Origin of the sequence: Microcoleus sp. AT3-A2, assembly GCF_036705685.1 — a bacterium.
In the GTDB taxonomy this organism is placed as follows: Bacteria; Cyanobacteriota; Cyanobacteriia; order Cyanobacteriales; family Microcoleaceae; genus Microcoleus.
Genome location: NZ_JAUBVF010000013.1, coordinates 1 through 57,671 on the forward strand (window position 1 = coordinate 1; position 57,671 = coordinate 57,671).

Sequence of the window (57,671 nt, forward strand, 5' to 3'; positions counted from 1 at the left end):
ATGAATAAACTACACTAAAATTTAGTCGGATTTAACTGTAGCATATTTTGCGTTAAAGTTAAGATGCGTTTACCCTGCTTGATCTTCTTGCTGTAACTTCTGAGTCCGTGCATTCTGCAACTGAAGACATGAAGGATGGCAAGAAGATCGCTTGTGAGTTCGGTTTCTGGGCAGTGAACTGTTCGGTCAAGAACCACGATTTGTCCACCGTTTTGCTCGGCCATGAACTCGAATAATTCAAATCCAAATCTACATAACCTGTCGCGACAGGCAACAACAATCGTGAGCTGTTCGCCGCGCATAAATCTGACCAGTAGGGCTTGCAGTCCCTTTCTTTTAAAGTTGAGTCCTGACCCGATATCTTGGATGATTTCGGCGTCTGGGTACTGTTGTCGCATGAATTCAACTTGTCGGGCGAGATCGTCTCGCTGTTTTGGGGAACTGACGCGACAGTAGCAAACAAGGGTAGTTCTAATTGCACCGCGCTGGTATGACTCGACATCGTAGAGTCGTTGCCCTGCCTCGTTTTTGATGCTCTTGATCTTCCCTTCATCTGCATATTTTCTTAAGGTATGTGGATGCAAGCCCAGAAATTCGACCGCTTTTCTCAGTGGTATGTATGCCATAGAGCAAATAGTAACATATATAAGCAAAAATAAGCAAATTATTCACTGTGAGCCAACCCTCCCTCGGGAGCACTACCCAAAATCGGTATGCTCCCTCGATTCCTTCTTCCTTCTTGGTTCTTTCTTCGATCCGTTACATCCCGATTCACTGCGCGTTGCCGAACTTCCTTCTGCTAGATCAATCAAAAAACACTGATTTGTCCGGCGTTGGTCGAGATCCCTTTTGAAAGCGTTCCCAAGACTGCTTTAACTGAGCCGGCGCTGGATATTCGCGATCGTAAACCACCAGGACATTCGTCAAATTCCGTCCCGGCGGCAATAAAATCTGCCCTTGATGATCCAAACCCACCGAAGCGCCCCCGTCCAAATTCATCGCTTCAAAACAGCCGATCCTCTGCATAACCTTAGCTTCTGCTTCCAAAGACAAACTATCAAGAAAAGTCACCAAAAATAACTTATCTCTCGAAGCCGGAAAGCCGATCGCCGTTCTCGAACCCACCCCCAAAACATGAGAATCTTTAAAACCTTCCGATAAAGGAGACAGCCAAACTTTCCCCCCTTTAACCAATCTCGGCCCGCAAGTCAGAGAAAACCAATGTTGACTCCAATCCGGCTTACCTTCGATTCTAGCCGTCACCATTTCCAATTGATTCCCGGCTTTAATCCCCAAAGTCGTGCCGTAATTTTCCCATCGGCTGTATTTCAGAAACTTACCCGCCGACACCATATTTCCCAGCACAGATTTCTGCTCATCTTTACCAAAAAAAGTCCCGTTAGCAACAACAGCAGCCCGGTAACGCGACACCATATTTTCAAAAGGCTCGTCGCCCCGCGTTACTTTAGAAGTATTTGCAAAATCTGCATTATTAGCTAACCCAATTGTGATATAAATTTCTGGGTCTGCGAGGTCAATAGTTGTAAGATAAAAACTTGCGCCAGCTACATTTTGGCGGTCTAGTTGTACGGGTTTTGCTTGCTTAGCGGAACGTCTGATAATTTTAGGTTGAGACGGCGGCGCAGCAGGAGAATTTTCTGACGATTTTACAATAGGATTACTCGGCAGAGGTTGATTGGTTTTTCCCGATTTTACAATGGGATTGCTAGGGAGAGATTCAGGAGTTTGATTTGATTGTATACTTGATAAAAAAGCGAGTGACTTTTGCCACAGTTGACCCGCGAGAGTCAAGAAACTATCTCGGTTTTGGGCGATCGTAAAATAGTCAGCCGCAACCCGCGCCAAAGCTATGCCCGTTAAAAATAAAAAAGTGCGCCGCAGCATCGGGCGACAACCTTCAGACTGTTTGCGTTTAGACATAAAAAAATCTCAGCTAGGATAGCGAACAGTTTCCTATGGCTGTGACTACAATGGGCGATCGCGCGAATTCTGAAACTACCAGTAGTAAGGTGCTCCATCGCGCACCTTACCACTAATTCAAAACTCAAAACTATTTGCCTAGCCGGTATTCCGCATCCCCGCAGCAATACCATTAATCGTCAGCAGAGCTCCCCGCAACAATTCACCCTTGCTGTAACGGGAGTGAATCACCCCCGGAACCCCGCCACTACCGTGCTGCCGCAAGCGTTTCAGCAGCGAAACCTGCAACAACCCCAAAGGCACAATCGTCGCATTTCGCAACTGCACCGATCGCTGCAGCGATGGATCTCCGTCCAACAAACGTTGGTGTCCGGTAATCGTTAAAACCAAATCGCGAATCAAGTGAAATTCGGCAGCAATTTGATCGAATAAAGCCTTAAAACGCTCCTTATCAGCAGGCAAAGCTAACTCCTGGACGTAGTGTTCTGCAATCTGCAAATCCACCTTAGATAAAGTCATTTCCACCTTAGAAATTACCATTCTAAAAAATGGCCATTTCAAGTAGAAATACTGCAAAAGTTTCATGTGTTCTTCCGGTTCCTCCAGCAAAAACTCTTGCAAAGCTGTGCCGACACCGTACCAAGAAGGCAGCAAAAAGCGGCTTTGAGTCCAGCTAAACACCCACGGAATTGCTCGCAAACCGCTGATGTCTTTTTTGCCACCGCGACGGGCGGGGCGAGAACTAATTTGCAACTGGCTGATTTCTTGAATCGGGGTAACTTGGTGGAAGAAATCGACTAAATCCGGCTGTTCGTAGATTAAATGGCGGTAGTGCGATCGCGATTTCACCGACAACTCCTCCATAATCTCATTCCAAGGGTCGATGCCATCAAAACCCGTGTGCAGCAAACTAGCTTGAATTACCGCAGCCGCCACAGTTTCCAAATTGTAAAGCGCCAACTCCGGCAAAGAATATTTAGAAGCCAAAACCTCGCCTTGTTCGGTAATCTTAATTCGCCCGCTAATACTCTTTCCAGGCTGAGCCAAAATTGCCTTGTAAGCAGGCCCGCCGCCGCGCCCTACAGAACCGCCTCGGCCGTGAAAAATTCGCAACTCCACACCGTGTTTTTCCGCAACCATTTGCAAAGCCTTTTGAGCTTTGTGGATTTCCCAATTGCTGCTGAGAAAACCAGAATCTTTATTGCTGTCCGAATAGCCTAGCATCACCTCTTGCAATTTGAGAGTTTCGATTGGACATTGGATATTTTCTTTGCTTTTTCCCGCTATTTCCTGCGCGTATCCTCCTGCTAGCAAAGCGCGATAAAGCGGCAGATCAAAGATTTTTTGCATTACTTCCGGCGCTTTTTTCAAATCTTCCACCGTTTCAAACAGGGGAACTACTTGAATACTGCTAACTCCGGTCGCCGGATCGTAAAGTCCCGCTTCTTTTGCTAACAGCAAAACCGCCAGCAAATCGCTGACATCGTGGCTCATGCTGATGATGTAAGTTTCGCAAATTTCCCGACCAAACTCCTGCTGCATTTGTCGCAATATTCGGAAGGTATTGATCGTCTCGCAAGTTTTGGGAGAAAATGGCAATTCTGCTGGAATTAAAGGGCGACGAGTTTGCAGTTCCGTTGCCAGCCAAATAATTCGATCGCATTCCGACATTTGATTGTAAGGCTTTGGCAAAATTTGCAAGTATTCAGCAATTTCGCTCAAAGCATCCGAGTGTACTGTTGACTCTTGGCGGATATCTAGGTAAGCCAAATTAAACCCGTAAATTTCTACTTGGCAGAGCAGATTTTCCAAGTCTCGACAGCTCAAACCTGTTTCCACTAAATTGTGATCGATGAGCTGCAGCTCGGCTAAAAACTCAGCGCCCGATCGATAAAGGCCGGTCATTCCGGGATGTTCTGACAAAGCTTCGCGTTCCCGCTGCAACTCGTCTCCTTTGTAGAGCCGCCAATTACGATCGCGCGTATTTTCCAGCCGCTGGAGCACGTAGGCCAGCTTCAACCGATAAGGTTCTTGGCGGTAGCGGATTGCCCACTGCTCGTAAACCTCTGGGAATTCCGATTTATCGCGATCGAGAGATTCCAGCAATTCCGGCAGTACGTCGCTCCAGTGCAGCGACAAACTCAAAAGTTCGTTCAGCCGCTTCACCGCGCTGATGTACTTTTCTAGCACTAAGTGGCGCTGATAGCAAGCCGTTTGCCAAGTAACTTTCGGAGTCACAGAAGGATTGCCGTCCCTGTCCGATCCCACCCAAGAACCGAACTTGCAAAAATTGTAACTCGGCGGTTTCAGATAAGGATAAGAAGCGTGCAGAGCTTGCTTTAATCGGTGGTAGAGTTCGGGAATAGCATCAAACAGAACTTCATCGAAGTAGTGGAGAGTGTACTCCACCTCGTCAAGTACAGTCGGCTTGAACTGGTGCAGTTCGTCAGTGCGCCACCAGAGGCGAATTTCTTCCATCAGTTGCTCTTGGAGAGCCGCCGCTTCCCAGCAAGACACCGGGTAGGGGCTTTGAGAGTCGGTTCCGAGCACCTGAAATTTCTCGTCAACTTGGTCTAGCTGTTGGAGAATCTTCGCCATTCGCCGCTGCTTGGTGCGGATCGTGTGGCGGACAATTTCTGTCGGGTGAGCGGTGAATACCAAGCGGATGTCTAACTGATCGATCAACCGCTGGATTTGCTGGCTTGGCACGTTCAAGCGCAGCAGCATCGGGAAGAGTTGGTGAAAAGTGCCGGCATCTCGGGCGATCGTCTCACTGCTGTCTGCATTGCTCAAAGCTGTTTGGGTGGGGCTTGGGCCTTCCCTATGCCGGGGGCGATCGGGGGCATCCGTTGCTTGTCCTGGCAGCTTAGAAAACATCCGCCCCCCAGCGTCGTTGCTGCTAGCGTAAGCTAGCTGTTGGTCTCGCTGTTCGTAGTGCTGTTCGACAATGTTGATCAACTGAAAATACAGTGCAAAAGCCCTAGCGGCGCGGATGGCAGCGTTGAGATCGAGCTTTTCGATTAGCTGTACGACATTCGACTCGCGAAAGTGAGTGGCTTGTCCCTCGGCGGAATTGACCGATCGCATTTGTTGGAGCAAATCCACCAATTCCTGCCCGCACTCCTGTCGCAGCACCGATTCCCACAAGTCCTCTACTACTTTGAGGCGATTTCGCAGAAACAGGTCTGATTTTGAGTAAGCGGGAAAAGGGGAAATAGATGTTGCATCAATAGCCTGTTCTGAAGACTGGAGGACTGAACTCATCGGGCTGTTCCTCAATAGCTGCGGGTGTCTAGAAAATTGTATGGTTTAGTTTCGCCTAAAACACTTTTGTTTGCAGTCAAATTTGAGACAACTTCTTGCAACGTAGAAAGTAGAAGGCACTTATGTACAAAGTATAAGGAGAGATTAATTCTTAGAGCACAGATTGTACGTATTGTCAAGCTTTCATATCACTTGACTTGCGATTTTAGATTTTAGACGATCGGCGTGAGACGATCGGCCAGCGGTCAGTTGAGTCGCGCTAAGTCGAACAATTTGAGATTTCCTCCAAAGATAAATCTGGGATGTTGAACTAGGGTCGAAAATTTTTATCTTTCCCTGACAGGAGTACGTGGCACCGTATCCGTTTTTGGGCGGGGTCAAAAAATTTAACTTCTAGCTGCAGCATCCTTCCTTGAGCTTTCTAATCCTGTGATTGAGGAAAGTTGAGTACGGGAAGGCGCGAACCCCGAAAGACTTCTTCGCTTTCAACGCCGATCGACGCAACAAACTCAGCAGCAGCTTTAGCCACCACCAACCCGCCCAGCATTGGTAAGGCGACGAAGCTCAATAAAATGTCTGAGGGAACTGGCAACTTTGGACTGTTAGATGTTTGAGTTTTGAGCAAGTCTTGGTTTTCCGACGGCATAAATTCCTCCTGTGTCAATCCGTAATCCTCAGTTTACAAGGCAAATAATCATCTTGACAGCAGCCTTCGGACTAATGAGTTCTGATATCAAATCAGGTGACATCCGAAGGATATCCTGCAAGCGATCGTCCTCGTGTAGCCAAGCCTATACATATCTTCTCGCGAGATATTAAGCTGGCGCTCGGAAAAAACGTTTTGTATAAAATCGAGATAATCCCGGTTTACGGATGCGATCGATCGTGCGACTCTCTCCGCGTAGGCCAACGAAACCCCAGCACTACAGTCGGAAAATAATAGACATTTCCAGAAAAGCCAGTCTGGAACAGGCATCCTGCCTGTTCCACAAGAATTATGAGATAGGTCTAATTATTATTCGGATGCAAACGGAAACGATATGACTAATAACGAATAACTTCTTGCTAGGCTTAATTTGAACCTATCTGTGCCAAAATGTCGAGGTATTATCAAAAAAATATTCCCCAACGGCTCGAAGGCGAGGGGATACAAGGCAAGACACTAAGTCCAGCATGGCTTAAACCAGACAAAACGGTTAGGCTCGGCAAATCAAATAATTGTCTGTAAAATCTGTAACTGTGCTATTTCTAGAAAACAAAACCAGCTTTGGCAAAATTTAGAGTTTCATGTTGAATGCGAACGGGAGCATATTGGCAGACAATCGATCGAGCGCGTCGCAGTGGGCCGGGGAAGCTTTAGGGCTTCCCGAAGTTCAAGTACAAGCGCGTTTGCGGGGAAATCACCTGCACATTTTGTGCGAAGCAGCGCAGTGTCCGTCTCAAGAATTGGTGACGGCGAGATTCACCAACGCCCTAGAACACACTGATTTAACGCGACTACTGCCCGATCGACCTAAAATTTACCAGTTGTTTCTGTGCGGCCGCAAAATCGGTTCCCGACAAAATGACTGGACAGTCCGGCTCGATTGCAGCAGTCCCAAGCGACAGCAACAGCCACAGCAACCGGAACCAAAAGTTGCCGAAGTGCCGCCGCCAGCGACTTCCCCCGACGAACCGCCAGCAAGCCCTAAAAGAGGCGGATTTTTCGGCAAATTTAAGAATGACAACCAGAAACTCAAACAGACACCAAAACCGATAGAAACAGCAGCCCACCCGCCGCAAGTACGGGAAGAACTGGATTTTGACGCCGAAAGTCTGCCCATCGCCTCCCGCATTCAATACCCAGAATCTTTTGAAACTTCCCCCGTGACGATCGACACTTCGGCTGCTGCGATGCGGGAAGTTGTCGGTTCCGCCGTTCCCCCGCAGCAGAAAGCGAACCGTGGCGCAGTGGCTTTGATTCAATCCCCGGAAGCTGACTCAGGCGAGGGCGATCGAGATGGAACATTGACGGTTTCGCCGGAAACGTTGGCGCGCCGGGGCTATCCAGATGCGATCGCCAGCTATCTCAGCGAAATCCTCGGGCCGATGGGAGTTTCTGTGAAAGTCAGCATTCGCGAAAAAGAACTCAAAAGCAACCGAGAAACCCTGCCGGTGAATGGGCCGGAAAATATCAAGCCCAAGGAACGCCGACTGCTGGTGCTGTGCGAGTCAGCTTACAGCCCCGACCCCTCCTTGCTGGCAGAACCCATCGCCGGCAGGCTGCGGAAACTGCAACTAGAGGATTTCCGGGAAGCCGTGATCGCCAGCCAAGTCAGCGGCGAAGCGAAACCGGACTGGCTGCTGCGGGTGGATTTGACTTCGCCGGACAAAATTCTCAAGGAATGGGCCAGATGGGGAGACGTACAGTCGATCGCCAAACTGCTAAATCAACACTTGGCTGCATCGAGAGTCGAAGTGCGGGCTACCCTCAAAGAAGCAACCCTCCACCTGTTTTGCAGCAAAACTGCCAAAAAAGGACAAAAGCCTAAACGGCAAGAATACCCCGACAAGCAGCAAACCACCGACGCGATCGCCCCTTTGTTAGCCTCATTTGCGCCCCAAGGCATCCGCGCAGCTACAATCTACGGCGTAGAACCAGCCAAGGACTCTCAGGCGGCGCCGGAGTCCCCGGTGTGGATAGACTGGGTGGACTTGCCTGCCGCCCACCACCCCGACTTAGCTGCGAACGCTAGAACGCTGGCGATCGAGGGCGACCAATTGGCTTTGACTTTTTTATTGAACAGGTTGCTCAACCCCAATCTCAGACGCAAGCTGGAAACAGGAGGGATTCGCGCTGTCGTGCTGCAAAAAGCCGACGTGCTGCACGTCATGACTGAAGCTCTGACTTGCCCTTCTCAGTCGAAGGTAGGCCCGCCGGTGGCGAAGTTTTTGCGACACTTACAAATTCCGGGAGTGGTAGGGGTGCGAGTCTACGGACGGCGCGCAGGCCAGAAACTTCCCCTGTGGCGCTACGCAATAGACCTCAGAACGGCGGTTGACGAAGAATCAGCGACGGCACCCGCACCGGCTCCCTCCCAAGGGGCTGTGTTGGAAAAGGAACCGGTGCCGGAGTTTGCGCCGGCGGAGGATGGGAGTTTTTCGGGTTTGGGCGACAATTTGGTGTTCGATGCTCCGACGCCAAACTCCTGGCGGCCCCGCTTCAAAATCAGACTCCCCGGATACAATCTGGGCGAGCAGTTAGTTCAAGCTGCGGTGCAACCGCTTGTCGCTTCGGGTTTTTTTGTTCCCAACGATGGTTTGTCAACAAATGCTGCTGCGCCGGGGGGCGTGAGAGCCGATCGCGCGGCGGGAATGGCTTTGATTTGGGCGATCGCCGGCTGTCTGCTGACTTTCAATACCGATTGGCTCCTCGGTCAATTTCTGCAATCTGCGACGGTCAGTCAAGCTCCTAGCGCCTCCGAAGTTTGCAGCGGGCCAAATTGTCAAAATTCAGCTTCCAAGGCTTTAGGCGACGTTACAGCCAGACTGCCGAAGGAAACCGCGAACCCCGTTCCCCCTTCTGGGGAGGTGAATTTGCCTCAAATTCCCTTGCAGCCGTCGCCGTCCGCCAACCAGCAAGAGGCTTTCAATGGATCTGGGTTTACGAAACCGGGAAATACTAGCGTTCCTGTAGCTGATGTTTCTGCTCCTCCGGTGTTCCCGACTTTGAGGAGTGAGCAGCTTGACGACCAGATAGCGCGCTATCAAGAGTACATCCACCTGCACAAAAAACCACCGGATATTTTAATTGTCGGTAGTTCCAGGGCGCTGCGGGGCATCGACCCGGCGGTTTTGGAAACAGCTTTGGCAGAGTCGGGCTATCCGGGGCTGAGGGCTTATAATTTTGGGGTTAATGGAGCTACTCTCCAGGTTGTAGATTCGCTCATCCGCCGGATTTTGCCGCCGCAACAACTGCCAAAATTGCTGGTGTTGGCTGACGGGGCGAGGGCTCTCAACAGCGGGCGGCCGGATTTGACTTTTAGTGCGATCGCTTCTTCGGAAGGTTACAGGCAATTGAGCCGGGGTAGTTTTCTGATCCCCACCAATCAATTAGAATCCGAAACATCGAAAGAAAGCGCCAACAATCCGGTGGCGACTGCGACTGAATTGGTGAACAATTTGGGACAAGCTCAAGCTAATGTTCAGCAAGTGGTGAGTCAAAAGTTGGTGGAGGGTTCTGCAACTTACAAAAAGCGCGATCGACTTAAAGGGTTTTTGCGATCGATCGTTAATCCCTCATTAGCCCCTGTTGCCACCGACAGCCCCCAAACCGCAGCCCTGGGTGAACAAACAACTGAAAACGTTCAGCCCACTGCTGCGAGTAAACCAGTTAGCGAGTATCAACCAAATGGCTTTTTGCCGATCGATATACGCTTCAATCCCGAAACTTACTTTCAGAAGCACCCCAAAGTATCTGGTTATTACGACTCCGACTATCAAAATTTTAAATTGGTAGGCGAACAAGCTCTAGCACTCAAAAATCTGATCGAATTTACCAAGGTTCGCAACATCAATCTCGTGTTTGTAAATATGCCTCTGACTGAAGATTATTTAGACCCGGTGCGGACAGGTTACGAACAAGAATTCCGGCAATATATGCAAGAATTATCAGCTCAAAGCGGACTAATTTTCCTAGATAAGAGTTTATTGTGGCCCCAGGCGCGAGAATCTTTTTCCGACCCCAGCCACCTCAACCGTTACGGTGCTGTTGCAGTTTCTAAGCGGTTGGCTCAAGATCCCATGATTCCCTGGCCAGCGAAACAATAGTTTTGAATTTTGAGTTGTGAGTTATTTTAGAAGTTAAATGATGCGAACGTTGCGAGTGTGGCGTGACTATCTCAAAACTATTCTTTCCTGCGGCTGGATACTGAAAATGAAAAGATTGATATTTCCTGAAAATAGCAAAAATCAACAGATAAAAATTTCGAGAAAAAATCTGCCTTTGATATTTTTTATATTATCTTTAGCATTTTTATGTTTCAGTTTGTATAAAGGTTTCTTCTTACCTGTAGCTTTATCATCTGGGCCGCCCAGCAACGAACAAAGTAGCGAACAGCAAAGTCTGGCACCATTTGAAGAGGTTGTCAAAGACGCGAAAAAGTTAGAGGGACTATTTACTCTTTACCGCAATCAAGCAACTGATAAAGTATATCTGGAAATTAAACCGCAACAACTCGACAAAAAGTTCCTGTGCTTTGTGACATTGGCATCTGGTTTGGGGGAAGCGGGCATTTTGAGCGGAATGCCGATCGGCGATTTCTTGTTTCAACTGCGGCGCGTCCAAAATAACGTGCAGTTTGTGATACCAAATGTAAATTTTCGCACAAGTCCGGGCGACCCGCAAGCAGGTTCGGTAGCACGGGGATTTAGCGACTCGATTCTCTATTCTTTGCCTCTCAAAAGCATTGATCCGCAAAGACAAACTCTGCTGATCGATTTAGGCGATTTGCTGATGAGCGAAAAACGCGATTTACCAGGGGTAAAAGCGATTTTGCCGATGCTTTTGGGTTCTTCTTACTCGATCGATGCAGACAAGTCTTCTTTTAAAGATGTTAAAGCGTTTCCGCTGAATGTGGAGATTGCTTCTGTCTATGGTTTTTCTAGCGATAATGACAGTGAACTTAACTATTTACCTTCGATTCCTGACAGTCGGGCTTTTAACCTCCGCATTCACTACAGTTTCTCGGAAGTGCCGCTAAATAACGGCTACCGGCCCAGACTTGCGGACGAGCGAGTGGGCTATTTTCTCACAGCATATAAGGACTTTTCTGACAAGAGCAGCCGGGAGCCTTTTGTGCGCTATATCAATCGCTGGCATTTGCAAAAGCAAATCCCGACAGCGCCGATGTCGCCGCCGGTACAGCCGATCGTCTTTTGGATTGAAAATAATGTGCCTACCGAATACCGAAACGCAATTCGTGAGGGCGTTTTGGAGTGGAACAAAGCTTTTGAAAAGGCAGGTTTTACTGAGGCAATTCAGGTCAAACAAATGCCGGACAATGCTAAATGGGACCCGGCTGACGTTCGCTACAATACTATCCGCTGGTCGAGTTCTTTTGAGCCTCAGTTTGCCGGCATCGGGCCGTCTCGTACTAACCCCTTGACGGGGGAAATTTTGGATGCTGACATTCTGTTGGATGCTAATGTTGTCCGGGAAATCAAACAGGGCTATGGGTCTTTGGTCGAACAAAATCGATCGCTATCTAAGAGTTTTCAAGGGCGAAACGGTTCTAATACCAATCCCTGTCAGTTCGGGATCTATTCTCGTTATTTGAATGTGCTAGAAAATGGGGATTTAGGAAAAAGCAGCGGGGAAAATGCTCAAGGTGGAATGGCTGATGATTTGCCGACTTTGGTAGAAAGATACCAAGAGCAAAAGCGCTCGCCTTTATCGCGGTTGATGTCGAGTTCGGATATGTGTTTTGGGTTGGAATCGAGCCGCCAGTTTGCGATGGGGGCAATGTCGATCGATCTGTTGGAAAATGCAGCGCCTAGCAGTGGGACGATTGATAATTATGTTAATGAATATATCCGATCTTTGACGGCGCACGAAGTCGGTCACACTCTCGGTTTGAGGCACAATTTTCACGGGAGTACGATGTTGCAACCGGAGGATTTGAACAATACTCAGGTAACTCGCACGCAAGGTTTGGTAGCGTCGGTGATGGATTATGTGCCGATTAATTTGGCACCGCAGGGAACTGTGCAGGGCGACTATTTTCCAACGATTGTAGGGCCTTATGACGATTGGGCGATCGAGTATGGTTACAAGGTGATTGGCGGCGTAAACCCCAACAGCGACTTACCAGCGCTGCAACAAATTGCCAGCCGCGGGGCCCAAGCCCAATTAGCTTACGCGCCGGATGAGGATTCTGTCGATCTCGATCCCGCTGCAAATACCTTTGATCTCAGCGCCAATATGCTGAGGTATTCGCAATGGCAATTGGATAATGCTAGGGCGATGTGGAAGCGTTTGGAAAAGCGAATTCCGGTTGGGGAAGACGGTTATAACGAACTGCGGGTGATGTTTGATTCGGTGTTCGGGTATTATGTCAACCAAGTGATGAATGCTACTTTGTATGTGGGGGGACAGTCGTTTAGTCGGATTCGCCCTGGAGATACTAATGCGAAGTTGCCGTTTGTGCCGATCGAACTTTCTCAGCAGCGTGAAGCTTTAGCAACATTAGAGAAGTACGTTTTTGCGCCGGATGCGTTTAGTTTTGCGCCGGAGTTGCTGAATAAATTGGCGCCTTCGCGCTGGGAACACTGGGGAAGTCCGGCTTTGGTGTTTCCTCTAGATTACCCGATCGGCGATCGAATTACTTTTTTGCAGCGGTTTGTGTTGCGGGTTTTGCTATCGCCGGTGCGCTTGGCGCGACTGCGGGATGCGGAGTTAAAATCGGCGCCAGAAACTGCTTTGAGGTTGCCGGAAGTGTTGGATACTGTGCAAAAGGATATTTGGCAAGAGGTTTTGCAGCCGGAAAAGAAGATGCAAATTTCAACTTTTCGGCGTTCTTTGCAGCGGGAACATTTAGCAATTTTGATCGGAATGGTGCTGCGAAAAACGAATGTTCCAGAGGATGCGCGAAGTTTGGCGTGGTACGAGTTGCGGCAGTTGCGGGAGGGTTTGAGCAAGAGTATTCGGAATTTGGATCGGAATGCGGATGCTTATACGCGAGCTCATTTGGAGGAAACGCGCGATCGAATTTCTAAGGTTTTGAATTCGCAAATTCAGTCGAATTAATTTGGTCTAAACTCCCTTTTACAGCTTTAATTGTTCATTGTCGTTGGCGAACTACCATAGGCTTAATCTAATGGCGACTTTACCCTACTCAAGTACAAGCGTTACCGATCCACCATTACGGTCTGGAACGCTTCGGATAGTCTCTGCGATTTCGTCGAACATTGTTTGATCGCCCGCGAGAACCTCCCTTCTTCTTTGTTCGCGCAAGCCTATGTCGTCTGCGAAACGCTCAAAGGGCCAGTCGCAGGAACATTCGTCGTCAAGGTATTTCAGCAGGGCTAGCACATCGAGAACGCACTGGGAACGCTGGGACTCCCTCCAAACGATGGTGTACGGGTATTCCAGTCCGAAGCCTCTGAAGAGACAGTCATCGAAAGCCATCATCGAATTACCGAAGTAGCCACCCGGCCCGTTCACGGCTTCCCCGATCGCACAATAGAAGCCAAGAAGTGTATCGAAAAGGCTTCCATCGAGGACGATTACGCGACCAGGAGCTTTTGACACTAACACACCGCCGATGTCGAAAAAACGTTGCGAGGCATAGGTGAGCCACGATCGGCGGCCCGCCTCGTCGAGAGGGCACCACTCATTGAGAGATTGCGGGGGAAATGGAAATGATGCCATTGTCTGAAACCTTTTTCAGTAGGTTGGGTGGTTGGAAGTCTAGGTTGGTGGCGTTCTTGCAGGGCGTTGAGGATGTAGCGATCGAACTTTCAATAGTTTTTGACTCAAACACGGAGGAGATTATCCAATGGCAACCGCAAATCAACCCGTAGACGAATGGCGTGAGACGTTGGAGAAAATTCTCCAATACTATGCGGATATTCCTTATACTTATGGGGATGTGATTACCTATGTGGTGGTCAGCCGCGATCGCAACCATTTTATGCTGATACATGAAGGTTGGGAAAATCATCTGCGAGTTCATGGCTATGTGGTTCATGCCGAAATTCGCAATGACAAAATCTGGATTCATTATGATGGTATTGAAGACGGCATCACTGGTGAACTCGTCGCCTCTGGCGTACCCAAAGATCGGATTGTTCTGGCTTTTCATCCACCGGAAGTCCGAGAGTACACTGGATATGCGATCGCGTAACCTCTGCGGAACTTATGTGGTATATGATAGATAAACATAACAGCCCCTATGCCTGCCAAAGACTTTTATCACGATACTGTCTGCACCGCCCTCATCAAAGACGGTTGGACAATTACTAACGATCCTTTCAAGCTCAGAGTTGGCGGACGTTCAGTCTACGTTGATTTGGGCGCAAAAAAGCTCTTCGCAGCCGAGAAGCAAGGGCGCAAAATTGCCGTAGAAATCAAAAGCTTTCTCGATCCATCACTTGTAAGCGAGTTAGAAAAGGCACTCGGTTAATACGATTTGTATTATCTGATTATGGAGGATGAAGATCCAGAACGAGTCCTTTACCTAGCGATCGCCCAAACCGTATTTGCAGGTTTTTTCTCAGAAGAGATATGTCAAATGGTACTTCGTAAAAAGAGGATTAACCTGATTATTTTTGATTCAGAAACAGAGGAGATTGTTCAATGGATAGACTAAAATTTTATCAAGATACAATTGAGAAAATTCTTAAAGATCATGCTGCTATCTCTTATAGTCATGGCGACATTCAGCAATATGTCATCATTGATGCCGATCGAACTCATTTTCTACTCTTCAATGAAGGTTGGGATCGTAAAAAGCGCGTTCACGGTTGCGTCACCCATGTCCAAATTATCGGAGACAAAATTTGGATTCACTATGATGGCATTGAAGACGGCATCACCGTTGAACTCGTCGCGGCTGGTGTGCCCAAAGACCACATTGTTCTGGCTTTCCATCCACCGGAAGTCCGAAAGTATACTGGATATGCGATCGCATAGCTTCTCGTCTTGACCGAGATTTTAGATAATATCAGCTTGGTAGCGTATATCGCACCTTAATAATTTTTTGGGCAATACAGAGTACCCTACAAATAATTTGCAAACGCTAAACTTCTGTCATCGCAACGATTTGAGCGGTGGTTAATACCAACTGAGGGAACGTTGGAGAAACAATAATGGCTTCTCCTTGATATCGCTGTGCCTGATATTCACCATCGATTAAGCGGTTGATGGTCACGGTAGACTGTTTTGGAGAACCAATATACTGAACGCCTCCCAACCCTGCATAATCAACGATCCAATACTCCAGGATTCCTAAAGTTTCATACTCATTCAATTTGATGCGGTAATCATCCCGCCAATTCGTACTGACAACTTCGATCGCCAAGGGAGGTGGAATATAAGCAGCAGCAGAGGCAGAACTTTGACGCATTCTGACCCATTCTTCCTTGGCAAACACCACAATGTCGGCTTTACGACTCGATTCACTTTCGCCCGGGGCAGCGTTCAATCTGACTTGTTTACTTTGTCGGGGAACGTAGGGAAGGTTCAAGGATTGGCAATGATCTACCAAGAGACGACATAAACCATCGACGACATCCTCATGTTTGGCTGTGGGTTCACTCAGGGGCATGGCAACTCCATTGACTAGCTCGAATGACCTACCGGAGTCGTCATCCCAGTTGAGAAATTCCTCGAAGGAAAGGGTTTTTTGGGCGATCGCAACCATTGATATTAACCTTTTGCGTAGGTTGGCTCTCTGTTGTCTGTTTCTAGCTTAACGTGAGGTAGAGAGATAGATCGCTGCTTTTGTAGGGTGCGTTAACGAAGTATATCCTAAACTTTGACACCTCTTCTCGGTTTTACTGCCCGCGTCCTGCTTTGCAATCTACGAAACCTAATGCTTCTGTGTCGAGAAAACTGGCGATCGAAATGGCGATCGAAATGGCGATCGGATATTCAATTTCCGCAGCACGGGCAATTAGAGCCGCTTTAATTCGTTCTGGCAAACGTCCCAAAATAACTTCGGCATCAGCAGGAGAAAGTTGTTCTTGAAGTTTGGCTTGCATGGCATTCGCCTGTCAGTTGGAATTGGATAGATACATTCAAGCCACTACCCAACTCCGATTTAGCGCCCTAACGGCAAAATGCAGCGGCGGCAGATAGCATCCAACATAGCACAAGCGGTATTCAACAGTCCGCTGCCATAAAGTGTTAACTGGCTTCTGGCTGGCCAAACCTTTCGTTACAAGCTCTAACAAGTGCTTGATGTGCATCGTGTGCTTCTGTTCCCATAGCATTTAGTTCATCTATTTTCTCCCAACGAGGATCTTCATCCTTAAATTTATAGGATTCCATAGAAAGACACTCACGATCTTCCGATCTCCAAGTCTTTGACCATAGTTCATTTTTGAACGAGGTAAGTTTTTGAATGAAGTCTTTTCGCTTACCTTCAAGAGTAGGGTCTATAAATTCATGGAGCGCATCGTTCCATTCTTGGGTTAAACGGTCAATCTCTTCTAACCATTTGCTAGGAAATGAGTCTCCGACATCATACTCACGAAGAAAGTAGATCATGTCGCTGTTGTAAGGGAACTGCTCTACAAACTTTGCAAATAGTAATCGATCGGAGCGTATCGATGAACTCGTAGCAGGAGGCGAGAATAGAATACCGCTGTCTGCCATTACCTCCAGTGCATAAGCAAGCTTGCTGCTAAGCTCACCAGAAACCTTTTTGCGAGTCTCCTTATCTGCATGAGGATCGAGAGTATAAGTGATTGGCCAACGACGAGGAGCAAGATTGAATGGCATATTATCTTTGGGGCTTCCAAAGGCGTCATTCATTACTAGGATTAGCCGCTCATCCCCAAGCGAGCGCAGTGCAAAACCAAGTTCAATAAGAACATTGGCATTCGCACAAAGTCTGCCTTTAGTAGACTCTGAAGTAAAAGACACATCAGCTACAAAAGCAGAACTTATTTCGATCTTTGAAAAGATCGTATGTACAATGTCGGGCAGGCCTGGTGTTCCTTTTGTATCGTGATCTACTTCTGGTCGTTCCTCAAGTTCTAATTTTCGTTGAATGACCTTCATTGCCTCCTTCAGAGCATCTCGAATGAAGTAGTGGTTAACGCACTCAGGATGTTCACTTTGCCATGAATAGAAAACTGAGATTACCATTAAAGCTCTATCGTTCCGAAAGGGCCCTGCATCTTTTTGATTTTATTCTCAAATTCTTTATCTGTTATCGAAAGATAGCGAACACCCATAATCAAGCCAGCAATTAGAGGAATGTAAGTCCAAGACAATAGTACACTGACTAACCCCCATCCCCAAGCTCCAAGATAGAAAAAATGTACTCCCAAACCACCTAGCAATAAAGCCAAGATACCAGTTGTTGTTCGAGATTTTATAGTTTGATTTGAAACTGCGGCACTGGGATCTTCATAAATCGAAGTAGCACGATTGCCATCCACATCAAAATCAACTTTAACTCCCTGAGTAGGGGTATTGCTCAAGTTCCAGTCTGAACCCACAAAGTTATATCTTTTTCCATCGTCGCCTGAAATGAATCCCTGATTTGCCTGAATCGAGAAACTAAGAACTGTGCCTCGCATATAAATACCTCTTACTTGTCGAGTTTTTGGACTGCATACATCAGCGCAGCTTTGAGATCGTCAAGTCCCAAGTCTGGCAATTCTTCGATAATTTGCTCAAAACTCAAACCTGCAGCCAACAACTCTAGGATATCGATGACTCGAATCCGCATTCCCCGGATGCAGGGACGACCGCCACACTGTCTTGGGTTCACTGTGATTCTGTCAAACAGATAAGCAACGGATGCTGGCATTGTTTGAAACCTTTGTCTCTAGCTTACCTCATTTATTGCTCGAAATTCACACCGCGATATAATTCTGCGATCGCCACTTCCAGCTCAATACTCTGTAAAGTATGATTTGCAGGCTAGGCATAGGCAGGAAGTGGCTCATAAACGAGTTGCATGAGTTTTTCGGAGGGAATGGTTTCCATTGCATAGGTATTACCTTGAGCATCGGCAAAATCTACTAGATAAGCGCGATCTTCAAAGCTCATGAGAATAGTGCCAACTTGTCCCGGTCGGAGCAAAATTGGCTGAGAGGTTGCTTTATGGATTGCGTGAATTTCTTCGGTCAAGGCAACAACATCATACTCGTGTAACGTCATCACAGTATCCTCACTTATTGACAGGATAGGTATTAGTTAGCCGGGGAAAGTCTTCATCGGTGCGAATCATCCAACATGACAGCACCCAAGAGCTTCCGGTTTCCGTAGTCATGAAAAATTTGATATCATACTGGGTTCCATAGTTGTCTGTTTTATAAATTTCTGCCTCCTGATTGACCGCACATTCTAATAAAGCGACTTCTAAAATAGCTTTGTTTTCTAGTGTAATTCCCAATCGATTTCTAAATAGGATGGCTTTATCTTTTCCTTTGGGATGCTGCATATTAAGTGAGTATCGCTCAAGCTTGTCGCCCAGCAGTGCCTTGTCTCCGTTGGGTAGTTTCATCTGTCCAAATGGTTAAATCACTGGGTGGAAAGTTTTCATTTGCTAGAAACCCCATTAACTTGCCTCAGCAAAGAGTAAAGGTGTGTAAAATACGTCTTCTTTGAGGCACTCAGCCGCGAAAGCAAACACAGCTTGTAGAGATTCAGCATTAAGCGTTGGGTAGTTTTCTAGAATTTGTTGGTGCGTCCAACCTTCTGAAAATAGCCCTAGAACGAACTCCACTGATATTCGTGTCCCCTTAATTATAGGCTTGCCAAGCAGAATTTTAGGATTTGAGTGAATGTGTGCTTTCCAGTTCATAACCAGTTCGCCTCTCTATGGTTTTCATCTATTATGAGTATAGTTAAGATTATAAAATTTATGACCACAGCAGTATCTATTGACATTGGTACGCTCATTACACGCACTCCCGGACTGCATGGTGGATGTCCCCACATCGTCGGTAAAGGCGTTACAGTTCGCCGGATCGTAACCTGATACAAGCGAGGATCGAATGCTGAAGAGATTTGCGATCGCATCCGACATCTCACCCTCGCCCAAGTCTACGCGGCACTCACCTACTATCATGCCAACACCCAAGAAATTGAAACTTATTTGCTCCATCAAGCAGCAGAAGCCAAGCGTCTTGAAGCTTGGCACAGCAACTTTGGTAAATATGGAATGCTAAAATAATAAATAATACATCGCCCAGAAAAAATATACTAGATAAGCACTATCCTCAAACTGGGAAAGAGAAACTGATTTTTACCGGATAAATTTAGGGGGTTTAGGAGGAATATCGGCAATGAAGTAAAGTTTGGCAACAAAACTCAACACTTGTGCTTCTTGAGTAAACCGTAAAGCTCGAGTTCTTCAAACTGCCCTCGGTGAAAAACACGCTGTTTTTGGCTACCTTCCTGCGTCATTCCCAGCTTTTGTAGCACCTTAGCCGAGGCTATATTCCGCCTGAGACAAATTGCATAAATGCGATCGAGCTTTAATGTTTCAAATATTCAAGACTGATTTAGTGTAATTGATTCGTTTTTTTCTCAAAAATTATGTCTGCTAACACTGCAAAAAATCATTACTTCCGATTGGCATTGTTCTGGGCGTTTCTGGGTAGTTTGGGAAGCTTGGCGGTGTTCCCTTATGCCCTGTCTCTCAATCCCGCAGTAAGTCAATTGCCTGCACCGCTACCTGTTTTGGCGATCGCCTCCGCCCTGCAAACCGGAATTTTTCTAATTCTCTTTTGTTGGATTGGGCTTCGCCTCGGTAACTCGATCGGACTTGATACGCCCATAGCTCGTGCTTTGGTATATCGACAGCCTTTCGCGCCAATATCTAAATCTGCCCTTAACACGGCGCTAATTGTAGGCTGCATCGGTGGAATCGTCCTGATTGGATTGAGTTTAGCTTTCCAACCTTGGATGCCGCCAATGGCAACTCCAACAACGCTAGAAATTGCTCTCTGGAAACGCATATTAGCTTCCTTCTACGGAGGCATCACCGAAGAACTCTTGCTGCGACTGTTCGGTATGACATTGATGGCGTGGCTACTTTGGAAGATTTTTGAGCGAGACAAACCGCAACCCTCTACATGGATTTTTTGGCTGGCAATTGTGGCGGCGGCGATTCTGTTTGGTGTGGGTCATTTGCCTGCGGCTGCCAATGTCTGGGCATTAACCCCGATCGTCATTCTTCGCACCATTACACTCAATGCCCTCTTAGGAATTCCTTTTGGTTTTCTTTACTGGCGTTGGGGATTAGAATACGCTATGTTATCTCATTTTTTGGCTGATTTGGTACTGCACGGAATTGGAGGCAGTTAGCAGGAGATGCAAACAATGCAATGGTACAACGAACCTTTACAATGGCATGAGGATAACGATGTTGTCCACATTACCGCCGGGGCAAAGACTGACTTTTGGCGGCAAACTCATTACGGATTCATTCGCGATAACGGCAACTTTTACTACCATCAACTGTCAGGCGACTTTACAGCCGAAGTCAAAATTACTGGTAGCTATCGATCGCTCTACGATCAAGCAGGATTGATGATTAGAGAGAGCGAAAATATCTGGCTCAAGTGCGGCATTGAGTTTGTTGAGGGAGTGCAAAACGTGAGTGCGGTTGTGACACGAGACTATTCCGATTGGTCTGTTATGCCGCTTGAAGTGCCGCCTGTTTCCCTGTGGCTGCGGGTCAAGCGCCGAGCTGAAACGGTGGAAGTGCAATACTCGTTGAATGGGTCAGACTATTCAATGATGCGACTGGCATATCTAACTGAGTCACCAATCGTTCAAGTTGGGTTAATGTGTGCGGCTCCCCAAGGTGAAGGCTTTGCAGTCGAATTTGAAGGGTTTAAGCATAGTAAGCTGATCTAATGTCGATGCTAAAAAAACCGATTTCTACGCCATTCCATATATAAAATTAAAATTAGGGGTGAGTGCTTTTCACTTACCCCTGCCATTTTTTTTCCACCTATTAACAAACCAATTGCAGCAAGAAATCGCCACAAAAGAGGCTCAATTGCTACTAGATAGCCTTGTCGATACTCAGTCCCAAAATCGCGAATACTCCCAGCAAGTGACCGGCGCTCATGCAAGCCAGAAATGCCGGTACGCTAACATTGTTGAACAAAGACGGGAAGGGCAAAGGCATTTTCGGCCCGACGTGGGGATACCAAATTCTGCGGCTGAGAACTAGCAATGCTAAGATATTGCAAACAAACATCACCAGAGGCTTTTGCCAATTTCCTGATGCTGTGTCAGTCACTGTCGATGCTACTACTGCCAGTAAATTTGAGTTAATCATTGTTGATGCTCCTATTTTTCATAAACTATTCAGAAATGCTCGATGAGATTTCTTGCCAAAAATACAGCAGGGGCGATCGCCTTTACGTAATAAATATCTGTCGGTATCAATATTCACCGCGCCAGCGACAGCGCCCCCACCCATAATCATCGAATCACAGCAAAAAATCTTTTAATGCCATTCAAAAGTAACGGAAGATACAAAGGGACACAACCATACTCGCTGCCATTTGTAACTTTTAGCCTGTCTGGCACTGGCGGCATTTAGTCACGCTGCCAGACAGGAAAGAGTGCTGCTCATTAGTGAGCAATGTAGGTAGGCAGAAAGTGGAGAATGTCACGTAGAACGCTATATCCAGCAGCATCCCAGAGCAAATAAGCTAAGAAACCGATCATCGCTAAGCGACCGTTCCAAAGTTCTGCTTGCGGGTTGAAGCCAAACAAAAAGGCATTCCGATCTTTGCCGTTGTAAGCATTAGCCGTAGGAGGCAGGTTAGTAGGACGAGTTTCCATGTTTTTACATTCCTTAACAATGTTTCGCTTCTCATGGTAGCGACCTAATTTCTGCTTTGCTATCTGTCTCTAGGCTCAAGATACACACAAGTCTAAAGGAGGATTTTGAAACAAAAAATAAAGTGTTAAGTTTTGTTGCGCGAGATTTTTCAGCCATCGCCTGTATCTGTAAATACTAAATACAACTGCAAGTTGAGGTGGCCGCTGTGAAAGGCTCGATCGCCCCGTAGTGACAAACAACGGCGCTGGTGACTCGACAATACTGAATCCGCGCTCCGCTAGAAGCAAGAAAATTTAGTAAATTTCAACTGAAAAGCCGAACACGATCGCCCTTGAGTTAACTAAAATAAGAGATAAATAGATCGATCGGGAGAAACAGTTATCGAAACCATCTACGGCAATCTTCAAGGTTTAAAGTCCAGCCAGCTCAAGCAACTCGAAAAGCTTTACCACCAGCGACTACCGGGCGATCGCATCACCACTGCAGAATTTGCCCAGCGCGTCGCGGCCATCAGCACGGAAATAGACAAACCAATCTGCACCTACATCAACCGCCGCGGACAAGTAATTCGCGTCGGCGTCGGTACACCCCGCCAAACGCAGATTGCGCCCTTAGAATTGCCTCGCTACGGCGGAGGTCGCCTCAGCGGCATTCGCTGCATCGCCACCCACCTGAAGCCAGAAACCCCAAGCGAAGCAGCCCTCACAGCAATGGCAATTCAGCGCCTGGATGCCCTGGTTTGGCTGACACTGACCGGCGGAGGATTTCAGCGCCGGGGGGGCGGTGCGACTGGTTACATCCAAGAAACTTATCTCGCTCACTTGATACCCCAGGGAGACCAGCCAAATTTTGAGTTTTCTGTTTTGAGCGCTCAGTTAGAACCAGATTCAACTGATAAAATAGAAGAGCCTTCTATTCAAAAGTCACTAATTCAAACACCACACTTTCCCTGGAAAATATCAGAACCGCTGAATTTAGACGAACTCGCCGACCAAGACTTTCTGGATTTGGTGGAAGGGCTCGAAGCAGAGTTTCAAGCAGAGTTTGTCGCTAAGCAGGTCGATGCAGACCAAGACAAAGTGCTGTTGGTAGGTATCATGACTCAGCACATGACTCAGTTGGAGTTTGAGGACGGGCTCGCAGAAATCACCCGACTGGTTGAAAGCGCCGGGGGTCAGGTACTGCAAACAGTGCGCCAAAAACGATCGCGCCCCCATCCGCAGACAGTCGTCGGCGAAGGCAAAGTTCAGGAAATTTCCCTCACCGCTCAGACGATTAGCGCTAACCTCGTGGTATTCGATCGCGACCTGGCCCCCGCACAAATACGGAACTTGGAAACTCAGATAGGTCTTCGCGTTGTCGATCGAACAGAGGTAATTCTCGACATCTTTGCCCAAAGAGCTCGATCGAGCGAGGGTAAATTGCAAGTCGAACTCGCTCAGCTAGAGTACGCCCTGCCCCGGCTCAGAGGTCGCGGTCAGGCAATGTCGAGACAGGGTGGCGGCATCGGTACCAGAGGCCCTGGGGAAACCAAGCTAGAAACCGAACGGCGGACGATCGCCAAACGCATTTCTCGATTGCAGCAAGAAGTAAATCAACTGCTGGCGCACCGCTTTCGGCTGCGACAGAACCGCCATCATCACGATGTACCCTCAGTGGCGATCGTGGGCTACACCAACGCGGGTAAATCGACTCTGCTCAACCTGCTCACAAATTCCGAAGTCTATGCCGCCGACCAGTTATTTGCCACCCTCGACCCCACAACTCGACGGTTGACCATTCCCGGCGTCACCGGGGAACCCCTGTCGATCGTCCTCACAGATACAGTGGGCTTTATTCGCGAACTGCCTCCCGCCTTGATCGACGCTTTTCGGGCGACCCTCGAAGAAGTCACTGACGCCGATGCTTTGCTGCATCTCGTCGATCTCTCCCATCCGGCGTGGCAGAGCCAAATTCGATCGGTCATGAATATTTTGACCGATATGCCCGTAACTCCCGGCCCAGCCCTTGTAGTTTTTAACAAAATCGATGCCGTAGATGGAGAGACTCTCGCCATCGCCCGAGAAGAATTTCCTCAAGCAGTATTTATTTCGGCGGCCAAAGGTTTGGGGATGGAAACTCTCCGCGACAGACTTGCTCAGCTCATTCAATACGTCCTCTACCCTCGGTAAATACTTAAATATTCCTTTTGAGTAGTTGACATCGGGGAATATACGTACATATACTGAGGACAGATATAGTCGAACTATGAGATTATAAAAGAGTAGTCAGATTGTGCATTGCAAAGTACAATACAGCAACTCTATTTTGCGATCGGTTAAATAAATAATTTCCGGAGGCCGCGGTCAAGGTAAAAAGACTCTTTGTTAATGGCTGTAAAGGCTGTTGGTTCAGAGGTGGCAAAAAGATGTTGCTTCACGCTGTGCAAACAACCTGTGCAAAACACGGTACGGGATGTCAAGGTAAAAGAATAATATTATTAAAGTGTTTGGGCACTCACCTCAAGCGCTATACTATCTTTTACAGGCGTCCGCGAGAAAATACATCCATTTATTGTTAGAACTCTAAAATCCTTGCCCGTCGTACAGCGCTAATCTCTAGGACTATTTCTATTTTTTGATTTTACCACTGTTTAACTAAATAGTTATGTGTACGCCACTGGCAAAACTAGCAATTGGACTCTCTGCCATAATGGCAACAGCGTTTTACTATCTAGCTGCCGCCCCTCCGGCAGCAGCAGTAGATGTGTGTGGGCCAGGAAATTATTCTAGTGCCTGTGCCCCCAGCCCGCCATCACCAACCCCCAGCCCGGAACCCGAATCGCCGGCGACCCAGTCGAGTTTGTCCCAAATATACACAGGCACACCTTCGAGAAACTCAACTGCTATTCCTGAACCGGGTACTGCGATCGCAGTCCTACTGACAGGTGCAGGAATGATCTGTTCGTGCAGAAAGCGAAAAAAGCAGGTTGGTCCGCAGCGCTAGGCAGGCTGATGACCAATCTGTTTGCCTTTACTCTGTTTGCCTTTACAATGTCTCCGTTTTTTTGAGCGTGGGTATTTGTTTACTTAAAATTATATAAACAATAAAAAATTGTATAAAAAATAACTTGACACCTCGCTTGTGCGCTGCAAATAGAGCCGGATGTTGAAGGAAGAAAGCGATAGCGACTTCAGTCAGGGTAAAAAAAAGGAACAAGGCAAATGCACTTGCCGGCAAGGGTTTCAGCAATGAATAACCTCCGGTGCAAAAGATAAGGTTGCTATATATTTTAAACATTAAAATATAAAAATTAAAATAAGATTAGTTAAGATCAATCCTTCGGACAGTTTTTTAGAGGCAACCGTAGAATAAGGGTTTCAAGGCTCCAAGGCAAGTTTGCTACCAACGCAAAATCCAGGGTTTCAGCCTAGGAACTAAAAACAGTCCGCACTAGGGTTAAGATTAAAATTAAAAAATATTGTTATTGCCTGAGCGTCCCATGACCCCTAAAGTAGAAATTTACACTTGGAGAACCTGCCCGTTTTGCGTTCGTGCCAAAGCACTGCTGAAGCGAAAAGGGATTGATTTTATAGAGTACGCGATCGACGGAGATGAAGCAGCACGCGCTCAAATGAGCGATCGAGCCAACGGAGGTCGCAGCCTGCCACAAATATTCATTAACGACGAACACATAGGTGGCTGCGACGAAATGCACAAACTCGATGCTCTAGGCCAGCTAGACCCGCTGCTAGCAGCAAAATGAGGCATTCCCTGTCGAATTTTCCGTTAGCCCCAATTTTCCTGCGACCAGTTCTTAATTTTAATTGACAATGAAATTTGCATTCATCATCGATCCCCTCGCGCGACTAATTCCAGGACACGATACCAGCGTAGCGCTGATGGAGGCAGCTCAAGAGTTGGGTCACGAAGTCTGGGCGACTCAAGCCAACGAATTAAGCGTCATCGGCGGCAAAACCTGGGCAACGCTCAGTCGGGTAGCGCTCACCCCAGTAAAAGTGGTAGAGGGACGCTGGGAGGCGGCTGAGGCTTGGTACCAGGTAGAACATCCTACTTTGCAGCCTCTGGAAGCAATGGACGCAGTATTTATGCGGACAGACCCCCCAGTCAACGTTCCTTACCTCTACGCTACTTACCTTTTAGATGGCATCGATCCCACTAAAACTTTGGTAGTTAACAGTCCCAAAGGATTGCGGGCGGCGAATGAAAAAATGTATGCTTTGCAATTTGAGGGAGCGATCCCCGAGACCATTGTTTCTCAAAACAAACAGGTAATTCGGCAATTTGTTGAGAAAAAAGGAGCAGCAGTTCTTAAACCCTTGGGCGGCAAAGCTGGCGAGGGGATTTTGTTCTTGGAAGCGGGCGATCGCAATCTCAACTCCCTGGTCGAAATTAGCACTCAACAAGGGCAAGTTCCTGTGATGGTTCAGACTTATCTGCCGGAAGCCAAAGACGGAGATAAACGGATTATCTTGTTAAACGGCAAGCCCATCGGTGCTATCAACCGTATTCCCACTGGCAATGAATTTCGAGGCAACATGGCCGTCGGCGGCCGAGTCGCAAAAACAGAAATTACCGATCGCGAACTGCAAATTTGTGCTCAGTTAGAACCAGTGCTGCAACGGGACGGACTGTACTTTGTCGGCATTGATATCATTGGCGGTTATCTCACAGAAGTTAATGTCACCAGCCCTACAGGGATCAGAGAAATTGACTTGTTTGACGGCGTTAGTTTGGGCAAAAAAGTAATTGAATGGGTAGTTAGTCATTAGTCAGTGGTCAGTGGTCATTAGTTATGAGTTAGGAGTTATTAGTCATTAATTAGTCGTTATTAGTTATGAGTTATTGGTCGCAGCTAACAACTAACAACAGTCAACAGTCAACAGTCAACAGTCAACAATTATTAAATTATGTCAAAAATTGGCGTTGCAGTAGTCGGTACAGGTTTCGGCCAAAAAGTACACCTTCCCGGATTCCAGGCCCATCACCGGACAGAGGTTGTGGCTGTTTACCACCGGAATTTAGACAAAGCAAAGGCGATCGCCTCTACCCACAATATCCCCTACGCTTGCGACTCGATCGCCGATATAGTAGCGATCCCAGAAGTAGCGGGCGTCAGCATTTCCACACCGCCATTTTTGCATTATGAAATGGCAAAAACCGTTTTGGAAGCAGGCAAGCATTTATTATTAGAAAAACCCACCGCCCTGACAGCAAATGAAGCCAGGGAACTTTACCGATTGGCAAACAACGAACCTCAAACCGATTTTAAAAATGGTGGTTCCAGAGCAATTGCCACAATGGACTTTGAGTTTCGCTTCATCCCCGCATGGCAAATGCTAGCAGAATTATTGGCAGCAGAATATGTGGGAGAAAAGCGTTTAATTAAGATAGATTGGCTGGTGTCGAGCCGCGCTGATGCGAGTCGCCCCTGGAATTGGTACGCGCAAAAAGAGCGAGGCGGCGGAGTTTTGGGCGCAACAGGTTCTCACGTTTTTGATTATATTAGCTGGCTGTTCGGCCCGCCGCAGAGGCTTTCTGGGCAATTAATTACAGGAATTTCGCGGCGGCCAGATCCGAATGATTCGGGAAATTTAAAATTAGTTGATGCAGATGATTCTTGCACCTTGATGTTGGAATTAGCAGGGGGAACTCCTTGTCAAGTTTGTTTGAGTTCGGTTACTTATCAAGGGCGGGGACACTGGGTGGAAATATACGGGAGTAAGGGTACGTTGGTATTGGGAAGCGACAACCAGCAAGATTACGTCCACGGATTTCGCTTGTGGGGTTCCCAAGGTGGAGAACCTTTAGCTGAAATCAAAATTCCTCAAAGATTGGAGTTTCCTCAAGTTTATCCAGACGGGAGGATTGCACCGTTTATTCGAGTAGTAGATAGGTGGGTAGAAGCAATAGATGCGGGCCAATCTTTGATACCGTCCCTCAGAGAAGGGGTTTACTCGCAGTTGTTGATGGATTTGACCCAGGAGTCGAATGCTACGGGAACTTGGGTAGATTTACCTAATATAGATAAATTTTTGGGCACTAAGTAAAAGTAAAAACTCCCAAAGGAATCTCTCGCACTCGATCGCACCCCAAACCCGATAAACTACAAATAGAGAAACTCAATTCAACCCTATATCCAGAGTCGGTAGTTGTGAATGGCGCGCCCTGAAAGTCCTTGCCTCAGTATAGCGATCGCTCGCCTGAGAACCGCTGGGGCAAACCATTTTGCCACTTGGGTTCTACAAGCTCCTTATCCCAGCGGGTACGTTCACCACGACTGTATGTGGCCCGATACCCTCTCCCAATCTTGGAAAGCTTGGCAGGAAATGTTTTCGCCCTCCGGGACAATTCACGAATTGCCCCTAAATCCTGATGGCAGTTTCGTCTCGCCAGAAAACAACCAGAATATACTGGCAGAAACTGAACAACGAAGTCTTCAGTCGCTCGACCTCGCTCCAGCGACGCCCTCTGTGCCGCTCCACCTCGGTCAACGGGGGTGGGGCAACAAAGGGGATCAGCATCCGCCTCGGGCACCGGCAAGCTACAGCAGCCGCCTGATGCAGCATTTGGGGATTAATCTTTGGCAGTGGCTGTTTGAAGGGCCGATTCAGGGTAGTCTCCAGGAAAGTAAAGGTATCGCGATCGGGCAAAATCTACCCCTGCGAGTACGCATAGATTTGCGCGAACCGTATTTAATTGCTTTGCCTTGGGAAATTATGCAGCCTCAAGCAGGTCAACCGGCAATTTCTCTGTCGCAGCAACTGCTGTTCAGCCGCACTACCAGCAATGTTGAACCTTTGCCACCCCTGCAGCCTGCAGAGTCGCTCAACATTTTGCTAGTTTTGGGACAAGCAGAATCCGGCCGCGGTGCTAATTCTCAATTTTCCAACAGTAATAACGGTCATTTGCAGTTGGGAGAAGAAGCACTGGCCTTAGCGGGGATTCTGGAAAGTGCTTTTCAAACCGACGACAGCGGCAAATATTTTGACATCAGCGTTCCGACTCGCGTCGATACTCTGATCGAACCTACTGCGGCGGAACTAATTTCTCGGCTGGAAACGCAAGCTTACAACATTCTTTTCTACGCCGGCCACGGGATACCTGGCCCCGACGGCGGTTTGCTGTTTTTGGGGCCGGAAACGGCGATCAATGGCACTGAACTAGCTCAGGTATTAGTTCGGTGCCGCGTGACTCTGGCGGTGTTTAATGCCTGCTGGGGAGCTCAGCCGGCGGTGGAGATGTGGCACTCAACTAACGGCCAGCAACAGGCGATCGCCCGTAGCAGTTTGGCTGAGGTACTGATCCATCACGGGGTGCCTGCGGTGTTGGGGATGCGGGACTCGATCGCCGATCGCGAGGCCCTGAGTTTTATCCAAACTTTTGCCCAAGCTTTGGCCGGCCGGATGTCGATCGATCGGGCAGTCGCCGTCGCCAGACAGCAGTTACTAACGCTCTACAAGTTCAATCAGCCGGCTTGGACGCTGCCTGTGCTGTATATGCACCCTGAGTTTGACGGTCAGCTAACTGAGCCGGTAGATGACCTCAAAACTGAGTTGCCTTTAAATTCTTCTACTTGGCTGGGACGCTTGCCGTCTTGTGCTTATTTGCGGGGGCGCGATCGACCGAATGCCAAATCCACCGACTCCACCAATCAGGTTTGGCCGATTCGCGCAGGTATGGTTCGAGTCGGACGGTGGGAAGAAAACGACGTAGTGATTCGAGAACAGTGGGTTTCTCAAAAACACGCCGAGATTTTCTGCCGCAACACTATCGGAGATAGCCGGGAAGAACCTAGCTACTTCCTCCGCGATTTTTCTCGCTACGGGACTCTAGTTTTGGGATCTGAGGGATGGCAGAGAGTTCACCACCAAGAATTGCTGCTACGCAGCGGGACTCAGCTAAAATTTGGCAGTTCTCAAGGTCAGATTTTTGAGTTCACTATTGAGGTTCCCAAAACTTCGGGCTACAGTGAGACTGATTGCGGAACGAATTAAGGTGCGTGTGTAGCTAATGAAGGCAAGCGGCGACTGGCACAGCAAAGTTCTGGGCGTTGAGTCTCCAGTCTGAATTTAAAAGAGTTATTTACCACTGATAGCTCCCAACTAGCTCTTGGCACAGTCCCCCTTCTATATTTTCCTTTTCCCCCTGAGGTATTACATCATGGCTACCCACTCTACTGATTCTGAATATTTTCGCGAGTCTCAAACTCAGGCCCAGATGGAACTTCTCGCCACAATTGTTCAGACTGATGTTGCTTACCCCTGGAATCCTGCACAGCTTGAATCCGAATCTTATTTAACTGCCCTAGAGCAGGAATTTGCGCTATCTGATTCATTCAGCGACAGCGATATTGCCCTGAAGTCGCAAGTTTTATTCTCGCAATTAGAACAAGTTTGGCTGACGACTGCTCTGCAAAAGTCTTTGCGCGAGAAATTTGCTCGCGTTCCTCAAGATTTTCTGGCCAGCATCGCTCAAAGCGTGCAAAACGCAACTGTTAAGTATCAATCTTTAGCTGACCAGATGGTAGAGTGCGTCTTAGATATTTTGCCTCAGTGGGCTGAGGAAGATTTGCAGGTGTTGGCACGTCCTTTGGCTTATGCCATGCGAGATGTGGATTCGGAAGGGGGGGAATTGGTCATGGCTACTAAAAGGCCTTGGGCCCAATTGTCGGAAATAGAACAAGCCAGAGTTAGTTTGGCTGTCGCCCGCTATGCCATCTCGCAATTAGAAATTGCTGATTAGTTTTTTGATGGCTAAATTTTTGTGCTGCGATCGCGGTAATTTTTTTAATTAATATAAAATTAATCTACCTTTAGTTAGATGTCAAATTCGTCTAATTATTGAATTCTCTGGATTGCTATAGTTTGATATAGCAATCCTATTTGATTTGTAGAGAAGATAATTTTTTTTGAACTATAGCAAGCGCGCCAGACGGTTATGACTGAGGTGTGGCAGCATTTTCAATAAGCTTTTTATGGGCTGCGTCGCAGAAACGGCCCACAAGAAATATTTTTTATTGTGGAACCAGCCCGAAAGCCTGTTCCTGACATTGCTGCAAGATGTAAATTAGGACGTTCTTAATTGCTGAAATCCTTGCCGAAGATTGCTTCTGACTTCTCTGGTAAATCACTAAACCCTTTTTCCTTCTTCCTTCTGCTATATTTGACCGGGTTTGGACTCGCTAAGCAGTTTGGCAACACCAAGCAAGATGAATTATCATACAAGGGTCAGAATGTTAAAAAATGTAAATAGAGTAATTGGGGTGTGTCGGAATTTTCAACTGAATTAAAAAGTGGACAGCAGGAAACCCTTACTGTTGCATGCACGATCGGGACTTTAAAATTATTTTATGACAACTTCAAGATTTGATTTTCAAGACTTGAAACGCCGCTTTGGGCGGATTTCGCGGGTGCAGACGGCAACGCTAGTCGTGTTGGGGGTGGTTGCTTTCGCAGGTGCGATCGCCGCGGCCTGGTTTGGCAGTGAAGGTACAGTCAGCGGTATTTTTGCCACAATCAACACTTGGCAGCAAAACCCGCCTGTGTGGCTGCAAGTGCCTGCTACGAGCAAGATGTATTTGTTACTGCCGACTTTTATGCTGGTTTCGACCGCTTTAGCTGCAATTAAAATTTCGCCTCAACCGCAGAAATGGTCGCGCGCTGTAGTAGTTGCAATAGTTCTGGCTTTAACCATTCGCTACGTTTTATGGCGATCGCTAGCTACTCTAAATTTAACCGATCCCCTCAACGGTATCTTTAGTTTGGGGCTGTTTTTCCTAGAAATGTTACTGGTTTTCAACACCAGTATTCAAATGTATTTAATGCTGAGAATGAAAGATCGGCGTCAAGAAGCCGATCGCATGGCAGTTGCAGTGGAAGCTGGAAACTTCACCCCGCCCGTAGATATTTTTATCCCAACTTACAACGAACCGACTTTCATTTTACGGCGCAGTGTAATCGGCTGTCAAGCTTTAGATTATGCCAACAAAAAAGTATATTTGCTCGACGATACCAAGCGGCATGAAATCAAGTTGCTAGCAAAAGAACTGGGATGCGAGTATATAACCAGACCCGATAATATTCACGCCAAAGCTGGAAACATCAATCATGCCACAGCCCTAACTAATGGAGAATTAATTGTAGTTTTCGATGCCGATTTTATTCCCACTAAAAACTTTTTAACTCGCACAGTTGGATTTTTTCAAAATCCCGAAATCGCCCTCGTTCAAACACCGCAAAGCTTTTACAACCACGATCCAATATCCCGTAATTTAGGTTTAGAAAATGTGCTCGCGCCGGAAGAAGAAATCTTTTATCGGCAAATTGAAATCATCAAAGACAGCGCCGACAGCGTAGTTTGTTGCGGTACATCTTTTGTAGTGAGGCGAAGTGCTTTAGAAGCAGCGGGAGGCTTGGTCACAGATTCAATCTGCGAAGATTATTTTACCGGAATTCGGCTGTCAGCAACCGGATATCGCTTAGTTTATTTAGATGAAAAATTGAGTGCTGGTTTGGCGGCTGAAAGTATAGAGGCTCATCTAAATCAAAGGCTACGCTGGGCGCGAGGCACGCTTCAGGCATTTTTTATTGATTCCAATCCTTTAACAATTCGCGGTCTCAGATTCGTACAAAGGCTGTCTCATTTGGAAGGATTGTTGCACTGGTTTACCAGTTTAACCAAGGTTTTATATCTGTTGATACCTTTAGCTTATTCATTTTTTGGAATAATTCCTTTGCGGGCAAGTGCGCGGGAATTGCTGTACTTTTTCCTGCCTTACTATTTGGTGCAACTGACTGTGTTTTCTTGGCTGAACCGCCGATCGGGATCGGCTTTGCTTTCGGATATTTATTCGTTCGTCCAGTGTATTCCTTTAGCGGTGACGGTGGTGAGTTCCATGCTGAATCCTTTTGGGAAAGGGTTTCAGGTGACGCCAAAAGGAATGGCGAGCGATCGCTTTAATTTTAACTGGAATTTGGGATGGCCTTTGATTGTCTTGTTCGCAGCTACAGCAGTCAGTTTGTGGCACAATTTGAACATTAATTTAGTTAAAAATGTTGGCACCGTACAGTCAATATCAGAAAGTGCTCATTTGGTAAAAGGAATGAGTTTGGGATGGATTTGGAGCGCTTACAACTTGCTGATGATCGGGATTGCATTACTAATTTTGGTGGATATTCCTAAGCCGGACATTTACGAATGGTTCAATTTACGCAGGGTGGTACAATTAAATATTGGCGGTAAAAGTTTTTGGGGTATAACCACTGTAATTTCCGAAAGTGGCGCTGAAGTTGCTCTGACCCAGTGGCCAAGTTTTGCGGTGAAAAGTAAAGGTAGTAAAGAGAGTTTGAACCCAGCAGAGATTTTGCCAAAATATGCCGTTCAGACAAGTTTATCGCAGGGTAAAATAAAAGCGCTCCCTCGCAGGGCGGCAGTCAAAGCGAGGAACTCGCTTGCGCCCTCTGTTCTTGAGTTGGGTAGTGAGGGTCGTTTGGCCAAAGGTTTGATTGATTGCGATTCGGCGACTCTGAAAATTATGGAAGAGAACTGTTTTATTCCTGTGGCTAAGATTGAGTTGGTGAGCGATAAATCTCAGTTGGAGTCGAGTTTTCGGGATGGAAAAGAGTGCAGTTTTGTAGAATTTCCCACTGTGCGAATTGCGTTCGATCGCCTGAACATTAGCCAGCACCGCTGTTTGATCGAAATGCTTTACTGTCGCCCGGGCCAGTGGCAGCGGCAGGAAACTCCCGGAGAATGGCGATCGCTGTGGCTGTTGTTGAGAATTGCTTTGAAACCGAGGGCTGTTTTTGAGAGGAATAGGGCAGTTAGGCCGATCGGAGTTTCACAACTTTAGATCGAGTTTCCATCGCGGGCGGGTTTCACCAAACCTTTATTGCGCCAACAAACAATCCGATCAAGCAGCCCCCGCCAAGGAGCAATGGTAGAGTTGATAACAACCGCCAAGACGGTTAGGACGTTGTTAATGGCTGACACGATTGATTTTATTGCTTCTTCCTTCTTCCTTCTTCCTTCTTCCTTCTTCCTTCTTCCTTCGGCTATACATAGACAAATGGCCAGAACTTGTTTTTTAATTAATCGGCACAAACTCGTAACCGTAACTGGTGCGATTTCCGGGTTTAACAGTTACTAATTGAACTGCTCGATTGCGATCGCCCGAAGGTAAAAACCGAATCGGGCCGGATGCTCCTTTTGCCGAAAAATCTGACCCCGATAAAGCTTGTTGAATGCCTGTACGAGTCGGATTGCGCCCTAAACCGGCAATTAACGCCTGGGCTGCGTCGTAGGCTAAAGCTGTGCGCCAACTTACTTCAGCATTCCAAAGTTGTTTGGATGTTTGGGGAAAGTTTGACTGCGGATCTGCGAGAATGTGCCAAGGAACTGCCAGCACCATATCTGTTGCTCCCGCGCCACCGATTTGCAGGATTTTAGCAGTATAAACGTCGTCTCCTGCGAGTAACGGCAGCCGTTTGGCGTTTACTTGCACTACTTGCAAAGCTTGGTCGAGCGTGGCGGTATTGGCTGCTAACACAATCACTTCTGCTCCCTGGGCGATCGCGCTTTTAAAGCTATCGGCAGCATTAAAATTACCCTTAGCAAAGTCAAATTCCGATACTACTTGTCCGCCATCTCCGTAAAGAGCAGTAGTGAATTCACTTTTTAAAGATTTGCTATAATTGCTAGCAGAATCGAAAAATACAGCAGCTTTTTTCTTTTGCAATTTTGTCAGCATATAGCGGGAAAGAGCATTAGCCGCAAACCGATCGCTCGGCACTGTCCGAAATATATTGTTGCCAACTCCTGAAAGCTGCACCGACGTACTTGTGGGAGAAATTGCTACTAATTGTTTTTGCTGGTAAATCTTGCTGGCTGCTAGCGTTGCGTCAGAACTAAAATGCCCGATCACTCCTAAAACTTCAGAGTTATTTGCGATCGCGCTGGCAATTTGCGAGGCAATCTCTGGGTTGTTGTCGTCGTTAGCAATTAGCACTTTTAATGGAGTACCGCTAATGCCGCCGCTTTGGTTGATTTCATTTTGAGCTTGAGCGACGCCCCGCAGAATTTCTTGAGCACCGTTGATATCGGCGCCAATGGGAACTGCGGCGGCAATTGTGTAGGATTTTTGAGTTCCGATGCGGGCGTTGTTGAGGTAAATTAGTGCTTCTGGATCGTTGCGATTGGTTTTCAGCGAAGCTTGTAAGTCGGAAATAGCTGCGTTATAGTTGCCAGATGCGATCGCCTGTACTGCTGCTTGTTTGGTTGTTGTGGCTTGCTCTGGAATTAACACTTTTTGTCCAGCACTCAGACGCTGCTCAATTGCCTGCTCTGATTGCGGGGAATTTCCCGTCGGAGACTTGGGAAATGTCTGATTTTGGGGTGATAAACCTCCGAGATTGATGCCGCCTCGGCTTGTCAGCCACCAAATACCTGCACCGGCTAGCCCGATCGTAATTAGGAGGGATAAGATGAGAACAGCAGTTTCATTTTTTTGTGACATAATTTTACATTTTTAGATTTTTGAAATAACGAAGTTATTAGTCATTAGTCATTAGGATACAGTAAAAAACCTTGACAAAAGAGAAAAAGTGATTTTAGCTTGGCGATCCAGAATTGATGTAGGGTGCGTCAGATAGAGTGATTGGATCTATCAATTGATGATCTCGGAGCTGAGGCACCCTGCAAGCCTAAAATCCAGTAGTCACTATTCCCTTATTATATGCGATCGCCCGGATCTGATATAATTCAGTAACATTGGGATAGTCAAAATAGCAATCGCACTCTTTAGTCTGAATGCTTTCAAGGTGGTTCCACCAGAAAAGTGCAGGATTTTTTATAAGTTACCGCATCAAAGATTAGTGAACCCTACCCTGCAAGAGCGCCACTTTCTCCATTCCAAATGTAGTTAAGCAGGCAAGAAATGATAACTGGTGAATTAGATAAAACGCTGAGTGTTGGAACTGAATTATACAATCTGACGTGAGTCAACCTGAGAACTACCTTGAAAAACACCTAGGGGGTAGCTCTTCAGTCCTGTATTTAGTTACAAATTTTTACGTTAAAGTTGGATATATATCATAAACCTTTGAAAAAAAGCTTTTCTTAATTATATCTTTATTTTCTTTCGCGAGTGGGAGTGGGAGGGAGGCTGTAACAGCAAAGGGTTCGGTAAAATAATTAAAGTTTGTTGAAATTTATAAAAATAGCTGCAATACTTTGTAATGTAAAGAGGAAAGTTGAAAAATATCTAAAGACAAACTAATTGGATTGCGATGTCGCTAAGGTAGTATATATGACGGTTTGTCACCGAAAAAGAGTCTTAAGCTCCGCTAAGCTCAGCAAAAGTAAAAGCTCGTTATTTCATTAAGTTCGATCGACAACAAAGGCTAAGGTAAAGTTCATGGCAAACTCAGTTTTAAATCAGCCAAACGCAGCAGCAGGAGTGCAGTGGCAGCCAAAAGATATTATCCGCAGCCTAGTGTGGAAAATTGCGATCGCAACCTGGCTGTTAATGGCTGTAGGCAGCGCCACGCGAGTCATGAATGCGGGGCTCGCTTGCCCCGACTGGCCGCTGTGCTACGGTCAATTAATACCCGCAGCGCAAATGAATTTGCAGGTATTTCTGGAGTGGTTTCACCGATTGGACGCTGCGGCAATTGGCTTGAGCGCGATCGCACTTTTAGGACTATCTTTGTTTTACCGCAGCCGCCTGCCAAAATGGCTGCCGATTGCGAGCGCTGGGGCTGTATTTTTAATCGTTTTTCAAGGCGTATTGGGCGGCTTGACAGTAACACAACTGCTCAGATTTGACATCGTTACGGCTCACTTGGGAACCGCTTTACTGTTTTTTGGCGCCCTGCTAGTCATCGGTTTCATGCTGACTCCCTACGAAGCTACAGGAAATGTCGGCAAATTGGCTTGGGTAAGTTCGATCGCAGCATTGTTAGTTTACCTGCAAAGTTTGCTAGGAGCATTAGTAGGCTCTAGATGGGCACTGCACCAATGTTTGGACTCCTCAGAATTGTGCTCGGTAATGAACAGCCACATCGCCGGTATCGTACCAGCTACAGCAGCGACTTTAGCCGTAGCAGTCATGGCTTGGCGGCAGCCTGCACTGAGTCAAAACTTGCGAAAACTAGCTAATTGGGCGAGTGTTTGCCTCATTGCTCAATTAGTTCTGGGATTAGCAACTTTCCGGCTGCACCTTCAGGTAGAACCGCTGACAGTCGCCCACCAAGCCGTCGGTGCTGCTTTGCTGGGAACCCTGATAGCTTTTAGTGTTTTAGCTTGGCGCGATCGAGTTTTATCAGCTTGAGAGATAAGACTAAAGTAAGAGGCGGCGGGTTTATTAATCCTTGTAGCTACAGCAAATATTTCTCGTAAAACCCGCAACTCCAACCTAATGACTAATGACGAATTCGCAAATAATTACTAACAGCTTACAACCGATGCAAGAAATCCTTACCAACGACAGGCCCCGCCTCCACGAAAACTTTTCGCAAGTCGTGAAAAGTTACTATCAACTAACAAAACCTAGAATTATTTTACTGCTGCTAATCACTACCTCAGCAGGAATGTGGATGGCCGCCAAAGGAGAAGTAGACCCGCTATTGCTGGTATCAACTATTACCGGAGGCGCTTTAGCTTCCGCGTCGGCGAATACGATTAATTGTGTCTACGACAGCGACATCGATTATATTATGGAGCGCACCCGGTGGCGGCCGATTCCTTCCGGGCGTGTCAAGAAGCGTGATGCTTTGATATTTGCGATCGCCCTAGCTACAATATCCTTTACATTGCTGACAGTTGTTGCCAACTTATTAGCGGCATTGCTAGCAATGTCAGGCATCGTTTTCTATGTCCTAATTTACACCCACTGGCTGAAGCGTCACAGCGTGCAAAACATCGTCATCGGCGGTGCAGCAGGGGCGATTCCCCCGCTAGTTGGGTGGGCTGCGGTGACAGGAGATTTGAGTTGGGGTGCGTGGCTGCTGTTTGGGATTATCTTCCTGTGGACACCGCCGCATTTTTGGGCCTTAGCAATGATGATTCGCGATGAATACAAGGAAGTAGGCGTCCCGATGTTACCGGTAATTGAGGGCGACGAAGAGACAGCCCGCCAAATTTGGATTTACACGCTATTGATGATTCCTGCAACTTTGCTGCTAGTTTATCCCCTGCATTTAGCGGGCGCGGTGTATGCGGGAACAGCTATTTTCCTCGGTGCTATTTTTGCCCAAAAAGCTTGGTTGCTGTTGCAGACTCCAGAGGATAAGATTGTTGCGCGATCGCTCTTTAAATACTCTATTCTGTACCTAATGCTCTTGTGCGCCGGAATAGTCGTTGACAGTTTGCCTGTGACTCATAATTTTACTACTGCTGTTGTACAAAATGTGCAAACTTTGATTAGTGCAGTTGTGATGTAGTCTGCTTTTAGATCCCCGGCTTCTTGAAGAAGTCGGGGCTCTGGGTATATTGTAAAATTTAAAGTGGAGGAAAGTTCTGATGGCTGAGAATACTGTGAAAGTAGACATCTCATTTCAATCACTGCTGGAAGCTATTTCGTCACTGGGAATTGCTGAAAGATACAAGATATGGGAATTTTTGGAAGCTGAATTATTCCCGAATGAGGACGATTCTCCAGAAGACATTGCCGAAATTGAAGCGGCCCGTGCTGATTACAAAGCTGGAGATTACACAACTTTCGATCGATATATGGCACAACGGGCAAATTGCTGAGGCAAGTTAATGCGGTTTCTGGCAAATGAAAACTTTCTACCAAGTGACTTAACCATTTCGACAGATGAAACTACCCAACGGAGATAAGGCACTACTTGGTGACAAGCTTGAGCGATACTCACTAAATATGCAGCATCCCAAAGGAAAAGATAAAGCCATCCTATTTAGAAATCGATTGGGAATCACACTAGAAAACAAAGCTATTTTAGAAGTTGTTCTATTAGAATCTGCGGTTACTCAGGAGGCAGAAATTTACAAAACAGACAACTATGGAACCCAGTATGATATCAAATTTTTCATGACCACGGAAACGGGAAGCTCTTGGGTGCTGTCATGTTGGATGATTCGCACCGATGAAGACTTTCCCAGGCTAACTAATACCTATCCTGTCAATAAGTGAGGATACTGTGATGACGTTACACGAGTATGATGTTGTTGCCTTGACCGAAGAAATTCAGGCAATCCATAAAGACACCTCTGGGCCGATTTTGCTCCGCCCCGGACAAGTTGGCACGATTCTGATGAGCTTTGACGATCGCGCTTATCTAGTAGATTTTGCCGATTCTCAAGGTAATACCTATGCAATGGAAACCGTTCCTTCAGAAAAACTCATGCAACTCGTTTATGAGCCACTTCCTGCCTATGCCTAGGCTGCAAATAATACTTTACAGAGTATTGAGCTGGAAGTGGCGATCGCAGAATTATATCGCGGTGTGAATTTCAAGCGATAAATGAGGTAAGCTAGAGACAAAGGTTTCAAACAATTTTAACCAATGCTAGCATCCGTTGCTTATCTGTTTGACAGAATTACAGTGAACCCAAGACAATGTGGCGGTCGTCCCTGCATCCGGGGAATGCGGATTCGAGTCATCGATATCCTAGAGTTGCTAGCTGCTGGTTTGAGTTTTGAACAAATTATCGAAGAATTGCCAGACTTGGAAGTTGAAGATATCAAAGCTGCGCTTCTGTATGCAGTCCGCAAACTCGACCATCCCGTTTTAGCCGCATGACTATTTGGTTGAATGCTCATCTATCGCCAGCCATTGCTGTGTGGATTACTGTCACCTTTGGCATAACAGCCATAGCCGTGCGAGATTTAGGTTTGAGAGAATCAGAAGATACCGATATTTTCGATGCGGCAAAAGCAGCGGGTGACGTTATTCTCATGACCAAAGACCGGGATTTTATCGAATTGGTTGAACGATATGGATCGCCCCCGCAGGTCATTTGGCTGACTTGTGGCAATACTTCTAACGATCGTCTCAAGGAAATTCTGACGGCAACATTATCCAATGCGATCGAGCTTTTACGTTCTGGGGAAAGTGTTGTTGAGATTACAGGCAACTAGAGATTGACCTCTTTTGTATCTGGAAAGTGCATTACAAATGGATGATCCCGAAGGCCTCCTTCTTCAAAAGTAAACCCAACCTCTGCACTCCAAAAATATTGAGTTGAACATTTTGCGTCTTTCCATAAAGATTGAATACAGCTTCTCAAAATTTCAAATCCTTGTCCTATCAGTCCATTGTTATTCTTTAAGAATTCATCTGTCGAGATATGTACTGAGATAGAAAAAGTTAGAGAAGTCATCAAAAAAGTTTTCTTTGTTGAGAAACCTCGTTTAACATCCCAAAATAAACTTACCTGAAAAGGAAATGAGATAGTTTCATTACTCAAAATTTGAGATGCCTCAGATGGTGAAGAGGCTACATTCCACATCCATACAAATGTAGCCTTTCTCTCCTCTAAATTAGCTGGTGAAGCTAGATTACTAAAGTAATGAAATAAATCAGCAGACTCCATACTTCTGTATTTAAATTCTGGCAATAATTCATGACCTTCTATGGCAGCAATATGACGTGCTTGAGTAAATAAAACTTTATTCAGGTCGTGATTTTCAGCCTGTTTATATACTATTTCAATAGTTGATTGGAAAGTTAAAATTTCATCATCAACAATGTATTCACCTTTGCCATCACCGTGTTGAATTGTCCCTAGACCTGATAGAACTTTCGGATGAATCCATGCGAGCATTTTACCACCAATCCCGTATGGCACTTTGATACTGGGTTGTTGACCTGGTTCTAAAGACTGCAAAAAGTTATTGCATACTTCAGCAGTTCCAGTTAAATATAGTGAGGATTCTAGACTTCTAATTTTCAGATCGTGTTCTATTTGATAGTAATAACTTAGCTCATCAGATATTGGATAAGAAACTTGTAGCATTAACATACAGTCAAAGTGATTTGAATACCATCCAGCCCAGGATGCTCCTGCCATAGAGAGATTTTCAGGAAAGTGCCACTCATTTCCTTTTGTATTGACTAAAATCCAATCCTTCTCTGAAAATAAATGACCCAATTGAGAAATAACATAGGATTTTGGAGAAATAAATGACAAGAGGATACGGTCTTTTTCCTTATCATCTTTTCTTTCAATTACCTTGGTTAAGGAAGGAACGCCGAATCTAAGTACAGTTGTTTGATTAAGAAGTCGATTTATGGTGTGGCCAATCAATTGTGAAGCATCCTCCAACTTTTCTGTAATTTCATTAATAGTAAAAGCACTACTAATCACGGCTTCGTAGCAAGATATTAATGATGCTCCACATTCTGAATAAGTAATTTGTTTGGGTTTTCTGTATGGCTGAAAAATCTCTTTTGAAAGGTGATTATTTTTAAAGGATATGTTTAAATCATCTAATACTTGTGGTGGAATGATCAAGCTTTCGACTGGTCGATCGCTCTCTATATCTCTTATAATAAAAGGTAAAATTAATGAATTTTTTGCAAGAAGGATACTTTTTTTATCTATCCATACAGCACATAAGATAGGGCTAGAAATAATAGCATCTACAAGGTCAATGCCATCCATAAATTTCATTTCAAATTCTGGAAAGTTATCAATATACTCCCGTTTAGCTTGAGGTGAGATTCTTGCAGTCGTTGCAAAAAGTCCTTTTTTTGTACCAAACTTTGTTAATGCAATTACAAGCTCGTCGGCTTCTCTTGAACTTACAGTTGATTTGTAATTTTGGTGGTATTTGCATTGTGCAATGTGTTTTTCGCCACTATTGAGAACGGAGTGTATATCGCGTTTTCCATCCCCTGGGCCATCAACTACTCTTACCTGAGCATGATCGTGTAGAAAGTAGAGTATATCTCCAATGAGGTAAGGCAATGTGCGTTCATTAAGCCCCTTCAAAAACTCTAGTTTTTCTGTAGGTGATCCAGGTAAGCGTGTCATAAGTTCTCAGCGTAATGAACGATGCAGAATAATTAGAGTTGTGGGTAATAAGCTCAAAAATCCTTGAAATTCAGTTCTAACAAGCGTTTCAGCGATTTCTACTAAAAATCATTGAAACTTACTCTGCATAGGCGTTTCAGCGTTTTTTTTCGCTATTTTCCAACAAGTCTATTGAGTTCTTATTCTAACATAGCCAATTCGGTTGGAGCGGACTGCCGAGAGTTATCTGTGTTGTAACAAAAGTTACTTACAGCCGCTCAACCGCAACGTTACATTTTTCCCGTTTTTCGTAACCCTGTGTTGAACGACAGGTGACACTCCATCGCCCACTACTTCCCTCAAACGCTCGCACTCAATGCCTTACGAATGACGAGGATGTGATGAAGTTTTTGATAAGGTGAAAGCCCGATCGCTAAAATGATGAATAGATTTTGCTGCCAAGATAACCATGACCACCATCACCCTCAACCTCTCTCCCGAACTCGAACACCAGATCCGCACTGAAGCAGCTAGACAGGGCGTTGAGCCCGATCGCTACATCCTCAACGCCCTGCAAGAACGCCTCCAGCCTAGACTTCCAACCACCCAACCTACTGAAGCCGACTTGCTGCAACAAATTAACATTGGCTTTAGTGCACAAACCTGGGAAGAATACCATGCCCTCATCGCCAAGCGTCATGCCGAAACCCTGACTCCCGAAGAACACAAGCAACTGATCCAAATGAGCGATCGCCTTGAACAACTCAATGTTGCCCGCATTCAAGCCTTAATTCAACTCGCAACCTTCCGCAACCAACCTCTGACGGAGCTCATGCAGACCCTTGGCTGCCTGCGGGTTCTTCCGTCTCTGATAATAAGTAGTTAGAATCAAAAAAATGTATGCCAGTTGTAGCAGTTAAAACTTACATAGAGTATCGGAATGATGCCTATTGGGTTGAAGGAACTCGGATTTCTCTTGACTCGATCGCCTATGCTTTCCAACAAGGATTATCGCCCGAAACTATTGTTCAGTCTTTCCCACTACTGACACTGGAACAGGTTTATGGCGCGATCGCCTTTTATCTAGGCAACCGCGCTGAAATCGACGCTTACCTAGCCGCCGAAGAAGCCGCATTTGATGCCATGCCTCAACCTCTACAAACCAGCGATCTAGCTTTGTACAACAAACTGATTGCAGCTAAAGCAGCAAGACAGCAGGTGCGATCTTGAATGTGCGCTATCAAGCTGATGCTGACTTAAATCAGGCGATCGTCACAGGATTACTGCGACGAGAATCTACAATCGACTTTCAAACTGCCTTTGCTGCTGGGTTAGAAGGTGTTAAAGATTCCGACGTGCTGGCAATTGCAGCACAGCAAAGACGTGTTCTCGTCAGCCACGATCATCGAAAAACAATGCCCTCCGAATTTGCTGAATTCATCACTACGAATCAGAGTGCTGGAGTCATTATTGTTTCCCGAAAAATACCGATGTAAGTTGTCATCGAATAACTGCTGGTGATTTGGGCAGCATCTAGTGCAGACGAATGGGTCGATCGTATTGCTAAGCTACCCCTTTGATGCACACTAAAATGGATATTGAAAGCGTTAAGCTAGAAACAGACAACAGAGAGCCAACCTACGCAAAAGGTTAATATCAATGGTTGCGATCGCCCAAAAAACCCTTTCCTTCGAGGAATTTCTCAACTGGGATGACGACTCCGGCAGGTCATTTGAGCTACTCAATAAAGTACATCTTGAACACTACCAAACTTTTCAATGTTTCAACTTCTGGCTGTTAGTGGGAAAGTGGCGATTTCGGTTGTAGATTCTGGCAGAGGGGGGCGCAGACAAAGATAAACTAGCGGCCCTAACAGCGGAACTAGAGAGACTGCCCAAAAAATGCGATCGTCCGCAAGTCCGCGGCGTGCCATGTCGTCTCCCAAAACAGAGGGAAATATTACAGCCATCAAGCAAAAATCCCAAGTTATTAAATGCACAAAAGGAATTGACTGCCACTGTCTGACATAATCTCCCCAATCTCCATTTAACCAAGCCCAAGCTAACAGCCAGATTGTTGTTAGTAAAAGTAGAATTCCTGTCCAGCGGGAGTCTGATATTTTGAGCAACATATCTTTGCGGCCGGAAAATTGTGGTTGAGACTGGCGGAGGAGTAAATAGGGAATTAAGCCGATGATGCCCGCGCCGTTGGAAGCGATGAAAGCAGGCCAAGCGGATATATTTTGGGTTTTCTCGTCAATGAATAAGAGGCAAGCGTAGACCATCGGCCACACTCCCATGAGAGCGAATATAGTGACAAGGTAGGGGTTAATTCCTTCTAGCTGCAACTTGAGCATTTTTTCCATAACTGTTAGCGTTCCGGGCTGATCGAGAGGAGCTAGCAGTAAGGTATAGGCAATAAATGTTGCCCAGAGCAACCCCAGAAAAATTTTTGTTTTCATTATTATATATAACGAGTATTTGAACCAGACTAAATTAAATTATGGTAAAATAATGCCCGATTTAGGCGCGTCTATCTTAGGTCATAAGCAGTTCGATTGAAACAGCCGCTGCAAACCGGGTTTTAGTTCGGGGATGAAAGGCTCTACAGCAGGCGATCATTACTTTAGGCAGACGCAGGGGCCATGTCAGGAGAGATACATTTTAAAGAATCGGTTGTTTTTATTACAAAACCCCTTAGCAAAGGAGTTTCAGCGGTGAACTTAATATCTGTAGAGGAACTCAAAGCGCTGGTACAACAATCTTCTGGATTGTGCGTCTCTATTTATATGCCAGTCGCTCAAGGAACAGAAATTCAACAAAATCCGATTCGGTTCAAAAATTTAATCAGAGAGGCTGAAGACAAAATAGTAGAGTACGGATTTGACAAAAAAGAAGCTGCCCAATTGCTAGAGCCAGTCAGAGCCGAAATTGACCAGGAAAAATTTTGGGAAAATCAAAGCAACCTGCTGGCGATTTTTGTCGGTTCAGGATTTTTCCGCTACTATAGCTGTCCGGTGAATTTTGAGGAATTAGTGGTTGTGAGCGACAATTTTCACGTCAAACCGCTGATGCCTCTGCTGACAGGAGATAATTTATTTTATGTTTTAGCTCTCAGTCAGAAGGAAGTGAGACTGATTGAGTGTACGGCTTACAGTGCTCGGGAAGTTGAAGTTGAAAACTTGCCGAAAAGCCTTGATGACGCTCTGCAATATGACCCGACTGCTAAAGATGGTCAGTTTCGGATTGCTACTTCAAAAGGAGGCACTAATAATTCTTTTCAGCAGCCGGGAAGTTTTCACGGTCAAGGAAGTCCAGATCAAGATGAGCGCCAGCATGAAATATTGCAGTATTTCCACATAATCGATGCGGCGCTGCACGAATATTTGCGCGACAAAAAAGCTCCTTTAGTGTTAGCTGGAGTTGAGTATTTGCTGCCGCTTTACCGAGAAGCCAATACCTACCGGCATTTAGTTGAAGAAGGAATTACAGGCAATCAGAAACTTCTCAAGCCGGAAGAGTTACGGGCAGAAGCTTGGCCGCTGGTGGAACCTTTGTTTTTGCAGGCTCAGTCAGAGGCGATCGCACAATACCACGATCTGACAGGAAGCGATAAAATTTCTGCTGATTTGAAAGAAGCTGTTTCGGCTGCTTATTTTGGACGAGTCGATCGACTGTTTGTTGCTCTTGGTGTTCAGCAGTGGGGTACTTTTAATCCCGATACGAACGCGGTGCAAATCCACCCAGATGCAGAATTGGGCGACGAAGATTTGTTGAATGCGGCAGCAATTCAAACTATTCTCAACGGCGGAACTGTTTACGCAATGCCGCCGGAACAAGTGCCGGCCGAGGCGCCTTTAGCTGCTATTTTCCGCTATTAATTTACCAGGTTTAAACCAATGGAATCTACTTCAATGACAAATTCCGACAAACAAAACCAAAGTAGCAGCGGCGATACCGAACGCTGGGCATCTTTAATTGGCGGTGGGGCGCTGGTGCTTTTTGGTTTGTCGCAGCGTTCTTTGAGAGGTGCTTTGCTGGCGGTTGCGGGCGGCGGTTTAGCTGCTCGCGGGCTGGGGGTTGTGGAGGGCTTGCAGTCGGCCGCAGATCCAAATCAAAGCATTAAAGTTGAAAAGACGGTGACGATCGACAAACCGGCTGATGAATTGTACCGTTTATGGCGCAATTTTGAAAATTTGCCTCGGTTTATGAAGCATCTCAAACACGTTACGGTAATAGATGAAAAACGTTCTCACTGGATTGCTAGCGCGCCGATGGGCAATAGTGTGGAATGGGATGCAGAGATTGTCCGCGAAGAAGAAAATCGCTTAATTGCTTGGGCGTCTGTGGAAGGAGCTGATGTTGACAATTCTGGCTTTGTGCGCTTTCAACCGGCATCAGCGGGTCGCGGTACAGAGGTAAAAGTTGTCATCGAATACAACCCTCCGGGCGGTGCAATTGGTGCTGGCGCTGCTAAACTATTTGGCGAAGCTCCCGAACAGCTAATTGCCAACGAGTTGCGGCGCTTTAAGCAGTTGATGGAAGCTGGGGAAATAGCGACTACGGAAGGTCAACCTTCGGGCCGCAAGTAATAAGTTAGATGGTGTCTCCGGATCTAACTAACATCTTGCACCATTCTCAGAACAGGCAAGATGCCTGTTCCACAAAGCATTAATTTATTATTGTGGGGTGGGCATCCTGCCCGCCCCTCAAAAGCTTATTAGACCTCTTGCAAAAAAAATATGTGTTATCCTTAAAGGTTTGCTCAAGTTTAGGTCAAACTTTGAATTATTGTGTGGATTGGCATCTCCTTAAACTTGCCCAGCCTGCTAGATTATAAAAATGGCTAAACTTTCCATAGTAGCACAAAATTATTTTGCAAGAGGTCTATTGAAAATGGTGCAAGATGTCAGATATAACTAACATCTTGCACCATTTTCAGAACAGGCAAGATGCCTGTTCCACAAAGAGTGGATTTATTGTGGGGTGGGCATCCTGCCCGCCCATAAAAAGCTTATTGAAAATGGTGCAAGATGTCAGATCTAACCATCTTTGTTGTTTACCTGATTAGCTGATGTCATCTCAAGTGGTTTTCGGAAATGCGGGCGCTGAAGGTGCAAGTCGGGGCGGTTGGTTTGCGGGTCACTTTATGACTCCTGAAGATGACCCGCGATCGACTTCTGTTTTAGAGGTAAAATGGGGCACTCACCCCGCCGGAGATTGCAGGACTCAGTGGGCGGTAAATGCGGAAGCCACGACGCTTTCTATCCTGGTAAAAGGGCGGTTTCGCCTGCAATTTCCAGAACAAGAAATCTTGCTTTCTCGCGAAGGAGATTATGCTCTCTGGCTGCCGGGAGTGCCTCATTATTGGTCTGCCGAGGAGGATTCTACGATCGTGACTGTGCGCTGGCCTTCCTTGTCGGGAGATAGTTCGGGAGTTAAGAAGTAACTTTAACTTCGGGAACCAAAACGCGGCCAGTATAACCCGCGCGCTGGTAGCGATCGATCGCCTCGGATGCGATCGCACCCGCTTTCCCACTCTCCACCAAGGCTACGCAAGCACCGCCAAAACCTCCGCCTGTCAGCCTTGCGCCGAAGACTCCGGGAATTGACTGCAAGATTGCCGCCAGTGTGTCTACTGCCGGCACCGAAACTTCGTAGTCGTCGCGCTGACTGGCATGGGAAGCATTCATTAACTCGCCAAAACGTTTTGCTGGTAAAGATTTTACCGCTTCGAGTACGCGGTTGTTTTCAGTAACCACGTGCCGCGCTCGTCTTCTCAGGGGTTCCGGCAATACTTCGACAGCTTGGGGGTCGGCGATATCCCTGAGAGCTTTAACTCCCAATATCCGCGCGGATTCCTCACACTCGGCGCGCCGCTGGTTGTAGCCACTTCCTGCTGCTAGTTCGTGGCTTTCTCCACTGTCAATTATTAAAATTTCTGTGCTCGCGGGAAAAGGTATCGGGCGACATTCGAGGCTGCGGGTGTCGATCAATAGCATGGTGTTGGTGTCTGCTAAACTCGACGCCATTTGATCCATGATGCCACAGTTCAAGCCGGCATATCGGATTTCGACTTGCTGTCCGATTTGAGCTAGCCGCACGTCGTCTAGGGGGAGGTTCAGCAGCGCGCGCAGTCCTCTGAGGGTTGCTATTTCTAAAGCGGCGCTGCTGGACAAACCGGCTCCGATCGGCACAGTCGAGGTAATGTAGAGATTTATTGGCGGTATTTTGTATCCTTCTTTTTCTACAAGTCTCAGGCAGCCACAGATATAACTGACGAATTTTTGCGGTATGGTATCGTCGTCTGAAAAATTTATGAGTTCGTCATATTCTGCTGAATAAACATGGTGTCGATCGTCGCTGCTGAAGCCGATTTGTACTGTGGTGCGCTGGGGAATCGCAGTTGGAAGTACAAATCCATCGTTGTAGTCGGTGTGTTCGCCCAGCAGGTTTACTCGGCCGGGGGCGCTGGCTGTGGTTTTGGGTAATGTACCAAATACTCGTTGGAATTTCATTTTTGGGGAATTGGTAATTGGTAATTGGTAATTGGGAATTGGGAAGAAATAAATTTATTTTTTATCGTTTATCTTTATTATAGTGCCCATGTTTTTTGCTTAATTCAACCCATGTTAACAAAAATCAACATGACCGTAGGTTAGGAAAAGATATAGAGCTGTGATAGAATGACAGGCTAAGATTTCTCCAACAATTCAAAAAATGCGATCGACCAGACCCCGAAAACAGTTTGCTCAACATTGGCTCAAAAGCGAGAAAGCCTTAGATAAGATTGTGAAAGCGGCTTCTTTGGATCGCGATCGCGTCCTGGAAATTGGGCCGGGCACGGGGATTTTGACTCGGCGTTTGCTGCCTGCGGCTGAGTCTGTTGTTGCTGTGGAGATTGATCGAGATTTGTGTCTCAAGCTAGCCAAACAACTCGGCAAAACCGACAATTTTTTACTGCTGCAAGGCGACATCCTGGAAATGGACTTAGAGGCTGAATTAACGGCTTTTCCCAAATTCCAAAATCCTAATAAAGTTGTTGCCAATATTCCCTATAATATTACCGGCCCGATCCTGCAAAAACTGCTGGGAACGATATCTGTTCCTGCGGCTAAACCCTTCGATTCGATCGTGCTGTTAGTGCAGAAAGAAGTGGCCCAAAGGCTTTACGCTAAACCGGGTTCGACAGCTTTTGGCGCGCTGTCGGTGCGGGTGCAATATTTAGCAGAATGCGAGTTAATTTGCGATGTGCCGTCTAAAGACTTTTTTCCGCCGCCAAAAGTCGATTCTGCTGTGGTGCGGCTGCTTCCCAGACAGATAGAAACTGCGGCGGTTAATCCGCGCTATTTGGAGAATTTAGTTAAGTTGGGATTTGGTAGCAAGCGCAAGATGCTGCGAAATAATTTGAAAGGGGCTGTGGATTTAGATAAACTCGTTCACTTGTTAGAAGAGTTACAGATAAATCCTCAATCTCGTGCTGAAGATTTAAGCGTGGCTCAATGGGTAGAGTTGAGCAATAATATTATGTGCGATGTTTGAATTTCAGGATTATGTTAGATACCAGAATGCTTAAATAATTCGGATATCGGGGTATTTTTTAAGTATTTTTTGGTCTGAATACTAATAGTTGAATTTAGGTTTTATGGAAATTTTTAAAGGCTTATTGTAGGCTAATCGGAATTTGAATAATAAATTCTGCACCTTTCCCCGGTGCAGAAATACACTGCAATTCGCCTTTATGCCTTATTGTGATAATTTGATAGCCAATCGATAATCCTAATCCCGTGCCTTTACCTACTGGTTTAGTGGTAAAAAATGGATTAAATAACTGGTTCCTCACCGATTCTGTTATTTCTGGCCCGTTGTTGCTAATTCGGATTTCTACCACTTCACTGTCTGAAAGTTTGGTAGAAATTTTGATGAGGCGGCGATTAGCTTCATTGCCTGCAATCGACTCGCTGTGGCTGTCATCTTCTAAAGCATCAATAGCATTAGCCAGGATATTCATAAACACTTGATTTAGCTGTCCCGGATAGCACTCTATTTGGGGTAAATTGCCATATTCTTTGATGATTTGAATTTTTCCCAAGCCCGGCTTAGCATTCAATCTGCTTTGCAAAATCATCAGTGTGCTGTCAATTCCTTCGTGAACGTCGGCTAATTTCATTTCTGCTTCGTCATGGCGCGAAAAAATTCGCAGCGACTTGACAATACCGAGAATGCGCTCGGCCCCGTTTTTCATAGAAATTAATATTTTTGGTAGGTCATAGATAATAAAATCTAAATCTACAGACTGGATTTTTTCTTTCAGTGTGGGTAGGGGATTCGGATACTGCTCTTGATAGATATTCACCAATTCTAGCAAAGTATCGGCATACTCGCGAGCGTGAGTAACATTGGCGTAAATAAAGTTAATCGGATTGTTGATTTCATGAGCAACCCCAGCGACCAATTGCCCCAAAGATGACATTTTTTCGCTTTGAATTAGCTTGGATTGAGCCTGCTGCAATTCAGACAATGCTTGTTCGAGCTGTTGAGTTTGAGACTTTAACTCTGCGGTGCGTTCCTCAACTCTAATTTCTAATTCTTCTTTAGCTTTTTTTAGTGCAGCTTCTGCTAATTGGCGATCGACAATTTCCGATGCTAGGAGTCGGTTTGTCAATTCTAACTGTTGAGTTTGAGACTTTAACTCTGCGGTGCGTTCCTCAACTCGAGTTTCTAATTCTTCTTTGGCTTTTTTTAGTGCAGCTTCTGCTAATTGGCGATCAACAATTTCAGCTTCTAGGAGTCGGTTGGCGGATTCTAACTGTGCGGGACTGGGAAGTGCTAAGGCTTGAGGGATTAAGTCTACCAAAAGTATGGCTGTAGCAAAGGAAATAACGGCAGTAATTGCTTTCATTGTTCCTGAAAGCCAATAGGTAGGATGCCAAAGCGTCCAGACTTCAAATATGTGAGTGATCCCGCAGGCGACGATAAAGCCTCCAAACATGGCAAAGATCCAGTCAAAGGGCAAATCTTCGCGTTTGGAAATAAAATAAATCAGTGTAATCGGGATAGAGAAATACGCCAGTGCAATTATAGAATCTGAGGCAACGTGAAGCCAGACTAACGGCGTCTGCCAGAGATAGCAGTGACCGTGAGGAATAAATGACCCGGAACTAAAAAAAGTTTTCCACATTTCCTGCATAATATTTCCTTTGAGTTGTGAGAAAATGGACTCGGACTGGTGTCAATTAATTTCAACCAGGGGTTTCTTTCACCTGCGGCTTAATCACCTATGCGTTCATATTCTCTGCTAGCTTCAGCAAAAATCAATCTGTATCTGGAAATCATAGGCGATCGCCCCGACGGATATCACGAACTGGCGATGGTACTTCAAAGCATAGATTTAGCCGATCGAATTGACTTGCGCGCGATCGGTACGGACACGATTCGCGTGCGCTGCGATCACCCGCAAGTCCCTCCTGATAAGAATAACCTGGCCTACCGGGCGGCGGATTTGTTGGCGAAGCAATTCCCTGATGCTTTGGCGAAATACGGCGGAGTCGAGATTGCCATTCACAAGCAGATTCCAGTGGCGGCGGGGCTTGCAGGCGGTTCTGCCAATGCGGCTGCGGTTTTAGTCGGGATGGATTTGCTGTGGCAATTGGGACTTACTCAGTCGGAGTTGCAAGAGTTGGGGGGAACTTTGGGTTCGGATGTGCCTTTTTGCATTGCTGGAGGTACGGCTTTGGCAACTGGTCGCGGAGATCAACTGTCGCCGCTGCCTGATTTGGGTGGCTTTTCTGTGGTGTTGGCGAAGTACCGCAACCTCAGTATTTCTACGGCATGGGCGTATCAAACTTATCGCCAGCAGTTCAGTAGTTCCTATTGTGCAGCGGCAGATTTGGAGTGCCGCCGGCAACGGCTGCATTCGGGCCCGATGGTGGGGGCGATCGCCCAAAAAGATCGATCAAAAATTGGTCAATTGCTGCACAACGATTTAGAAAAAGTTGCTTTGCCCGTGTACCCGCAGGTGTTGCAGTTGCGGGAGGCTTTTGAGTCGGCGGGGGTTTTGGGAACGATGATGTCGGGTTCCGGGCCGACGGTGTTTGCGCTGGCCGAGTCTTCAGAGCAGGCTCAGCAAGTTATGGAACGGGTTAAAAGTGCGATCGCTTCTCCCGATTTGGATTTTTGGGTAGCACCGTTTAGCAATACTGGAATTCAGATTTTTTCGCAGGGAAACGAGACGAAACCGCCGATTTCGAGGGTGTAACTCGCAGAGGGTGCGATCGCGATCGTCCGTTAAACCTGTCTAACAGGCGAGGGTCAAGATTAATCTAACTTTTCGCAGAGTGTATGGAGATCGAAGAACTGATAAAATGTCATTCAACAGAGATTTTTGTTTTGGTAAATTAACCAAAAATCTAAAATCTAAAATCTAAAATCTAAAATCGCCATGACTGATTTAACTAATCCAAATTCTACTTCTAAACCTCTGAGTCCGGCTGGGGATGCAACCTCTGCATCTTCGCCGCCGCCGACGATTTTGCGGTGCGTGATGGGTTCGCTAATCGCGGGCGGGTTTGCGGCGGCTTTGTACGCGCTAACTTTGTCGATCGTCCAAACTTTTGCAAATTCCCCCATTCATTCTGACAATGTGACTGCGATTAATATTGGCGCGGCTGTGCGAACTTTAGTTATGGGAATTGTGGCTTTGGGTGCGGGTGTTTTTGCTTTTGCATCTTTGGGTTTGATGCTGCTGGCTGTGCAACTTTTAATTCAAAAGTTGCTAAAGAAACCTACAGCTTGAAGTCTACCAATTGCAAAAACTGGGCTACACAAACTTTCATCCGCAAGCCAAAGACTGCATAGTCAGATCGAAGCAATGGAATTATTTACGATCGGACACTCCAATCTAAGTATTGAAGCGTTTGTTTTGCTGCTGCAACAACACGGAATTACGGCGGTTGCTGACGTGCGATCGCATCCTTTTAGCCGTTATTTACCTCATTTTAATAAATCCGAAATTAAAGCTTCTCTGTCAACTTTCGGCATTCAATATGTTTTTTTAGGCAAAGAGTTGGGCGCGAGACCCGAAGATTTAAGCTGTTACGATACTAGCGGCAAAGCTTTATACGATCGCATAGCAGCAACTCCTCTATTTGCAGCAGGAATTCAGCGCGTGCTCAAAGGGGCAGCCAATTATAAAATCAGTTTAATGTGTGCGGAAAAAGACCCGATTACTTGTCACCGGACTATTTTAGTGTGTCGCCAACTTAAAGTATTTAATTTACAAATTAATCACATTCTGTCAGATGGCAATTTAGAATCGCACCAGCATTTAGAACAAAAACTTTTGAGCAAGTTTAACAAAGTAAAAAAAAATAATGAGCCAATTCAGCTAAGCTTGTTTGAATTAGAGCCTCAAGTTAAACAGAAAATAGTTGATTTAGAAACAGCTTATTATCGTCACGGATGGGAAATCGCTTATGTCAGCAAAAAAAGCAATTAATTAATTTATCAAATATGTCGCAGTTGACGAATTTTGCTAAGCCAAAATATTTAAATTCCTGCCCGCCCAACTTAATTTTGTAGGAGCGCAATGCGCCCATTACTGCTAGAAGTAGCGCGTCAAACAATTTTTCGCATAAGTCCCGAATAACTCTTGACATCGCATACATTTATAAATTAGGGTACAGCCCTCCGCGCCCGCCCTATTTTTATAAATTTTGTTCGAGTTTTAACCTTGTTCATGCTATAATTCTGCGGGACTGTAGCAGAAAGGGGTGCTTTTTGATGAAAGCAGAATTTTATTTTGACTGTCACAAATATATTTGCAGTTTAGTTCAAGTTGATTTTGTCAAAGAATTAAAAATAAAAAATCATCAAGGTTTTGTTTTGGCTGTTAAGCAAGGACAAAAGATTGGGCTTTTGGGGAAAAGCCGCCATAATGCTAAACAAGTTGATGTATCTAAGCCGCATTTTTATAATGTAATTAAAGCCGCTATGAGCGCTTTGGAATTAGAAACTAAAGATGAGGTTATATTAGAGAGAAATCGAACTCTTGCTGATGCCGAAGAAATGATTCAGCAGCAAAACCGAGAAATTCGCGTTCTCAACGAACAGATTAGAATGCTTGTGACTAAGGTTGATGAATTGTCAAGGGAAAAGCAGCAGTTATCCATGCAGCTAGTAGACAAGGAAATCAGAGAAACTGAAATTAGTCAAGAAATTGATAACTTTCCTGCTACCGAGGAAGATTTAGTGGTGGCGGAAATTGAGAATCGGATTGGAGAAGCTGAAATTAATGAAAAAATCGAAGAATTGTCGGTTCAAGCTTCTGGGTTAGCGGTGCAGTTAATCCCAAATCCACCGAATTCGGAGGAGATTGAGGAAGAGGAAGAAGTCAGCGGGGGCGATGTTGAAATTGTTGATTTAGAAATTATAGAAGAAGTAGAAGAAAATCTTAATAAAGTAGACATTCAAGGAGGCGAAAGTGAAATTAAGCGACTGCCTAAAAGGTCTTCAAACAGAAAAATGAGAAAGAAATCTTAATGCTTTAGTTATAGATCAATCCTCGCATCATGGGTAAATTTATTATGGACTCCCAGCGGGTTCGGAGAGGGTTGGGGTGGAGTAAAAATTTACGAGTCATTTAGGATTGCTATATAACTCGTTTAATTGTGGCGATCGCATTTTCCCGCAATTCCTCAACATTTAAACGAAAAAATCCCTCACCTGCGATCGCCCGTTTTCCCCCCGCAGCCTCACCGACAACAGAATTTTGACAAGAATCCAGGGCGATCGGTAAAATTACAGGTACGATGGCTACGCCCCGGCTTGCGCCTACGAACTATTGTTAGCAGCATTAAATCCTTCAGTAATTAGTCATTTGCCAACAGTCACATAAATGTTGACAATATTGCACAATAGATAAAATTGTAAATATATAGCACCTGCGTTTTTTTGACCGCTTATGAATAGCAAATTCCTCGATCGCCTCCACCACCCCTCACGCCCCGTCATCGTCTTCGACGGCGCAATGGGAACCAACCTGCAAGTCCAAAACCTCACCGCAGAAGACTTTGGCGGCAAAGAATACGAAGGCTGCAACGAATATCTCGTCCACACCAAGCCGGAAGCCGTCGCCACCGTGCACCGGGGATTCCTCGAAGCAGGGGCCGATGTCATCGAAACAGACACCTTCGGCGCTGCTTCCATCGTGCTCGCCGAATACGATTTGGCAGACAAAGCATATTATCTCAACAAAACAGCAGCCGAACTCGCCAAGGGTATCGCCACCGAATTTTCCACACCAGAAAAACCGAGATTTGTCGCAGGATCGATCGGGCCAGGCACCAAATTGCCCACATTAGGACACATCGATTTCGACACACTCACCACCGCTTTTACCGAACAAGCAGAAGGACTTTATGACGGCGGCGTTGACTTATTTATCGTCGAAACTTGTCAAGATGTGCTGCAAATTAAATCAGCATTAAATGCCATTGAAGAAGTATTTAAGAAAAAAGGTGCGCGAATTCCGTTAATGGTATCAGTCACAATGGAAGCCACCGGCACAATGTTAGTCGGTTCCGACATCAGCGCCGCCCTAGCCATTTTGCAGCCGTACCCGATCGACATTTTAGGCCTCAACTGCGCCACCGGGCCCGATCGCATGGCCGAACACGTCAAATACCTTTCCGAACATTCACCCTTCGTCGTTTCCTGCGTTCCCAACGCCGGTTTACCCGAAAACATCGGCGGCCACGCGCACTACAAACTCACGCCAATAGAATTAAAAATGGCCTTGATGCGCTTTGTCGAAGACTTAGGCGTGCAAGTCATCGGTGGCTGCTGCGGCACCCGCTACGATCACATCCGCGAACTATCAGAAATTGGCAAAACTCTTAAACCCAAAATCCGCGAAATTACTTGGGAACCTTCCGCCGCTTCAATTTATAGCGCCCAACCCTACGAACAAGAGAATTCCTTCTTAATTGTCGGCGAAAGACTCAACGCCAGCGGTTCCAAAAAATGCCGCGATTTGCTAAACGCCGAAGACTGGGATGGTTTAGTAGCAATGGCCAGGGAACAAGTGCGAGAAGGCGCGCACATTCTTGATATCAACGTTGATTATGTCGGCCGCGACGGCGTGCGAGACATGAAAGAATTAGTTTCCCGCGTTGTGACTAATGCAACTCTCCCTTTAATGCTGGATTCCACAGAATGGGAAAAGATGGAAGCTGGCTTAAAAGTTGCGGGCGGCAAATGCTTGCTGAATTCCACTAACTACGAAGACGGAGAACCGCGTTTTTATCAAGTTTTGGAGTTGGCGAAAAAATACGGCGCGGGCATAGTTATTGGTACAATTGACGAAGACGGAATGGCCAGAACAGCCGACCAAAAATTTGCGATCGCCCAACGCGCCTATAACGCCGCCGTCGCCTACGGAATTCCCGCCGAGGAAATCTTTTTTGATACCCTAGCTTTGCCCATTTCCACCGGGATTGAAGAAGACAGAAAAAACGGCAAAGCTACCATCGAATCCATCCGCCGCATTCGCCAAGAATTGCCAGGTTGTCACGTAATTTTAGGAGTTTCTAACATTTCCTTCGGCTTAAATCCGGCGGCGCGGCAAGTTTTGAATTCGATGTTTTTGCACGAAGCAATGCAAGCCGGGATGGACTCGGCAATTGTCAGCGCTAATAAGATTTTGCCCCTCGCCAAAATCGACCCCAAACACCAAGAAATCTGCCGTAAACTAATTTACGACGAACGGGAGTTTGACGGCGATATTTGCGTTTACGACCCCTTGGGCGACCTGACAACGGTGTTTGCGGGCAAAACCACAAAGCGCGATCGTACAGAAGACGCAAGCCTCCCGGTAGAAGAACGCCTCAAGCAGCACATCATCGACGGCGAACGCATCGGACTCGACATCCAACTCGCCAAAGCATTAGAAACCTATCCGCCTCTCCACATTATCAATACTTTCCTATTAGACGGGATGAAAGTAGTCGGAGAATTATTTGGTTCTGGACAAATGCAACTGCCATTTGTATTGCAGTCAGCAGAAACCATGAAAGCGGCAGTTGCCTATTTAGAACCGTACATGGAAAAGTCCGAATCCGGCGACAACGCCAAAGGAACATTCATCATCGCTACTGTCAAAGGCGACGTTCACGACATCGGCAAAAACTTAGTTGATATTATCCTATCAAACAACGGCTACCGAGTGATTAACTTGGGTATTAAACAGTCAGTTGACAATATCATCGAAGCCTACGAAAAGCACAAAGCTGACTGTATTGCGATGAGTGGCTTGCTGGTAAAATCCACCGCATTCATGAAAGAAAATCTGGAAGTATTCAACCAGAAAGGAATCACGGTTCCGGTAATTTTGGGCGGCGCGGCTTTGACTCCCAAGTTTGTACATGAAGACTGCCAAAATACTTACCAAGGTAAAGTAATTTATGGCAAAGATGCGTTTTCTGACTTGCACTTTATGGAGAAACTCATGCCAGCCAAATCTGCTGGTAACTGGGAAGATTTGGCGGGATTTTTAGATGAAATAGGGCAGGAGAATGGGGCGGTTAAAGAAGCTAAAGCGGCGCCAGAAAATTCTGTAGAAGATGCTGGAAAACCAGACACTCCTGTGGTGATAGATACCAAGCGATCCGAAGCAGTTGCAGCAGATATCGATCGCCCGACTCCTCCTTTCTGGGGGACGAAACTGTTGCAGGGAGAAGACATCCCCTTTGAGGAGATTTTCTGGCACTTAGATTTGCAAGCCTTAGTTGCCGGTCAGTGGCAGTTCCGCAAGCCAAAGGACCAATCGCGGGAAGAATACGATGCTTTCTTGGCTGAAACAGTTTATCCCATATTGTCCGAGTGGAAACACAAAATTCTTACCGAAAAGTTACTGCATCCGCAAGCAATTTACGGGTATTTTCCCTGTCAAGCTGAAGGC

Annotated in this window: 56 protein-coding genes and 1 pseudogene (1 of these 57 running past the window's edge); 35 read left to right on the top strand and 22 right to left on the bottom strand. The window is 46.3% G+C overall.

Annotated features, from left to right (window positions below):
- Positions 1-14 precede the first annotated feature (14 nt).
- The 4 genes from QUB37_RS10250 to QUB37_RS10265 all read right to left on the bottom strand — a co-directional run bounded on the left by QUB37_RS10250 (position 15) and on the right by QUB37_RS10265 (position 5,851).
- Positions 15-626: an IS607 family transposase gene (locus QUB37_RS10250; protein ID WP_333161541.1), complete on the bottom strand. Its 612-nt coding sequence runs from the start codon at positions 624-626 to the stop codon at positions 15-17.
- Between the two features lie 178 nt (positions 627-804).
- Positions 805-1,941: a phosphodiester glycosidase family protein gene (locus tag QUB37_RS10255; protein WP_333161543.1), complete on the bottom strand. Its 1,137-nt coding sequence runs from the start codon at positions 1,939-1,941 to the stop codon at positions 805-807.
- 138 nt (positions 1,942-2,079) lie between these two features.
- Positions 2,080-5,205, bottom strand: a complete 3,126-nt coding sequence (gene ppc, locus QUB37_RS10260) for a phosphoenolpyruvate carboxylase (protein WP_333161545.1) — start codon at positions 5,203-5,205, stop codon at positions 2,080-2,082.
- A 421-nt stretch (positions 5,206-5,626) separates the two neighbouring features.
- Positions 5,627-5,851, bottom strand: a complete 225-nt coding sequence (locus QUB37_RS10265; RefSeq protein WP_333161547.1) for a hypothetical protein — start codon at positions 5,849-5,851, stop codon at positions 5,627-5,629.
- A 641-nt stretch (positions 5,852-6,492) separates the two neighbouring features.
- Between QUB37_RS10265 and QUB37_RS10270 the strand changes: the two genes are divergently transcribed.
- Positions 6,493-10,014, top strand: a complete 3,522-nt coding sequence (locus tag QUB37_RS10270; RefSeq protein WP_333161549.1) for a hypothetical protein — start codon at positions 6,493-6,495, stop codon at positions 10,012-10,014.
- A 106-nt stretch (positions 10,015-10,120) separates the two neighbouring features.
- Complete coding sequence (locus QUB37_RS10275; RefSeq protein ID WP_445300017.1) at positions 10,121-12,991, top strand: zinc-dependent metalloprotease; 2,871 nt, start codon at positions 10,121-10,123, stop codon at positions 12,989-12,991.
- An 84-nt stretch (positions 12,992-13,075) separates the two neighbouring features.
- Here the strand turns inward: QUB37_RS10275 and QUB37_RS10280 are convergent, their stop codons facing one another.
- Positions 13,076-13,615, bottom strand: coding sequence for a barstar family protein (locus tag QUB37_RS10280; protein WP_333161553.1), 540 nt, complete (start codon positions 13,613-13,615; stop codon positions 13,076-13,078).
- Between QUB37_RS10280 and QUB37_RS10285 the strand changes: the two genes are divergently transcribed.
- From QUB37_RS10285 to QUB37_RS10300, 4 genes and pseudogenes are all read left to right on the top strand, one after another.
- On the top strand, positions 13,606-13,767 hold the full coding sequence (locus QUB37_RS10285) for a hypothetical protein (protein WP_333161555.1): 162 nt from the start codon (positions 13,606-13,608) through the stop codon (positions 13,765-13,767). The two genes, QUB37_RS10280 and QUB37_RS10285, sit on opposite strands and share 10 nt — an antisense overlap.
- Entirely contained in the window at positions 13,743-14,090 is a 348-nt protein-coding gene (locus tag QUB37_RS10290; RefSeq protein ID WP_333161557.1) for a XisI protein, read from the top strand. The genes QUB37_RS10285 and QUB37_RS10290 overlap by 25 nt, the downstream gene beginning before the upstream one ends.
- Before the next feature lie 48 nt (positions 14,091-14,138).
- Positions 14,139-14,555: pseudogene (locus QUB37_RS10295) on the top strand (element excision factor XisH family protein).
- On the top strand, positions 14,543-14,878 hold the full coding sequence (locus QUB37_RS10300) for a XisI protein (protein WP_333161559.1): 336 nt from the start codon (positions 14,543-14,545) through the stop codon (positions 14,876-14,878). The pseudogene QUB37_RS10295 and the gene QUB37_RS10300 overlap by 13 nt, the downstream one beginning before the upstream one ends.
- Positions 14,879-14,984: 106 nt before the next feature.
- Here QUB37_RS10300 and QUB37_RS10305 read toward each other — a convergent pair whose 3' ends face one another.
- The 9 genes from QUB37_RS10305 to QUB37_RS29840 form a co-directional block, all read right to left on the bottom strand.
- Positions 14,985-15,608 (bottom strand): Uma2 family endonuclease, encoded by a 624-nt coding sequence (locus QUB37_RS10305; RefSeq protein ID WP_333161561.1) that lies wholly within the window; start codon positions 15,606-15,608, stop codon positions 14,985-14,987.
- A gap of 133 nt (positions 15,609-15,741) precedes the next feature.
- On the bottom strand, positions 15,742-15,948 hold the full coding sequence (locus tag QUB37_RS10310; RefSeq protein WP_333161563.1) for a hypothetical protein: 207 nt from the start codon (positions 15,946-15,948) through the stop codon (positions 15,742-15,744).
- 145 nt (positions 15,949-16,093) lie between these two features.
- The gene (locus tag QUB37_RS10315; RefSeq protein ID WP_333161564.1) at positions 16,094-16,972 is read right to left on the bottom strand and encodes a hypothetical protein; all 879 of its coding nucleotides are present in this window, start codon (positions 16,970-16,972) and stop codon (positions 16,094-16,096) included.
- 86 nt (positions 16,973-17,058) lie between these two features.
- On the bottom strand, positions 17,059-17,496 hold the full coding sequence (locus tag QUB37_RS10320) for an NINE protein (protein ID WP_333161566.1): 438 nt from the start codon (positions 17,494-17,496) through the stop codon (positions 17,059-17,061).
- An 11-nt stretch (positions 17,497-17,507) separates the two neighbouring features.
- Positions 17,508-17,729, bottom strand: a complete 222-nt coding sequence (locus tag QUB37_RS10325) for a DUF433 domain-containing protein (protein WP_333161568.1) — start codon at positions 17,727-17,729, stop codon at positions 17,508-17,510.
- Positions 17,730-17,842: 113 nt separating this feature from the next.
- A complete protein-coding gene (locus QUB37_RS10330) occupies positions 17,843-18,082 on the bottom strand; it encodes a DUF4926 domain-containing protein (protein WP_333161570.1) in 240 nt (79 codons plus the stop codon).
- 10 nt (positions 18,083-18,092) lie between these two features.
- Complete coding sequence (locus QUB37_RS10335) at positions 18,093-18,428, bottom strand: DUF6883 domain-containing protein (RefSeq protein ID WP_333161572.1); 336 nt, start codon at positions 18,426-18,428, stop codon at positions 18,093-18,095.
- Positions 18,429-18,482: 54 nt separating this feature from the next.
- Positions 18,483-18,728 (bottom strand): DUF433 domain-containing protein, encoded by a 246-nt coding sequence (locus QUB37_RS10340; RefSeq protein ID WP_333161573.1) that lies wholly within the window; start codon positions 18,726-18,728, stop codon positions 18,483-18,485.
- Between the two features lie 509 nt (positions 18,729-19,237).
- Positions 19,238-19,420 carry a GNAT family N-acetyltransferase gene (locus QUB37_RS29840; RefSeq protein WP_445300018.1) on the bottom strand — a complete coding sequence of 61 codons (183 nt, stop codon included), beginning with the start codon at positions 19,418-19,420 and terminating at the stop codon, positions 19,238-19,240.
- A gap of 45 nt (positions 19,421-19,465) precedes the next feature.
- On the opposite strand from QUB37_RS29840, the gene QUB37_RS10345 reads away from it, so the two are divergent.
- Both QUB37_RS10345 and QUB37_RS10350 read left to right on the top strand, forming a co-directional pair.
- Positions 19,466-20,236, top strand: a complete 771-nt coding sequence (locus QUB37_RS10345) for a CPBP family intramembrane glutamic endopeptidase (RefSeq protein WP_333161576.1) — start codon at positions 19,466-19,468, stop codon at positions 20,234-20,236.
- Positions 20,237-20,251: 15 nt separating this feature from the next.
- Positions 20,252-20,791 (top strand): DUF1349 domain-containing protein, encoded by a 540-nt coding sequence (locus QUB37_RS10350; protein ID WP_333161578.1) that lies wholly within the window; start codon positions 20,252-20,254, stop codon positions 20,789-20,791.
- A gap of 151 nt (positions 20,792-20,942) precedes the next feature.
- Here the strand turns inward: QUB37_RS10350 and psaK are convergent, their stop codons facing one another.
- On the bottom strand, positions 20,943-21,221 hold the full coding sequence (psaK, locus tag QUB37_RS10355; RefSeq protein WP_190742373.1) for a photosystem I reaction center subunit PsaK: 279 nt from the start codon (positions 21,219-21,221) through the stop codon (positions 20,943-20,945).
- Positions 21,222-21,520: 299 nt separating this feature from the next.
- A complete protein-coding gene (locus QUB37_RS10360) occupies positions 21,521-21,733 on the bottom strand; it encodes a chlorophyll a/b-binding protein (RefSeq protein ID WP_006634547.1) in 213 nt (70 codons plus the stop codon).
- A gap of 381 nt (positions 21,734-22,114) precedes the next feature.
- On the opposite strand from QUB37_RS10360, the gene hflX reads away from it, so the two are divergent.
- The 8 genes from hflX (at position 22,115) to QUB37_RS10400 (ending at position 33,588) form a co-directional block, all read left to right on the top strand.
- Positions 22,115-23,905: a GTPase HflX gene (hflX, locus tag QUB37_RS10365; RefSeq protein ID WP_333161771.1), complete on the top strand. Its 1,791-nt coding sequence runs from the start codon at positions 22,115-22,117 to the stop codon at positions 23,903-23,905.
- A 475-nt stretch (positions 23,906-24,380) separates the two neighbouring features.
- Positions 24,381-24,719 carry a PEP-CTERM sorting domain-containing protein gene (locus tag QUB37_RS10370; protein WP_333161582.1) on the top strand — a complete coding sequence of 113 codons (339 nt, stop codon included), beginning with the start codon at positions 24,381-24,383 and terminating at the stop codon, positions 24,717-24,719.
- A gap of 496 nt (positions 24,720-25,215) precedes the next feature.
- The gene (gene grxC, locus QUB37_RS10375; RefSeq protein ID WP_333161584.1) at positions 25,216-25,479 is read left to right on the top strand and encodes a glutaredoxin 3; all 264 of its coding nucleotides are present in this window, start codon (positions 25,216-25,218) and stop codon (positions 25,477-25,479) included.
- A gap of 67 nt (positions 25,480-25,546) precedes the next feature.
- Entirely contained in the window at positions 25,547-26,506 is a 960-nt protein-coding gene (gshB, locus tag QUB37_RS10380; protein ID WP_333161586.1) for a glutathione synthase, read from the top strand.
- A 138-nt stretch (positions 26,507-26,644) separates the two neighbouring features.
- Positions 26,645-27,784 carry a Gfo/Idh/MocA family oxidoreductase gene (locus QUB37_RS10385; RefSeq protein ID WP_333161588.1) on the top strand — a complete coding sequence of 380 codons (1,140 nt, stop codon included), beginning with the start codon at positions 26,645-26,647 and terminating at the stop codon, positions 27,782-27,784.
- Positions 27,785-27,892: 108 nt separating this feature from the next.
- Complete coding sequence (locus tag QUB37_RS10390) at positions 27,893-29,731, top strand: CHAT domain-containing protein (RefSeq protein ID WP_333161590.1); 1,839 nt, start codon at positions 27,893-27,895, stop codon at positions 29,729-29,731.
- 166 nt (positions 29,732-29,897) lie between these two features.
- Entirely contained in the window at positions 29,898-30,479 is a 582-nt protein-coding gene (locus QUB37_RS10395; protein WP_333161592.1) for a hypothetical protein, read from the top strand.
- Between the two features lie 607 nt (positions 30,480-31,086).
- A complete protein-coding gene (locus tag QUB37_RS10400) occupies positions 31,087-33,588 on the top strand; it encodes a glycosyltransferase family 2 protein (RefSeq protein ID WP_333161594.1) in 2,502 nt (833 codons plus the stop codon).
- On the opposite strand, the gene QUB37_RS10405 is transcribed toward QUB37_RS10400, so the two are convergent.
- On the bottom strand, positions 33,585-33,839 hold the full coding sequence (locus QUB37_RS10405) for a hypothetical protein (RefSeq protein WP_333161596.1): 255 nt from the start codon (positions 33,837-33,839) through the stop codon (positions 33,585-33,587). The two genes, QUB37_RS10400 and QUB37_RS10405, sit on opposite strands and share 4 nt — an antisense overlap.
- The gene (locus QUB37_RS10410; RefSeq protein ID WP_333161598.1) at positions 33,823-35,250 is read right to left on the bottom strand and encodes an ABC transporter substrate-binding protein; all 1,428 of its coding nucleotides are present in this window, start codon (positions 35,248-35,250) and stop codon (positions 33,823-33,825) included. Before QUB37_RS10410 ends, QUB37_RS10405 begins: the two co-directional genes overlap by 17 nt.
- A gap of 900 nt (positions 35,251-36,150) precedes the next feature.
- On the opposite strand from QUB37_RS10410, the gene QUB37_RS10415 reads away from it, so the two are divergent.
- The 7 genes from QUB37_RS10415 (at position 36,151) to QUB37_RS10445 (ending at position 39,837) form a co-directional block, all read left to right on the top strand.
- The gene (locus tag QUB37_RS10415) at positions 36,151-37,065 is read left to right on the top strand and encodes a heme A synthase (RefSeq protein WP_333161600.1); all 915 of its coding nucleotides are present in this window, start codon (positions 36,151-36,153) and stop codon (positions 37,063-37,065) included.
- A 133-nt stretch (positions 37,066-37,198) separates the two neighbouring features.
- Positions 37,199-38,176 carry a heme o synthase gene (locus QUB37_RS10420; protein WP_333161773.1) on the top strand — a complete coding sequence of 326 codons (978 nt, stop codon included), beginning with the start codon at positions 37,199-37,201 and terminating at the stop codon, positions 38,174-38,176.
- Between the two features lie 79 nt (positions 38,177-38,255).
- On the top strand, positions 38,256-38,489 hold the full coding sequence (locus tag QUB37_RS10425; RefSeq protein ID WP_333141274.1) for a hypothetical protein: 234 nt from the start codon (positions 38,256-38,258) through the stop codon (positions 38,487-38,489).
- Positions 38,490-38,553: 64 nt separating this feature from the next.
- A complete protein-coding gene (locus QUB37_RS10430; protein WP_333161602.1) occupies positions 38,554-38,889 on the top strand; it encodes a DUF6883 domain-containing protein in 336 nt (111 codons plus the stop codon).
- A 10-nt stretch (positions 38,890-38,899) separates the two neighbouring features.
- A complete protein-coding gene (locus QUB37_RS10435) occupies positions 38,900-39,139 on the top strand; it encodes a DUF4926 domain-containing protein (RefSeq protein ID WP_333161604.1) in 240 nt (79 codons plus the stop codon).
- A 123-nt stretch (positions 39,140-39,262) separates the two neighbouring features.
- Entirely contained in the window at positions 39,263-39,499 is a 237-nt protein-coding gene (locus QUB37_RS10440) for a DUF433 domain-containing protein (protein ID WP_333161607.1), read from the top strand.
- Entirely contained in the window at positions 39,496-39,837 is a 342-nt protein-coding gene (locus tag QUB37_RS10445; RefSeq protein ID WP_333161609.1) for a DUF5615 family PIN-like protein, read from the top strand. The genes QUB37_RS10440 and QUB37_RS10445 overlap by 4 nt, the downstream gene beginning before the upstream one ends.
- Here QUB37_RS10445 and QUB37_RS10450 read toward each other — a convergent pair.
- The gene (locus QUB37_RS10450; protein ID WP_333161611.1) at positions 39,834-41,735 is read right to left on the bottom strand and encodes a restriction endonuclease; all 1,902 of its coding nucleotides are present in this window, start codon (positions 41,733-41,735) and stop codon (positions 39,834-39,836) included. The genes QUB37_RS10445 and QUB37_RS10450 overlap by 4 nt on opposite strands.
- 448 nt (positions 41,736-42,183) lie before the next feature.
- On the opposite strand from QUB37_RS10450, the gene QUB37_RS10455 reads away from it, so the two are divergent.
- From QUB37_RS10455 to QUB37_RS10465, 3 genes are read left to right on the top strand one after another with little or no spacing between them, the layout of a single operon-like run.
- The gene (locus QUB37_RS10455; protein WP_333161613.1) at positions 42,184-42,600 is read left to right on the top strand and encodes a hypothetical protein; all 417 of its coding nucleotides are present in this window, start codon (positions 42,184-42,186) and stop codon (positions 42,598-42,600) included.
- 14 nt (positions 42,601-42,614) lie between these two features.
- Positions 42,615-42,944 carry a DUF433 domain-containing protein gene (locus QUB37_RS10460; RefSeq protein ID WP_333161615.1) on the top strand — a complete coding sequence of 110 codons (330 nt, stop codon included), beginning with the start codon at positions 42,615-42,617 and terminating at the stop codon, positions 42,942-42,944.
- Positions 42,945-42,946: 2 nt separating this feature from the next.
- Positions 42,947-43,210, top strand: a complete 264-nt coding sequence (locus QUB37_RS10465) for a DUF5615 family PIN-like protein (RefSeq protein ID WP_333161775.1) — start codon at positions 42,947-42,949, stop codon at positions 43,208-43,210.
- A gap of 287 nt (positions 43,211-43,497) precedes the next feature.
- Here the strand turns inward: QUB37_RS10465 and QUB37_RS10470 are convergent, their stop codons facing one another.
- Positions 43,498-44,175: a DUF2834 domain-containing protein gene (locus tag QUB37_RS10470; RefSeq protein WP_333161617.1), complete on the bottom strand. Its 678-nt coding sequence runs from the start codon at positions 44,173-44,175 to the stop codon at positions 43,498-43,500.
- Positions 44,176-44,430: 255 nt separating this feature from the next.
- Between QUB37_RS10470 and QUB37_RS10475 the strand changes: the two genes are divergently transcribed.
- From QUB37_RS10475 to QUB37_RS10485, 3 genes are all read left to right on the top strand, one after another.
- Positions 44,431-45,594: a baeRF3 domain-containing protein gene (locus QUB37_RS10475; protein WP_333161619.1), complete on the top strand. Its 1,164-nt coding sequence runs from the start codon at positions 44,431-44,433 to the stop codon at positions 45,592-45,594.
- Positions 45,595-45,627: 33 nt separating this feature from the next.
- Entirely contained in the window at positions 45,628-46,305 is a 678-nt protein-coding gene (locus QUB37_RS10480; protein WP_333161621.1) for an SRPBCC family protein, read from the top strand.
- A gap of 482 nt (positions 46,306-46,787) precedes the next feature.
- On the top strand, positions 46,788-47,162 hold the full coding sequence (locus QUB37_RS10485; protein ID WP_333161623.1) for a signal peptidase I: 375 nt from the start codon (positions 46,788-46,790) through the stop codon (positions 47,160-47,162).
- Here the strand turns inward: QUB37_RS10485 and galK are convergent.
- The gene (galK, locus tag QUB37_RS10490) at positions 47,152-48,231 is read right to left on the bottom strand and encodes a galactokinase (RefSeq protein WP_333161625.1); all 1,080 of its coding nucleotides are present in this window, start codon (positions 48,229-48,231) and stop codon (positions 47,152-47,154) included. The genes QUB37_RS10485 and galK overlap by 11 nt on opposite strands.
- Positions 48,232-48,433: 202 nt before the next feature.
- On the opposite strand from galK, the gene rsmA reads away from it, so the two are divergent.
- Entirely contained in the window at positions 48,434-49,255 is an 822-nt protein-coding gene (gene rsmA / locus QUB37_RS10495) for a 16S rRNA (adenine(1518)-N(6)/adenine(1519)-N(6))-dimethyltransferase RsmA (RefSeq protein ID WP_333161627.1), read from the top strand.
- Positions 49,256-49,376: 121 nt separating this feature from the next.
- On the opposite strand, the gene QUB37_RS10500 is transcribed toward rsmA, so the two are convergent.
- Positions 49,377-50,903 carry an ATP-binding protein gene (locus QUB37_RS10500; protein ID WP_333161629.1) on the bottom strand — a complete coding sequence of 509 codons (1,527 nt, stop codon included), beginning with the start codon at positions 50,901-50,903 and terminating at the stop codon, positions 49,377-49,379.
- Positions 50,904-50,993: 90 nt separating this feature from the next.
- Here QUB37_RS10500 and ispE point away from each other — a divergent pair, with 90 nt between their 5' ends.
- From ispE to metH, 5 genes are all read left to right on the top strand, one after another.
- The gene (gene ispE, locus QUB37_RS10505) at positions 50,994-51,971 is read left to right on the top strand and encodes a 4-(cytidine 5'-diphospho)-2-C-methyl-D-erythritol kinase (protein WP_333161631.1); all 978 of its coding nucleotides are present in this window, start codon (positions 50,994-50,996) and stop codon (positions 51,969-51,971) included.
- Between the two features lie 183 nt (positions 51,972-52,154).
- On the top strand, positions 52,155-52,508 hold the full coding sequence (locus tag QUB37_RS10510; RefSeq protein ID WP_333161633.1) for a DUF3082 domain-containing protein: 354 nt from the start codon (positions 52,155-52,157) through the stop codon (positions 52,506-52,508).
- A 75-nt stretch (positions 52,509-52,583) separates the two neighbouring features.
- Complete coding sequence (locus QUB37_RS10515) at positions 52,584-53,210, top strand: DUF488 domain-containing protein (RefSeq protein ID WP_333161635.1); 627 nt, start codon at positions 52,584-52,586, stop codon at positions 53,208-53,210.
- 284 nt (positions 53,211-53,494) lie between these two features.
- Entirely contained in the window at positions 53,495-54,253 is a 759-nt protein-coding gene (locus QUB37_RS10520; RefSeq protein WP_333161637.1) for a hypothetical protein, read from the top strand.
- A gap of 421 nt (positions 54,254-54,674) precedes the next feature.
- On the top strand, positions 54,675-57,671 hold the 5' portion of the coding sequence (gene metH, locus QUB37_RS10525) for a methionine synthase (protein ID WP_333161639.1). It continues 555 nt past the right edge of the window; only the first 2,997 of its 3,552 coding nucleotides appear in the window; the start codon lies at positions 54,675-54,677; its stop codon lies beyond the right edge, outside the window.

Bases quoted from the DNA above. Each gene is read 5' to 3' on its own strand.
- QUB37_RS10270 (WP_333161549.1), top strand. From the start codon at position 6,493: ATGTTGAATGCGAACGGGAGCATATTGGCAGACAATCGATCGAGCGCG.
- QUB37_RS10300 (WP_333161559.1), top strand. From the start codon at position 14,543: ATGGATAGACTAAAATTTTATCAAGATACAATTGAGAAAATTCTTAAA.
- QUB37_RS10385 (WP_333161588.1), top strand. From the start codon at position 26,645: ATGTCAAAAATTGGCGTTGCAGTAGTCGGTACAGGTTTCGGCCAAAAA.
- ispE (WP_333161631.1), top strand. From the start codon at position 50,994: ATGCGTTCATATTCTCTGCTAGCTTCAGCAAAAATCAATCTGTATCTG.
- QUB37_RS10330 (WP_333161570.1), bottom strand. From the start codon at position 18,082: ATGACGTTACACGAGTATGATGTTGTTGCCTTGACCGAAGAAATTCAC.
- QUB37_RS10435 (WP_333161604.1), top strand. From the start codon at position 38,900: ATGACGTTACACGAGTATGATGTTGTTGCCTTGACCGAAGAAATTCAG.
- QUB37_RS10425 (WP_333141274.1), top strand. From the start codon at position 38,256: ATGGCTGAGAATACTGTGAAAGTAGACATCTCATTTCAATCACTGCTG.
- QUB37_RS10345 (WP_333161576.1), top strand. From the start codon at position 19,466: ATGTCTGCTAACACTGCAAAAAATCATTACTTCCGATTGGCATTGTTC.
- QUB37_RS10370 (WP_333161582.1), top strand. From the start codon at position 24,381: ATGTGTACGCCACTGGCAAAACTAGCAATTGGACTCTCTGCCATAATG.
- QUB37_RS10420 (WP_333161773.1), top strand. From the start codon at position 37,199: ATGCAAGAAATCCTTACCAACGACAGGCCCCGCCTCCACGAAAACTTT.
- QUB37_RS10400 (WP_333161594.1), top strand. From the start codon at position 31,087: ATGACAACTTCAAGATTTGATTTTCAAGACTTGAAACGCCGCTTTGGG.
- QUB37_RS10440 (WP_333161607.1), top strand. From the start codon at position 39,263: ATGCTAGCATCCGTTGCTTATCTGTTTGACAGAATTACAGTGAACCCA.
- QUB37_RS10265 (WP_333161547.1), bottom strand. From the start codon at position 5,851: ATGCCGTCGGAAAACCAAGACTTGCTCAAAACTCAAACATCTAACAGT.
- grxC (WP_333161584.1), top strand. From the start codon at position 25,216: ATGACCCCTAAAGTAGAAATTTACACTTGGAGAACCTGCCCGTTTTGC.
- QUB37_RS10415 (WP_333161600.1), top strand. From the start codon at position 36,151: ATGGCAAACTCAGTTTTAAATCAGCCAAACGCAGCAGCAGGAGTGCAG.
- QUB37_RS10510 (WP_333161633.1), top strand. From the start codon at position 52,155: ATGACTGATTTAACTAATCCAAATTCTACTTCTAAACCTCTGAGTCCG.
- QUB37_RS10460 (WP_333161615.1), top strand. From the start codon at position 42,615: ATGCCAGTTGTAGCAGTTAAAACTTACATAGAGTATCGGAATGATGCC.
- QUB37_RS10335 (WP_333161572.1), bottom strand. From the start codon at position 18,428: ATGAAACTACCCAACGGAGACAAGGCACTGCTGGGCGACAAGCTTGAG.
- QUB37_RS10410 (WP_333161598.1), bottom strand. From the start codon at position 35,250: ATGTCACAAAAAAATGAAACTGCTGTTCTCATCTTATCCCTCCTAATT.
- QUB37_RS10520 (WP_333161637.1), top strand. From the start codon at position 53,495: ATGAAAGCAGAATTTTATTTTGACTGTCACAAATATATTTGCAGTTTA.
- QUB37_RS10255 (WP_333161543.1), bottom strand. From the start codon at position 1,941: ATGTCTAAACGCAAACAGTCTGAAGGTTGTCGCCCGATGCTGCGGCGC.
- QUB37_RS10285 (WP_333161555.1), top strand. From the start codon at position 13,606: ATGATGCCATTGTCTGAAACCTTTTTCAGTAGGTTGGGTGGTTGGAAG.
- psaK (WP_190742373.1), bottom strand. From the start codon at position 21,221: ATGATTAACTCAAATTTACTGGCAGTAGTAGCATCGACAGTGACTGAC.
- QUB37_RS10280 (WP_333161553.1), bottom strand. From the start codon at position 13,615: ATGGCATCATTTCCATTTCCCCCGCAATCTCTCAATGAGTGGTGCCCT.
- QUB37_RS10275 (WP_445300017.1), top strand. From the start codon at position 10,121: ATGAAAAGATTGATATTTCCTGAAAATAGCAAAAATCAACAGATAAAA.
- QUB37_RS10360 (WP_006634547.1), bottom strand. From the start codon at position 21,733: ATGGAAACTCGTCCTACTAACCTGCCTCCTACGGCTAATGCTTACAAC.
- rsmA (WP_333161627.1), top strand. From the start codon at position 48,434: ATGCGATCGACCAGACCCCGAAAACAGTTTGCTCAACATTGGCTCAAA.
- QUB37_RS10290 (WP_333161557.1), top strand. From the start codon at position 13,743: ATGGCAACCGCAAATCAACCCGTAGACGAATGGCGTGAGACGTTGGAG.
- QUB37_RS10250 (WP_333161541.1), bottom strand. From the start codon at position 626: ATGGCATACATACCACTGAGAAAAGCGGTCGAATTTCTGGGCTTGCAT.
- QUB37_RS10390 (WP_333161590.1), top strand. From the start codon at position 27,893: ATGGCGCGCCCTGAAAGTCCTTGCCTCAGTATAGCGATCGCTCGCCTG.
- QUB37_RS10310 (WP_333161563.1), bottom strand. From the start codon at position 15,948: ATGCAAGCCAAACTTCAAGAACAACTTTCTCCTGCTGATGCCGAAGTT.
- QUB37_RS10430 (WP_333161602.1), top strand. From the start codon at position 38,554: ATGAAACTACCCAACGGAGATAAGGCACTACTTGGTGACAAGCTTGAG.
- QUB37_RS10485 (WP_333161623.1), top strand. From the start codon at position 46,788: ATGTCATCTCAAGTGGTTTTCGGAAATGCGGGCGCTGAAGGTGCAAGT.
- QUB37_RS10480 (WP_333161621.1), top strand. From the start codon at position 45,628: ATGACAAATTCCGACAAACAAAACCAAAGTAGCAGCGGCGATACCGAA.
- QUB37_RS10455 (WP_333161613.1), top strand. From the start codon at position 42,184: ATGACCACCATCACCCTCAACCTCTCTCCCGAACTCGAACACCAGATC.
- QUB37_RS10305 (WP_333161561.1), bottom strand. From the start codon at position 15,608: ATGGTTGCGATCGCCCAAAAAACCCTTTCCTTCGAGGAATTTCTCAAC.
- galK (WP_333161625.1), bottom strand. From the start codon at position 48,231: ATGAAATTCCAACGAGTATTTGGTACATTACCCAAAACCACAGCCAGC.
- QUB37_RS10320 (WP_333161566.1), bottom strand. From the start codon at position 17,496: ATGCGAGGCACAGTTCTTAGTTTCTCGATTCAGGCAAATCAGGGATTC.
- QUB37_RS10445 (WP_333161609.1), top strand. From the start codon at position 39,496: ATGACTATTTGGTTGAATGCTCATCTATCGCCAGCCATTGCTGTGTGG.
- ppc (WP_333161545.1), bottom strand. From the start codon at position 5,205: ATGAGTTCAGTCCTCCAGTCTTCAGAACAGGCTATTGATGCAACATCT.
- QUB37_RS10325 (WP_333161568.1), bottom strand. From the start codon at position 17,729: ATGCCAGCATCCGTTGCTTATCTGTTTGACAGAATCACAGTGAACCCA.
- QUB37_RS10350 (WP_333161578.1), top strand. From the start codon at position 20,252: ATGCAATGGTACAACGAACCTTTACAATGGCATGAGGATAACGATGTT.
- gshB (WP_333161586.1), top strand. From the start codon at position 25,547: ATGAAATTTGCATTCATCATCGATCCCCTCGCGCGACTAATTCCAGGA.
- QUB37_RS10500 (WP_333161629.1), bottom strand. From the start codon at position 50,903: ATGCAGGAAATGTGGAAAACTTTTTTTAGTTCCGGGTCATTTATTCCT.
- QUB37_RS10515 (WP_333161635.1), top strand. From the start codon at position 52,584: ATGGAATTATTTACGATCGGACACTCCAATCTAAGTATTGAAGCGTTT.
- QUB37_RS10450 (WP_333161611.1), bottom strand. From the start codon at position 41,735: ATGACACGCTTACCTGGATCACCTACAGAAAAACTAGAGTTTTTGAAG.
- QUB37_RS10340 (WP_333161573.1), bottom strand. From the start codon at position 18,728: ATGAACTGGAAAGCACACATTCACTCAAATCCTAAAATTCTGCTTGGC.
- QUB37_RS10470 (WP_333161617.1), bottom strand. From the start codon at position 44,175: ATGAAAACAAAAATTTTTCTGGGGTTGCTCTGGGCAACATTTATTGCC.
- QUB37_RS10315 (WP_333161564.1), bottom strand. From the start codon at position 16,972: ATGAAGGTCATTCAACGAAAATTAGAACTTGAGGAACGACCAGAAGTA.
- QUB37_RS10395 (WP_333161592.1), top strand. From the start codon at position 29,898: ATGGCTACCCACTCTACTGATTCTGAATATTTTCGCGAGTCTCAAACT.